The sequence below is a fragment of the Geodermatophilus sp. SYSU D01105 genome (assembly GCF_054050095.1).
In genome coordinates, this window is sequence record NZ_JBJGYR010000024.1 from 1 (window position 1) to 55,758 (window position 55,758).

General features: G+C 74.5%; 54 protein-coding genes and 1 riboswitch (1 of these 55 only partly in view). Of the genes, 24 read left to right on the top strand and 30 right to left on the bottom strand.

Going from position 1 to position 55,758, the window contains the following annotated elements:
* Positions 1-43: 43 nt before the first annotated feature.
* The 5 genes from ACI79I_RS20060 to ACI79I_RS20080 form a co-directional block, all read right to left on the bottom strand.
* Positions 44-1,096: a substrate-binding domain-containing protein gene (locus tag ACI79I_RS20060; RefSeq protein WP_456994074.1), complete on the bottom strand. Its 1,053-nt coding sequence runs from the start codon at positions 1,094-1,096 to the stop codon at positions 44-46.
* A 119-nt stretch (positions 1,097-1,215) separates the two neighbouring features.
* On the bottom strand, positions 1,216-2,406 hold the full coding sequence (locus tag ACI79I_RS20065; protein ID WP_456994075.1) for an ABC transporter permease: 1,191 nt from the start codon (positions 2,404-2,406) through the stop codon (positions 1,216-1,218).
* Positions 2,403-3,959, bottom strand: a complete 1,557-nt coding sequence (locus ACI79I_RS20070) for a sugar ABC transporter ATP-binding protein (RefSeq protein WP_456994076.1) — start codon at positions 3,957-3,959, stop codon at positions 2,403-2,405. Before ACI79I_RS20070 ends, ACI79I_RS20065 begins: the two co-directional genes overlap by 4 nt.
* 276 nt (positions 3,960-4,235) lie before the next feature.
* Positions 4,236-5,402, bottom strand: a complete 1,167-nt coding sequence (locus ACI79I_RS20075; protein ID WP_456994077.1) for an ROK family protein — start codon at positions 5,400-5,402, stop codon at positions 4,236-4,238.
* Positions 5,403-5,406: 4 nt separating this feature from the next.
* Positions 5,407-6,120, bottom strand: coding sequence for an alpha/beta fold hydrolase (locus ACI79I_RS20080; protein WP_456994078.1), 714 nt, complete (start codon positions 6,118-6,120; stop codon positions 5,407-5,409).
* A gap of 120 nt (positions 6,121-6,240) precedes the next feature.
* On the opposite strand from ACI79I_RS20080, the gene ACI79I_RS20085 reads away from it, so the two are divergent.
* Positions 6,241-7,665 carry an NAD(P)/FAD-dependent oxidoreductase gene (locus ACI79I_RS20085; protein WP_456994079.1) on the top strand — a complete coding sequence of 475 codons (1,425 nt, stop codon included), beginning with the start codon at positions 6,241-6,243 and terminating at the stop codon, positions 7,663-7,665.
* A 60-nt stretch (positions 7,666-7,725) separates the two neighbouring features.
* On the opposite strand, the gene ACI79I_RS20090 is transcribed toward ACI79I_RS20085, so the two are convergent.
* The 5 genes from ACI79I_RS20090 to ACI79I_RS20110 are packed head-to-tail and all read right to left on the bottom strand — an operon-like array spanning position 7,726 to position 13,624.
* Positions 7,726-8,412, bottom strand: coding sequence for an alpha/beta hydrolase (locus ACI79I_RS20090; protein ID WP_456994080.1), 687 nt, complete (start codon positions 8,410-8,412; stop codon positions 7,726-7,728).
* On the bottom strand, positions 8,412-9,695 hold the full coding sequence (locus ACI79I_RS20095; protein WP_456994081.1) for an erythromycin esterase family protein: 1,284 nt from the start codon (positions 9,693-9,695) through the stop codon (positions 8,412-8,414). The genes ACI79I_RS20090 and ACI79I_RS20095 overlap by 1 nt, the downstream gene beginning before the upstream one ends.
* A gap of 4 nt (positions 9,696-9,699) precedes the next feature.
* Positions 9,700-10,491 carry an SDR family NAD(P)-dependent oxidoreductase gene (locus tag ACI79I_RS20100; protein ID WP_456994082.1) on the bottom strand — a complete coding sequence of 264 codons (792 nt, stop codon included), beginning with the start codon at positions 10,489-10,491 and terminating at the stop codon, positions 9,700-9,702.
* Positions 10,492-10,526: 35 nt separating this feature from the next.
* Positions 10,527-11,654 carry a carboxylate-amine ligase gene (locus tag ACI79I_RS20105; RefSeq protein ID WP_456994083.1) on the bottom strand — a complete coding sequence of 376 codons (1,128 nt, stop codon included), beginning with the start codon at positions 11,652-11,654 and terminating at the stop codon, positions 10,527-10,529.
* On the bottom strand, positions 11,651-13,624 hold the full coding sequence (locus ACI79I_RS20110; protein ID WP_456994084.1) for an alpha-amylase family protein: 1,974 nt from the start codon (positions 13,622-13,624) through the stop codon (positions 11,651-11,653). Before ACI79I_RS20110 ends, ACI79I_RS20105 begins: the two co-directional genes overlap by 4 nt.
* 103 nt (positions 13,625-13,727) lie before the next feature.
* Between ACI79I_RS20110 and ACI79I_RS20115 the strand changes: the two genes are divergently transcribed.
* The 3 genes from ACI79I_RS20115 to ACI79I_RS20125 all read left to right on the top strand — a co-directional run bounded on the left by ACI79I_RS20115 (position 13,728) and on the right by ACI79I_RS20125 (position 17,193).
* The gene (locus tag ACI79I_RS20115; protein ID WP_456994085.1) at positions 13,728-14,681 is read left to right on the top strand and encodes a S1C family serine protease; all 954 of its coding nucleotides are present in this window, start codon (positions 13,728-13,730) and stop codon (positions 14,679-14,681) included.
* Between the two features lie 93 nt (positions 14,682-14,774).
* Positions 14,775-15,707 (top strand): GGDEF domain-containing protein, encoded by a 933-nt coding sequence (locus tag ACI79I_RS20120; RefSeq protein WP_456994086.1) that lies wholly within the window; start codon positions 14,775-14,777, stop codon positions 15,705-15,707.
* Between the two features lie 88 nt (positions 15,708-15,795).
* Positions 15,796-17,193, top strand: a complete 1,398-nt coding sequence (locus tag ACI79I_RS20125; protein WP_456994087.1) for an FAD-dependent oxidoreductase — start codon at positions 15,796-15,798, stop codon at positions 17,191-17,193.
* 30 nt (positions 17,194-17,223) lie between these two features.
* On the opposite strand, the gene ACI79I_RS20130 is transcribed toward ACI79I_RS20125, so the two are convergent.
* The 7 genes from ACI79I_RS20130 to ACI79I_RS20160 form a co-directional block, all read right to left on the bottom strand.
* Positions 17,224-18,033 carry an SDR family oxidoreductase gene (locus ACI79I_RS20130; RefSeq protein WP_456994088.1) on the bottom strand — a complete coding sequence of 270 codons (810 nt, stop codon included), beginning with the start codon at positions 18,031-18,033 and terminating at the stop codon, positions 17,224-17,226.
* Positions 18,034-18,095: 62 nt separating this feature from the next.
* Complete coding sequence (locus tag ACI79I_RS20135) at positions 18,096-18,278, bottom strand: hypothetical protein (protein ID WP_456994089.1); 183 nt, start codon at positions 18,276-18,278, stop codon at positions 18,096-18,098.
* A 211-nt stretch (positions 18,279-18,489) separates the two neighbouring features.
* Positions 18,490-19,419 carry an ABC transporter permease gene (locus ACI79I_RS20140; RefSeq protein ID WP_456994090.1) on the bottom strand — a complete coding sequence of 310 codons (930 nt, stop codon included), beginning with the start codon at positions 19,417-19,419 and terminating at the stop codon, positions 18,490-18,492.
* A complete protein-coding gene (locus tag ACI79I_RS20145; protein ID WP_456994091.1) occupies positions 19,416-20,504 on the bottom strand; it encodes an ABC transporter permease in 1,089 nt (362 codons plus the stop codon). Before ACI79I_RS20145 ends, ACI79I_RS20140 begins: the two co-directional genes overlap by 4 nt.
* Positions 20,501-22,036, bottom strand: coding sequence for an ABC transporter ATP-binding protein (locus ACI79I_RS20150; RefSeq protein WP_456994092.1), 1,536 nt, complete (start codon positions 22,034-22,036; stop codon positions 20,501-20,503). The genes ACI79I_RS20145 and ACI79I_RS20150 overlap by 4 nt, the downstream gene beginning before the upstream one ends.
* A gap of 74 nt (positions 22,037-22,110) precedes the next feature.
* A complete protein-coding gene (locus tag ACI79I_RS20155) occupies positions 22,111-23,142 on the bottom strand; it encodes a BMP family protein (protein ID WP_456994093.1) in 1,032 nt (343 codons plus the stop codon).
* 43 nt (positions 23,143-23,185) lie between these two features.
* Positions 23,186-24,205 carry a helix-turn-helix transcriptional regulator gene (locus tag ACI79I_RS20160; protein ID WP_456994094.1) on the bottom strand — a complete coding sequence of 340 codons (1,020 nt, stop codon included), beginning with the start codon at positions 24,203-24,205 and terminating at the stop codon, positions 23,186-23,188.
* Positions 24,206-24,297: 92 nt separating this feature from the next.
* Here ACI79I_RS20160 and ACI79I_RS20165 point away from each other — a divergent pair, with 92 nt between their 5' ends.
* Complete coding sequence (locus tag ACI79I_RS20165) at positions 24,298-24,822, top strand: DinB family protein (RefSeq protein ID WP_456994095.1); 525 nt, start codon at positions 24,298-24,300, stop codon at positions 24,820-24,822.
* Between the two features lie 72 nt (positions 24,823-24,894).
* Here ACI79I_RS20165 and ACI79I_RS20170 read toward each other — a convergent pair whose 3' ends face one another.
* Both ACI79I_RS20170 and ACI79I_RS20175 read right to left on the bottom strand, forming a co-directional pair.
* Positions 24,895-25,836, bottom strand: coding sequence for a hypothetical protein (locus ACI79I_RS20170; RefSeq protein WP_456994096.1), 942 nt, complete (start codon positions 25,834-25,836; stop codon positions 24,895-24,897).
* Between the two features lie 80 nt (positions 25,837-25,916).
* Positions 25,917-26,357, bottom strand: coding sequence for an ArsI/CadI family heavy metal resistance metalloenzyme (locus tag ACI79I_RS20175; RefSeq protein WP_456994097.1), 441 nt, complete (start codon positions 26,355-26,357; stop codon positions 25,917-25,919).
* 136 nt (positions 26,358-26,493) lie between these two features.
* Between ACI79I_RS20175 and ACI79I_RS20180 the strand changes: the two genes are divergently transcribed.
* From ACI79I_RS20180 to ACI79I_RS20195, 4 genes are all read left to right on the top strand, one after another.
* Positions 26,494-26,835, top strand: coding sequence for a metalloregulator ArsR/SmtB family transcription factor (locus tag ACI79I_RS20180; RefSeq protein WP_456994098.1), 342 nt, complete (start codon positions 26,494-26,496; stop codon positions 26,833-26,835).
* Positions 26,832-27,950, top strand: a complete 1,119-nt coding sequence (arsB, locus tag ACI79I_RS20185; protein ID WP_456994099.1) for an ACR3 family arsenite efflux transporter — start codon at positions 26,832-26,834, stop codon at positions 27,948-27,950. The genes ACI79I_RS20180 and arsB overlap by 4 nt, the downstream gene beginning before the upstream one ends.
* Complete coding sequence (locus ACI79I_RS20190; RefSeq protein WP_456994100.1) at positions 27,947-28,351, top strand: arsenate reductase ArsC; 405 nt, start codon at positions 27,947-27,949, stop codon at positions 28,349-28,351. Before arsB ends, ACI79I_RS20190 begins: the two co-directional genes overlap by 4 nt.
* A 421-nt stretch (positions 28,352-28,772) precedes the next feature.
* A complete protein-coding gene (locus ACI79I_RS20195) occupies positions 28,773-29,414 on the top strand; it encodes a dihydrofolate reductase family protein (RefSeq protein ID WP_456994101.1) in 642 nt (213 codons plus the stop codon).
* Between the two features lie 99 nt (positions 29,415-29,513).
* Here the strand turns inward: ACI79I_RS20195 and ACI79I_RS20200 are convergent, their stop codons facing one another.
* Positions 29,514-29,897 carry a YciI family protein gene (locus ACI79I_RS20200; protein ID WP_456994102.1) on the bottom strand — a complete coding sequence of 128 codons (384 nt, stop codon included), beginning with the start codon at positions 29,895-29,897 and terminating at the stop codon, positions 29,514-29,516.
* Positions 29,898-30,116: 219 nt separating this feature from the next.
* On the opposite strand from ACI79I_RS20200, the gene ACI79I_RS20205 reads away from it, so the two are divergent.
* Positions 30,117-30,674 carry a dihydrofolate reductase family protein gene (locus tag ACI79I_RS20205; RefSeq protein ID WP_456994103.1) on the top strand — a complete coding sequence of 186 codons (558 nt, stop codon included), beginning with the start codon at positions 30,117-30,119 and terminating at the stop codon, positions 30,672-30,674.
* A gap of 418 nt (positions 30,675-31,092) precedes the next feature.
* Here the strand turns inward: ACI79I_RS20205 and ACI79I_RS20210 are convergent, their stop codons facing one another.
* Positions 31,093-31,548: a hypothetical protein gene (locus ACI79I_RS20210; protein WP_456994104.1), complete on the bottom strand. Its 456-nt coding sequence runs from the start codon at positions 31,546-31,548 to the stop codon at positions 31,093-31,095.
* An 80-nt stretch (positions 31,549-31,628) separates the two neighbouring features.
* Here ACI79I_RS20210 and ACI79I_RS20215 point away from each other — a divergent pair, with 80 nt between their 5' ends.
* Entirely contained in the window at positions 31,629-32,126 is a 498-nt protein-coding gene (locus ACI79I_RS20215) for a hypothetical protein (protein WP_456994105.1), read from the top strand.
* Between the two features lie 93 nt (positions 32,127-32,219).
* Here the strand turns inward: ACI79I_RS20215 and helR are convergent, their stop codons facing one another.
* Positions 32,220-34,370, bottom strand: a complete 2,151-nt coding sequence (gene helR / locus ACI79I_RS20220) for an RNA polymerase recycling motor ATPase HelR (RefSeq protein ID WP_456994106.1) — start codon at positions 34,368-34,370, stop codon at positions 32,220-32,222.
* A gap of 285 nt (positions 34,371-34,655) precedes the next feature.
* Between helR and ACI79I_RS20225 the strand changes: the two genes are divergently transcribed.
* Together ACI79I_RS20225 and ACI79I_RS20230 are read left to right on the top strand one after the other, a co-directional pair.
* Entirely contained in the window at positions 34,656-34,952 is a 297-nt protein-coding gene (locus ACI79I_RS20225) for a hypothetical protein (RefSeq protein WP_456945534.1), read from the top strand.
* Between the two features lie 8 nt (positions 34,953-34,960).
* Complete coding sequence (locus ACI79I_RS20230) at positions 34,961-35,425, top strand: SRPBCC family protein (protein ID WP_456994107.1); 465 nt, start codon at positions 34,961-34,963, stop codon at positions 35,423-35,425.
* A 31-nt stretch (positions 35,426-35,456) separates the two neighbouring features.
* Here ACI79I_RS20230 and ACI79I_RS20235 read toward each other — a convergent pair whose 3' ends face one another.
* On the bottom strand, positions 35,457-37,070 hold the full coding sequence (locus ACI79I_RS20235; protein WP_456994108.1) for a gamma-glutamyltransferase family protein: 1,614 nt from the start codon (positions 37,068-37,070) through the stop codon (positions 35,457-35,459).
* A 179-nt stretch (positions 37,071-37,249) separates the two neighbouring features.
* On the opposite strand from ACI79I_RS20235, the gene ACI79I_RS20240 reads away from it, so the two are divergent.
* Complete coding sequence (locus tag ACI79I_RS20240; protein WP_456994109.1) at positions 37,250-38,089, top strand: SRPBCC family protein; 840 nt, start codon at positions 37,250-37,252, stop codon at positions 38,087-38,089.
* A gap of 104 nt (positions 38,090-38,193) precedes the next feature.
* Here the strand turns inward: ACI79I_RS20240 and mgrA are convergent, their stop codons facing one another.
* Together mgrA and ACI79I_RS20250 are read right to left on the bottom strand one after the other, a co-directional pair.
* Entirely contained in the window at positions 38,194-39,234 is a 1,041-nt protein-coding gene (gene mgrA / locus ACI79I_RS20245; protein ID WP_456994110.1) for an L-glyceraldehyde 3-phosphate reductase, read from the bottom strand.
* A 34-nt stretch (positions 39,235-39,268) separates the two neighbouring features.
* The gene (locus ACI79I_RS20250; protein ID WP_456994111.1) at positions 39,269-39,646 is read right to left on the bottom strand and encodes a hypothetical protein; all 378 of its coding nucleotides are present in this window, start codon (positions 39,644-39,646) and stop codon (positions 39,269-39,271) included.
* A gap of 99 nt (positions 39,647-39,745) precedes the next feature.
* On the opposite strand from ACI79I_RS20250, the gene ACI79I_RS20255 reads away from it, so the two are divergent.
* Entirely contained in the window at positions 39,746-39,907 is a 162-nt protein-coding gene (locus ACI79I_RS20255; protein WP_456994112.1) for a hypothetical protein, read from the top strand.
* Positions 39,908-39,993: 86 nt separating this feature from the next.
* Here ACI79I_RS20255 and hisD read toward each other — a convergent pair whose 3' ends face one another.
* Positions 39,994-41,316, bottom strand: coding sequence for a histidinol dehydrogenase (gene hisD / locus ACI79I_RS20260; protein WP_456994113.1), 1,323 nt, complete (start codon positions 41,314-41,316; stop codon positions 39,994-39,996).
* 132 nt (positions 41,317-41,448) lie between these two features.
* On the opposite strand from hisD, the gene ACI79I_RS20265 reads away from it, so the two are divergent.
* Complete coding sequence (locus tag ACI79I_RS20265) at positions 41,449-42,468, top strand: LacI family DNA-binding transcriptional regulator (RefSeq protein ID WP_456994114.1); 1,020 nt, start codon at positions 41,449-41,451, stop codon at positions 42,466-42,468.
* A gap of 360 nt (positions 42,469-42,828) precedes the next feature.
* The gene (locus ACI79I_RS20270; RefSeq protein ID WP_456994115.1) at positions 42,829-44,100 is read left to right on the top strand and encodes an MFS transporter; all 1,272 of its coding nucleotides are present in this window, start codon (positions 42,829-42,831) and stop codon (positions 44,098-44,100) included.
* Positions 44,101-44,254: 154 nt separating this feature from the next.
* Here ACI79I_RS20270 and ACI79I_RS20275 read toward each other — a convergent pair whose 3' ends face one another.
* Positions 44,255-45,022 (bottom strand): IclR family transcriptional regulator, encoded by a 768-nt coding sequence (locus tag ACI79I_RS20275; protein WP_456994116.1) that lies wholly within the window; start codon positions 45,020-45,022, stop codon positions 44,255-44,257.
* A 194-nt stretch (positions 45,023-45,216) separates the two neighbouring features.
* On the opposite strand from ACI79I_RS20275, the gene ACI79I_RS20280 reads away from it, so the two are divergent.
* Both ACI79I_RS20280 and ACI79I_RS20285 read left to right on the top strand, forming a co-directional pair.
* The gene (locus ACI79I_RS20280; RefSeq protein WP_456994117.1) at positions 45,217-46,563 is read left to right on the top strand and encodes an SLC13 family permease; all 1,347 of its coding nucleotides are present in this window, start codon (positions 45,217-45,219) and stop codon (positions 46,561-46,563) included.
* 31 nt (positions 46,564-46,594) lie between these two features.
* Complete coding sequence (locus tag ACI79I_RS20285; protein WP_456994118.1) at positions 46,595-47,587, top strand: hypothetical protein; 993 nt, start codon at positions 46,595-46,597, stop codon at positions 47,585-47,587.
* 112 nt (positions 47,588-47,699) lie between these two features.
* Here the strand turns inward: ACI79I_RS20285 and ACI79I_RS20290 are convergent, their stop codons facing one another.
* On the bottom strand, positions 47,700-48,806 hold the full coding sequence (locus ACI79I_RS20290; protein ID WP_456994119.1) for an NDMA-dependent alcohol dehydrogenase: 1,107 nt from the start codon (positions 48,804-48,806) through the stop codon (positions 47,700-47,702).
* A gap of 231 nt (positions 48,807-49,037) precedes the next feature.
* Between ACI79I_RS20290 and ACI79I_RS20295 the strand changes: the two genes are divergently transcribed.
* From ACI79I_RS20295 to ACI79I_RS20315, 5 genes are all read left to right on the top strand, one after another.
* Positions 49,038-49,487, top strand: a complete 450-nt coding sequence (locus ACI79I_RS20295) for a hypothetical protein (RefSeq protein ID WP_456994120.1) — start codon at positions 49,038-49,040, stop codon at positions 49,485-49,487.
* A 98-nt stretch (positions 49,488-49,585) separates the two neighbouring features.
* Entirely contained in the window at positions 49,586-49,918 is a 333-nt protein-coding gene (locus ACI79I_RS20300; RefSeq protein WP_456994121.1) for a GNAT family N-acetyltransferase, read from the top strand.
* 27 nt (positions 49,919-49,945) lie between these two features.
* Positions 49,946-50,449: a VOC family protein gene (locus tag ACI79I_RS20305; protein ID WP_456994122.1), complete on the top strand. Its 504-nt coding sequence runs from the start codon at positions 49,946-49,948 to the stop codon at positions 50,447-50,449.
* 254 nt (positions 50,450-50,703) lie between these two features.
* A riboswitch (cyclic di-AMP (ydaO/yuaA leader) is annotated at positions 50,704-50,865 on the top strand.
* Positions 50,866-50,867: 2 nt separating this feature from the next.
* Positions 50,868-51,956 (top strand): LysM peptidoglycan-binding domain-containing protein, encoded by a 1,089-nt coding sequence (locus tag ACI79I_RS20310; protein ID WP_456994123.1) that lies wholly within the window; start codon positions 50,868-50,870, stop codon positions 51,954-51,956.
* 247 nt (positions 51,957-52,203) lie between these two features.
* A complete protein-coding gene (locus tag ACI79I_RS20315) occupies positions 52,204-52,644 on the top strand; it encodes an ArsR/SmtB family transcription factor (protein WP_456994124.1) in 441 nt (146 codons plus the stop codon).
* Here the strand turns inward: ACI79I_RS20315 and ACI79I_RS20320 are convergent.
* Positions 52,600-52,914: an STAS domain-containing protein gene (locus ACI79I_RS20320; protein ID WP_456994125.1), complete on the bottom strand. Its 315-nt coding sequence runs from the start codon at positions 52,912-52,914 to the stop codon at positions 52,600-52,602. The genes ACI79I_RS20315 and ACI79I_RS20320 overlap by 45 nt on opposite strands.
* 340 nt (positions 52,915-53,254) lie before the next feature.
* Positions 53,255-55,758, bottom strand: the 3' portion of a protein-coding gene (locus tag ACI79I_RS20325; protein WP_456994126.1) for a vitamin B12-dependent ribonucleotide reductase. It continues 364 nt past the right edge of the window; only the last 2,504 of its 2,868 coding nucleotides appear in the window; the start codon falls outside the window, past its right edge; the stop codon is at positions 53,255-53,257.

The window sequence follows — 55,758 nt, forward strand, 5'->3', positions numbered from 1 at the left end:
GGGGTCGCCGGAGCACCGGGCTCCGGCGACCCCGCGGCAGCGGTCAGGACTCGAAGGCGGCGTCGATGTACTGGTCGACGTTCTCGGCGGTGACGACCGGGGCGTCGAGCACGATCCGCTGCGGCACGCCCTGGGACGTGAGGTCGGACATGCTCTTGCCCTGCGCGATCAGCCGGGCGAGCGCGATGCCGTCGGCGGCCTGGGTGTGCGGGTAGATGACGGTCGCCTGGAGCACCGAGTCGCCGGACTGGATCTCGCGCATCGCGTTGGCCGAGCCGGCCCCGCCGACCATGACGAACTCGCTGCGGCCGGCGTTGGTGATGGCGGCCAGGACACCGACGCCCTGGTCGTCGTCGTGGTTCCAGATCGCGTCGATCTGCGGCGCCGCCTGCAGCAGGTTGGCCGCGGCCTCCTCGCCGCCCTCGACGGTGAAGTCCGCGGCCACGCGGTTGTCGACGTTGAGGCCGCACTCGGCCAGCGCGTCGGCGAAGCCCTGGCTGCGGTCCTGGGTCAGCGGCAGCGAGTCGATGCCGGCGATCTCGGCGACGACCGCGTCGGGCTGGTCACCCAACTGCTCGCAGACGTACTGGCCGGCCGAGACACCCATGCCGTAGTTGTCGCCGAGGACGGTGGCCCGGGCGGCGAACGGGCTGTTGAACTCGCGGTCGACGTTGATGACCGGGATGCCCGCCTCCATGGCCCGCAGCGCCACGGGGGTCAGCGCCGCGCCGTCGAAGGGCAGCAGCACGATGGCGTCGACGCCCTCGTTGATGAAGGTCTCGACCTGGCTGATCTGGGTGCTGACGTCGTTGGTGCCCTCGGCGATGCTGAGCTCGACGTCCTCGAAGCGGTCGGCCTCGGCCTGGGCGGCCTGGCTGATGCCGGCCATCCAGCCGTGGTCGGCGGCCGGCGCGGAGAAGCCGATGCGGACGGTCTCGCCGGCCTCGTCGTTGTCGCTCGCGGCGTTGTTGCCGCCCTCTGCCCCGGAGCTCTCCGGGGTGTTGCTGGTGCAGCCGGCCACGAGGGCGCCGGCGCTCATGAGTGCGACCGCGGTGTACGTCAGGCGGCGGAACGGACGCTGCCTCGCTGCAGACATGTTCTCTCCTCGATGTGCCTCCCTGGCTCGGAGTGCCAGGTCGTCTGTCACGTGGTGGTGCGCCCAGCGGGCCGGGGCCCGGCGGGGTGGTGCCGACCGGTGCGCGCGCGGCGCGCCGGTCAGGTCTGGGAGCGCTCCGCGCCGCCGGGGCGGGCGCCACCGGGTCCGCCGTCCCCGCTGGTGCCGCCGGACACCGCCCCCGCGGGCGAGCCCTGGACGGCCGGGCCGCCGGACGGCGGATGTCCGGCGGAGGGCCGGCGGAAGCTGAACCCGCCGGTGGCCAGCCGCTGCTGGAGCAGGACGGCGGCGACGATGATCACGCCGCGAGCCACGGCCTGCGCCGAGCTGGACAGGTTGTTCAGCGTGAAGACGTTGCCGAGCGTGGTGAAGATCAGCACGCCGAGGACGGTGCCGACGATCGTGCCGCGCCCGCCGATGAGCAGGGTGCCGCCGATGACCACCGCGGCGATCGCGTCCAGCTCGTAGAGCGTGCCGTGGGTGGAGCTGCCGGTCGTCGTCCGCGCCATGATCATCACCGCCGCGATGCCGCAGGTGATACCGGACAGGACGTAGAGCTTGACGGTGTGCCGCTGCACCCGGATGCCGGCCAGCCGCGCGGCCTCCGCGTTGCCGCCGACGGCGAAGGTGCGCCGGCCGAAGGTGGTGCGGTTGAGCAGCACCCACCCGGCGACGGCGACCAGCGCGAAGATGATCACCAGGGTCGGGATGCCGAGGACGCTGCCGGAGAAGAACGCGAGGAAGTCGCGGTCCTGGATGATCTGCGTCCGCCGGTTGGCGATGATCTCCGCCAGCCCGCGGGCCGCCGCGAGCATCGCGAGGGTGGCGATGAAGGCGGCCAGCTTGCCGTAGGCGATGACCAGGCCGTTGACCAGCCCGGCGACCGCACCGACCACGACCGCCGTGAAGACCATGACGATCCAGTGGAAGTCCTCGGCCATCTGCTGGGTGGCCAGCGTGGTGGCCCACACCGAGGCCAGGGCGACGAGGGCACCCACGGACAGGTCGATGCCGCCACCGATGATCACGAAGGTCATCCCGATGCTCACCACGCCGATGACCGCGGCCAGCCGCAGGATGGTCAGCAGGTTGTCGACGTCGGCGAACCGCTCACCGGCGGTGAGGACGCCGACGACGCACAGGATCGCCAGCGCCACGACCAGGCCGAGGTTCCGGCCGACCGGGCCGGACATGAAGCTCGCCGCCCCTCCCCCGCCGTTCCGGCCGCGCGCCGTCGGGTCCGCGGCCGCGCCGGCCGCTCCCCCCGTCGTCGCGGTGGTGCTCCCGCTCATGCCACGTCCCCTTCGTGCTGCATCGTTCCGGGAAGGGGGGCACCTCGGTGGCCGATCCCCTCCATGACCAGGTCGAGCACGCGGTGCTCGTCGAGCTCTGCGGCCGGCTGCTCGGCCACGACCGCCCCCTCGGCGACGACCAGGACCCGGTCGGCCAGCCCGAGGACCTCCGGGATCTCGCTGGAGACGACGACCACCGCGACACCGCGGTCGGCCAGCTCCCGGACCAGCGCGTAGATCTCCGACCGGGCGCCGACGTCCACGCCGCGGGTGGGCTCGTCGAGCAGCAGCACCCGGCAGTCGCGCAGCAGCCAGCGGGCCAGGACGACCTTCTGCTGGTTGCCGCCGGACAGCGTGCGGACCTCGCGGTCGACGTCGGCCGGCCGCACCTCCAGGGACTCCACCTGGCGGCGCGCGGCGTCCTTCTCCGCCGCACCCGAGAGGAAGCCCGCGCGGGCGAACCGGGCCAGGCTGGAGATGCTGATGTTGCGGTAGACCGACTCGCCGAGCAGCAGCGCCTGGCTCTTGCGCTCCTCGGGCGCGAGCCCCACGCCGGCCGCGACCGCTCCCCCGACGTCGCCGGGACGCAGCCGCCGGCCGGCGACCCGCACGGTGCCGCTGGTGGCGGTGCGGGCGCCGAAGACGGTCTCGAGGATCTCCGAGCGCCCGGAGCCGACCAGCCCGGCCAGGCCGACGATCTCGCCGGGGCGGACCCGGAAGGAGACGTCGTGGAAGGAGCCGCGCAGGCCCAGCCCCTCGACCTCGAGCAGCGGCGGCTCGTCGGTGTGCGGCTGCTCCTCCCGGGTGGGGAAGACGTACTCGATGGTGCGGCCGGTCATCAGGGTGATGACCTCGCGGGTCGGCGTCTCGCGGGCGGGCAGCCCGGTCGCGACCGTCCGGCCGTCCTTGAGCACGGTGATCCGGTCACCGATCTCGCGGATCTCCTCGAGCCGGTGGGAGATGTAGACGACGGCGACGTCGGAGGCCTGCAGGTCGCGGATCACCCGGAACAGCCGCTCGACCTCCTCGTTGTCGAGGACCGCCGACGGCTCGTCCATGATGATCAACCGGGCGTCCTGCGACAGGGCCCGGGCGATGCTCACCATCTGCTGCGCGGCGGCGGGGAGGGAGCCGACCTCGGCGGTGGGCCGGATCTCCGGGTGGCCGAGCCGGGTGAGCAGCGCGCTGGCGGCGCGGTTGCCCTCGGCGGGACGGGTGAGGCCGAACCGGGAGAACTCCCGGCCCAGGAAGATGTTGTCCGCGACGGTCAGCCCGGCCACCAGGTCGAGCTCCTGGTAGATCGTCGCGATGCCCAGCGACATCGCGGCCTGCGGGGTGGCCAGCGAGACCGACTGGCCCCGCCAGGAGATGCTGCCCGCGTCGGGCTGGTGCGCACCGGCGAGGACCTTGATCAGCGTGGACTTGCCGGCGCCGTTCTGGCCGAGCAGACAGTGCACCTCGCCCGCCCGGACGTCGAGGTCGACACCGTCGAGGGCCCGGACCCCCGGGAAGCTCTTGACGATGCCGCGCATCTCCAGCAGCGGCGCGGTCACGCCCGCCCTCCGGCGCGGAGGGCCGCGACGGGCTCGGGACGACCCCCGAGCTCCGGCAGGGACAGAGAGGACACCGCAGCACCACCCGGACTTTTGCTCATCGTTGACCATTAGTCGGACCAGGCGACAACTTATGTGTAGCGCCGATGTGTGGTCAAGGCCACGTGCGGCAGTTACCGAACCGCAACGTCCGGAGAGTCGGCGCGCGGGCGGGTCGCCCGGATCCGCGCCCTCCGGGCCACCGAGCGTCGCCGGGGACCCGCCCCGGCCGCGGGGTCAGCGGGTGACGGCCTGGTGGACGGAGTCCTCGTCGAGGAAGCCCTCGATCGCCATGAGTGCCGCGCCCACCCGGCCGGAGAGGTCGGGGGCCTCGCTGACGGTGATCTCCAGCGCCCGGGCGGCCAGCGGCATCGACCGGCGGTACACCGCCTCGCGGATGCCGGCCAGCAGCGGGACGCCGGCCCGGGCCACGCCCCCGGTCATGACGATGCGGTGGGGGTTGAAGAAGTTGACCAGCGCGGCGAGCACCGTGCCGATCGTCCGGCCGGCGTCGCGGACCAGCTCCAGGGCCACGCCGTCGCCCTGGGCCGCGCGCTCCACGACCTCGCGGATCGTGCTGACCGGCAGCCCGGCGGCCACGGCGTCGCGGAGCAGCGCGCCGCCCCCGGCGATCGCCTCGAGGCAGTTCTCCTGGCCACAGCGGCAGATGACCGTGCGCCCGTCGGGCTGGGCGACGTGGATGTGCCCGATGTCGCCGGCGCTGCCCTGCGCCCCGCGGTACACGCGGCCGTCGACGATGACGCCGCAGCCGATCCCGGTACCGACCTTCACGACGAGCACGTCCTGGACCGACCCGGCGACCCCCATCTCGCCGAGGGCCATGACGTTCACGTCGTTGTCGACGTAGACGGGGCAGTCGTAGCGGCCGAACGCGCTGGGGATCGGGTAGTCGTGCCAGCCGGGCATGATCGGCGGGTGGGACGGCCGCCCGCTGGAGTGCTCCACCGGCCCGGGGACGCCGACGCCCACGGCGCACACCTCGGCGGGGGTGAGCCCGGCCTCGGCGAGCACCTTCTGCGCGAGCCGGTCCACCTCGGCCAGCACCCGGCCGGGGCCCTCGGCGATGTCGATGGCGTGGCCCGCGGTCGCGAGGATCTGCGCGGAGAGGTCGGTGACGGCGACGTCGACGCTGGTGACGCCCAGGTCCACCGCCAGGACGCACCCGGCCCGGCTGTTGAACTGCAGCAGCGTCGGCGGGCGCCCCCCGGTGCTCCACCCGCGCCCGCCCTCCTCGAGGAGGTTCGCGGCGATGAGCTGGTCGACCCGCGCGCTGACGGTGTTGCGCGACGCCCCGGTGAGCGCCACCAGCTCGGCACGGCTCCGCGCGCGGCCCGTGCGCACGTGGTTGAGCAGCGCGCCGGCCGAGGCAGATGTGTGCGCCACGGCGTCATGGTGACACGGCCGTGCCACCAGCCCGCTCATCCCCGATGCCGCCCGGGCACCTCCCGGGGCCGCCGCACTCCCGGAGGGCGGCCGCCACGACGTCGGCGACCGCGCGGGGGTGGGTCTGCACGGTCATGTGCGCCGCACCGGGCACCTCGACCAGCCGGCCGCGCGGCGCGGCGGCCGCCACGACGGTCGCCCAGTCGTCGGGGCACAGCCGGTCGCGGGTGCCGCGGACGACGGTCACCGGCACCCGGACCCCGCGCAGGCGGACGTCGATCCGGTCGGGTGCGGCAACCCGCCACAGCCGGGCCATCGCCCACGGGCCGGTGGACCACCACTGGGCGAGGACCAGCGGCACCTGGGCCCACGGCTCGCGCAGCGCCGTCCGGAGCCACCGCCGGACCAGCACCGGGGCCGACCGCAGCCGCGGGTCGGTGGTGGGCCCGAGCAGCACGAGCCCGGCCACCCGCGGGTCGGCCGCGGCGGCGGCCACCACCTGGCAGCTCTGCGAGTGCCCGACGAGCAGGACCGGCCCGGGCCCGAGCCGGTCGCGCAGCCGCCGGGCCAGCTCGTCGAGGGGCGGGACCGGCGCGGCGCGGCCCATGCCGGGCAGGACGACGACGTCGCCGGGGACCAGCCGGCGCAGCCGGGCGGAGGACCGGGCGTCCAGGCCCAGCCCGGGGACCAGCACCGGCCGGACTGCGGGGGAGGTCACCCCGAACGGTCTACCGGCCCGCTGCGTGAGGCGCCGCTCCACGGGTAGGGCCAGACTGTGGCCTGCATCCCTCGAGGCCGCGCACGGCCTCGAGACGTCGGGATGGGAGACTCATTCGTCATGACGACATCACCTGCGACCGCACCCGTCGGCACTCCCCCGTCCGGCCGTCCCAGGGTCGTCATCATCGGGTCGGGGTTCGGTGGCCTGTTCGCCGCGCAGCGGCTGCGCAAGGCCCCGGTCGACATCACGCTGATCGGCAAGACCAGCCACCACCTGTTCCAGCCGCTGCTCTACCAGGTGGCCACCGGGATCCTCAGCGAGGGCGAGATCGCCCCGCCGACCCGCGAGATCCTGCGCGGCCAGAAGAATGCCCGGGTGGTCCTCGGCGAGGTCACCGACATCGACCTGGCCAACCGCACCGTCACCTCGACCATCCTCGGCCGGCGGACGGTGCACCCCTACGACGAGCTCATCGTCGCCGCCGGTGCCGGGCAGTCCTACTTCGGCAACGACCAGTTCGCCGAGTTCGCCCCTGGCATGAAGAGCATCGACGACGCCCTGGAGCTGCGCGGCCGGATCTTCGGCGCCTTCGAGCTGGCCGAGCTGGCCACCGACCCCGCCGAGGTCGACCGGTTGCTCACCTTCGTCGTCGTCGGCGCGGGCCCCACCGGCGTGGAGATGGCCGGGCAGATCGCCGAGCTGGCCCACCGCACCCTGCACCGCGACTTCCGCCGCATCGACCCGACCAAGGCGCGGGTCATCCTGCTCGACGCCGCACCCGCCGTCCTGCCCTCGTTCGGGGAGAAGCTCGGCGACCGCGCCCGCCGCCAGCTCAACCGGATCGGCGTGGAGGTGCAGCTGGGCGCGATGGTGACCAACGTCGACGCCGACGGCATCGAGGTCAAGGACGCCGACGGGCAGACCCGGCGCATCCAGGCCGCCACCAAGATCTGGGCCGCCGGCGTCCAGGCCTCCGGGCTCGGCCGCCAACTCGGCGAGCAGTCCGGCGCCGAGGTCGACCGGGCCGGCCGGGTCGCCGTCCAGCCCGACCTCACCCTGCCCGGCCACCCCGAGGTGCACGTGGTCGGCGACATGATGAGCCTCGACCGGCTGCCCGGCGTCGCGCAGGTCGCCATCCAGGGTGGCCGGTACGCCGCCGACGCGATCCTGCGACGCCTCGAGGGCCGTCAGCCCGCCGGCCCGTTCCGCTACAAGGACAAGGGCTCCATGGCGACCATCTCCCGGTTCTCCGCGGTCGCCGACATCTCGAAGTTCAAGTTCCAGGGCTTCATCGCCTGGGTGCTGTGGCTGGTCGTGCACCTGATGTACATCGTCGGGTTCAAGAACCGGCTCACCACGATGCTGCACTGGGTGGTCAGCTTCCTCGGCCGCGGCCGCGCCGAGCGGGTCGCCACCCAGCAGCAGGTCTACGGCCGGCTGGCGCTGGAGCACCTGGGCCCGGCCTTCACGGTGTCCAAGACCGGCGGCCCCAAGGACGACGCCGCGCCCGCCGAGGACGTCACCGAGCGCAGGTCCGCCTGAGAGGGCCCCGTCCTCCCCACCCCTCGCAGGCTCGGGGCGGGACCCGGGACGGGGCCGGGGTCAGCGCGTGCCGTCCAGCCAGTGGTCGAGCGCGGCGGTCACCAGGTCGGGGGTCACCACGTGGCCGCCGGCGAACTCCTCGTACGTGACGTCGTAGCCTGCCGCGGCGAGCTGCCGGGACACCCGCCGGCCGCACCGGTCGACGGGCAGCACGCGGTCGGCGGTGCCGTGGGAGATCCAGATGCGCGGCCGCCCCTCGAACCCGGGAGCGGCGACGAAGCCGGGCGAGAAGGCCAGGACGGCGTCGAGGAGGTCGCCGTTGGCCAGCCCGAGGGACAGCGCGTAGGACGCACCGTCGGAGAACCCGCCGACGGCGACCCGGCTCACCGGGTGCGCGGCGAAGGCCCGTTCGAGGGCGGCGTCGAGCACGGCGACGTCCCGGCCCAGGCCCCCGGTGACGAGATCCCACGTCCGGTCCACCGACGTGGTCGCGACGACGAGCACGCCCCGGGCCGCGGCGAGGTCCCCGACCGCCGCCAGGCTCTGCGCCGCGGTGCCACCCGCGCCGTGGCAGAAGACCAGCAGCGGCCGCGCGACGGGCGGGCCGTCGGGCACCACCAGCAGCGCGTCGTGCCGCCCGCCCAGGTCCAGCGCGACCACCCCGGCCGGCGACGACGACCCGGGGAGCGAGGCCGACGGCCGGCTCTGCAGCCGCCCGTCCGCGGCCGGGCGCGGGGCCCCCGACATCAGACGTCGTGCGCCGGCGGCGGCACGTGCTCGTCGGCGCGCTCGAGGTGCAGGGGCTGCAGCGGCCGGGTGGCGTCCAGGTACAGGAACGCGTCGTAGCGCTCCCCCAGCACCGTGGGCACGTAGTTGCCCCAGCGCTCCCGCTCGGGCCGGTAGACCACCCCGATCGCCCGGTGGTCGAGCCGGCGGTCCAGCCAGGCCGCCCGCGGCCCCGGGGGGACGACGAACAGCGCATCGTGTCCGACCTCGGCGTGCAGCAGCGCCTCCAGGCTCCCGGGCCGCGCCTCGGGGACGGGCAGCCGCTGCATCTGCGCCCCCCACTCCGACCCGGCGACCACCCCGCCCGCGTAGCCGCCGAAACCCACGAGGACGACGTCCTCGGCACCGTGCCGCTCACGCAGCAGCTGGCCGACGTTGACCATCCCGGCACCGGCCATGTCGGTGGCCCGCGCGTCCCCGACGTGCGTGTTGTGCTCCCAGACGACGGCCTTGTCCCCGGCATGGGTCAGCAGCCGGTCGAGGGTGTCGGCCATGTGCACGTCGCGGACGTTCCACGACTGGGCCGAGCCCCCCACCATCGCGCGGTAGTAGCGCTCGGCGCCGACGACCACGGCGGCGTTCTGCTCGGCGGAGAAGCGGGCGTCCGGGTCGTCGGCGAACCTCTCCTCGCCGCGCTCCTGGCACAGGTGGTGCAGCAGGTCGACGACGGCCTGCTCGCACGTGGTCGGTGCGAGGCGGCTGGCGAAGGCGTACTCGGCGCCGTCCTCGCCGAAGGGCTCGAAGCAGCGCAGCGCGCGCACGGCGGTGTCCACGTGCTCGGGCTCGTGCTCGCGCAGCCAGGCGACGAGCTCGTGCATCGAGTCCCAGAGGCTGTAGACGTCCAGGCCGTGGAAGCCCACCCGCGCGTCGGCCGGCCGCCCGGCGTTGACCTCGCGCAGCCAGCGGCAGAAGGCGACGACGTCGTCGTTGGCCCACATCCACGTCGGCCAGCGGGAGAACGCGTCCAGGGCGTCGTACGGGTCGGCGTCGGCGTCCGGGCGCAGCGTCACGCTGCGGTGGACCCGGTGGCAGTCGGGCCAGTCGCCCTCGACGGCCACGAAGTCGAAGCCGCGCTCGGTGACCAGCCGGCGGGTCAGCGCCGCCCGCCAGGCGTAGTACTCGTGCGTGCCGTGGCTGGCCTCGCCGATCGCCACGATGCGGGCGTCCCCGACCCGCTCCAGCAGCGGGTCGAGGTCGCCCTCGTCCCGCAGCGGGAGGGCGAGGTCACGGACGCCCGCGGTCACGGCGCTACTCCGCGCTGCCGGGCTCGGCCATCTGCCGGTGCGCCTTGCTCTTGAGCCGGTCGGGGATGACGGCGTTGGCGGCGCCCTGCACCTTGGTCATGAACGACCCGGCGACGACCTTGTCCTCGCCCTTCATCAGCGCCTCGAACCCCTGCTCCGCCACCTGGGCCGGGTCGTCCTTCTTCCCGGCGCCGATCCTGGTGTCCTGCATCTCGGCGCGGTCGAAGAACTCGGTGTCGGTGGGCCCGGGCATCAGCGAGGTGACGGTGACCCCGGTGTCCTCGAGCTCCTCCACCAGCGCCTCGGCGAAGGACTGCACGAACGACTTCGACGCGTTGTAGACCGCCTGGAACGACCCGGGCATCGTCGAGGCGATCGACGAGGTGAACAGCACCCGGCCCTCGTTGCGGGCCACCATGTCCCGCAGTACCAGCTTGGCCAGCCGCACCGTCGAGGTGACGTTCAGGTCGATGATCTCGAGTTCCGCCTCGAGCTCGTTCTCGACGAACGGGCCACCGTGCCCGACGCCGGCGTTGAGCGCGGCGGCGGCCAGCGGGCGCCCGGTGGCCTGGACGGCGGCCCAGACCGCCTCGACGCCGGCGGCGGTGCGCAGGTCGGCCTGGACGGCCTGCACGGTGGTGCCGGCGGCGCGCAGCTGCTCGGCGGCGGGGGTCAGCTCCGCGTCCTCGGCGTTGACGACGAGGTCGAAGCCGGCGCCGGCGAACTGGCGGGCGAGTTCGAGGCCGATCCCGCTGGAGGCACCGGTGACGAGGGCGAGCGGTCGGGGTCCGGTCATGGGTGCCCCCTACCCGGACCGTCGACGGCCACGCGTCAGCCGTCGCCGACCGCGCCGTCCCTGACCAGCTCCGCGGCCACGGCGCGCAGGTCACCGGTCGCCTGCCAGGTCCGCCGCTGCCGGGCCGCCGACGTCCCCCGCCGCTGCAGCCGGAGCAGCAGCCGCGCGACCTCGTCCTCCTCGTCGTGCCCCCGGAGGTCGTCGGCGAGCTCGGCGAGCAGCCGGTCGACGGCGGCCCGCGCCCGCACCGGCTCGCCGCGGACCGGGTCGTAGAGCTCCCCGCCGAGGCCGTCCTTCGCCGCTCGCCAGCGGGCCGCGCGGAGCAGCTCGGGTCGCACCTCGGGCACCGGCTCGCCGCGCTCGGCCCGGCCGGCGAGCACGCGCACGAGCGAGCGGGCGAGGGCGGCGTGCAGGACGACGTCGTCGAGCGCGGTGCACACGTCGGCGAGCCGGAACTCGACCGTGGGGTAGCGGGCCGAGGGGCGCAGGTCCCAGTACAGGTGCCGGGCGTCGCCGATGACGTCCCCCCGCACCAGGGCGTCGACGACGGCCCGGTACCGCTCCGCGCTGCCCAGGTGCTCGGGCGGACCGGCGTTGGGCCAGCGCGACCACCACGGCGTCCGGAAGCTCTCGTAGCCGGTGTCGGCACCGTCGTGGAACGGCGAGCTGCCGGTCATGGCCAGCAGCACCGGCAGGTACGGCCGCGCGCGGTCCATCACGGCCACGGCGGTCTCCAGGTCCGGGACGCCGACGTGCACGTGGCAGCCGCAGATGTCCTGCTGCCGGGCGAGCACCGCCCAGCGGGCCACCATCTCGTCGTACCGCCGGTCGGGCGTGAGCGGCTGGTCGCGCCAGGAGCCGAACGGGTGCGTGGAGGCGGCCAGCACCGCCAGCCCGGCGCGTGCCGCCGCGGCCGCGGCCTCGGTCCGCGTGGTGACCAGCTGGGCGCGCAGCTCGGCGAGGGTCGTGCACACGCCGGTCGCCGTCTCCAGCTGGGTCGTCGCGATCTCGGCGTGGACGTGGGCTCCCGCCGTGCCGGCGAGGGCCGCGGCGGCGACCTCGGGTGCCGGGGCGAGCGCGAGGGTGCCGGGGTCGACGAGGTGGAACTCCTCCTCGACGCCGACGGTGGCGCCGGCCGCCGGCGACGGCGGGGAGCCCGTCACGGCTCGGCGAACCACGCGAAGCCCAGGCCGGGGACCACCAGCCGCCCGTCCCGGACCTCGAGCGGGCCGTCGCTGCCGTGCACCAGGGGGAAGGTGCCGAAGCCGGTGACCGTGTCGGCGTCGACCTCCTGCGCCTCGGGGCTGACGTTGGCCAGCCCGACGAACGTGCCGCTGCGCGGGTGGCGCCGCGACCACGCCAGGACCGCGTCGCTGCCGGCGTCCAGCAGGACCGACTCGACGCCGCCGCGCAGCGCCAGGATCGAGCGGCGCGCCTCCCCCAGCCGCCGGATGCGCGCGAAGACCCGGCCCTCGAGCGTGGTGGGGTCCTCGCGGCGGGCGGCGGCGGCCCAGTCCATCGGCGGCCGGTGCATCCAGCGGTTGTCCGGCGCGCGCTCGGGGTCGGCGAGGTAGCCGGTGTCGTTGCGCAGCGCGAGCTCGTCGCCCATGTACAGCAGCGGGATGCCGCCGAAGCCGTAGACGACCGAGTACAGCAGCACCAGCCGCCGGATCCCGGCCTCGAGGGCGGCCTCGTCCCCGTCGGCCAGCGCCTGCTCGATGCCGCACAGCGAGGCCGCCGAGCCGGAGACGCGCGCGTCACCGGTGGCCTCGTTCTCCTGGAACAGCGCCCCGCGGGCGAAGGAGCCCGGGAAGCGGCCGGCGTAGAAGTCGTTGAGGAAGCGCCGGTGGGCGAACCCGTCCGCGCCGACGGCCGCGGCGTCCTCGTCGGTCACCGCCCAGCCGATGTCGTCGTGGCCGCGGACGTAGGTGACCCATGTGGCGCTCGGCGGGATCGGCCGCATCCGGCCCAGCGCCGCCCGGGCCAGCCGGACGTCGCGGGTGGCCAGGCTGCTCCACAGCAGGACCATGAGCGAGTTGTGGTAGGCCAGCTCGCACTCGGGGCGGAAGCGGTCGTGCCCGCCGAGGTAGGGCACCAGGTCGTCGGGCGACACGATCGCCTCGGCCTTGAAGACGACGCCGGGTGCGGCCAGCCGGGTGAGCGCGTGCAGCAGCTGGAGCAGGGAGTGCCCCTCGGGCAGGTTCTGGCAGGAGGTGCCCAGCCGCTTCCACATGAACGGGACGGCGTCCATGCGGAAGACGTCGACGCCGCGGTTGGCCAGCCAGGTGATCTCGCCGAGCATCGCCAGGGTGACCTCGGGGTTGGCGTAGTCGAGGTCCCACTGGTAGGGCCAGAACGTCGTCCACACCCAGCCGCCGGCACCGTCGAGGGCCTCGGGCACCCAGCTGAACGAGCCCGGCGCCCGGTCGGGGAACACCTCCGGGATGGTGGCGTCGTAGGCGTCGGGCAGCGTGCGGTCGGGGAAGACCGTGTAGAAGCCGGCGCGGGCGGGGTCGCCGGCCAGCCAGCCCTGCGCCCACGGGTGCTCGCGGGCGGTGTGGTTGAGCACGAGGTCGATGCACAGGCTCATGTCCCGCTCGTGCAGCGCCGCGGCGACCCGCTCGAGGTCGGCCATCGTGCCCAGCCGCGGGTCGACCGCGCGGTAGTCGGCCACCGCGTAGCCGCCGTCGTTCTCGCCGGGGCGCGGCCGCAGCAGCGGCATGAGGTGCAGGTAGGTGGTGCCCAGCTCGGCGAGGTGGTCGAGGTGGTCGGGCAGCCGGTCGAGGGTGCCGCAGAAGCGGTCGACGTAGCAGACGTAGCCCTGCACGCGGGCACGCTGGAACCACGCCGGGTCGATCTCGCGGCGGCGGTCGATGCGGCGCAGTTCCTCGGGCCGTTGCGCCGCGGCGGCCAGGACGACCTGCAGCGCCCGCTGGAACAACTCGTCGGCGGCGTCCCCGTACAGCTCCGCGAGCGGCTCGTGGACGTCGAAGAGCGCGAGGTCGGCCCGGGCCAGGAAGGCGTCGCCCTCGGCCTCCCCCAGCGCGGCGACCGCCTCCTTCGCCACCCGCGGGCGCAGCGCCGCCCAGGACCGTGCCGCCGCTGCCCTGCGCTCGGCCGCCGAGACCGTCATCGGGCCAGTATCGGGGCGCTGTTCGCCCACGGCATGACGCCCGCCACACGCGCTCCCGGAGGAGTTCACTGGTGGCTGTAATCGGGTAATCAGGAGGTGCGCCATGAGCCTGGCCCCGGGCCCGGACACCGAACCGGCGCTGGACGCCTACTCCCGCGTCGTCACCGCCGTGGCTGCCGAGCTGACCCCGCACGTCGCCGCGCTGCAGGTCAGCACGGGCGACGGGCGTGGCGGCGCCGGGTCGGCGGTCGTCGTCCCCGGCGAGGGACTGCTGCTGACCAACGCCCACGTCGTCGGCCGGGCCCGTCGCGGCCGGGCCGTCTTCAGCGACGGCAGCGAGGCCGACGTCGACGTCGTCGGTGCCGATCCGCTGTCGGACCTCGCCGTGGTCCGCGCGCGCTCGGCGACACCACCGCCGGCCGAGCTCGGGGACGCCGCCGGGCTGCGGGTGGGGCAGCTGGTCGTCGCGGTCGGCAACCCGCTGGGCCTGGCCGGCTCGGTGACCGCCGGGGTGGTCAGCGGCCTGGGCCGGTCCCTGCCCACGCGCGACGGCCGGACGGCGCGGGTGGTGGAGGACGTGATCCAGACCGACGCGGCTCTCAACCCGGGCAACTCCGGCGGGGCGCTGGCCGACTCCTCCGGCCGGGTCGTGGGCGTCAACACCGCCGTCGCCGGATGGGGACTGGGGCTGGCGGTGCCGATCAACGACACGACCCGGCGGATCGTCGCCGCGCTGACCCGCGACGGCCGCGTGCGCCGCGCCTACCTGGGGCTGGTCAGCACCCCGGCGCCCCTGCCCGCGCCGCTGGCCGAGCGCACCGGCCGCCGGCGGGGGCTGCGGATCGTCGACGTCGTCCCGGGCTCGCCGGCCGACCGGGCCGGGCTCAAGGCCGGGGACCTGGTGCTGGAGGCCGGCCGGCGGCCGGTCGCGGAGGCGCAGAGCCTGCAGCGGCTGCTGTTCGACGAGGCGATCGGCCGGTCACTGCCGGTGACGGTGTTCCGGCGGGGCGCGATGGTCGACGTCATCACGGTGCCCACGGAGCTCACCGGCGGGTGACCGTCCCCCTCCCCCGTTCGGGGGCCTGCGGTCACGCAGCGCTCCAGGACGTCACCGGTCCGGTCGATGCTGGGCGGGACGAACGGGGGACACGTGGACGGGGATCGGCCGACAGGGGTCGCGCTGCTCGCGTTGCTGTACGCGGTCAGCGGCGCCCTGTGCGTCGTGGGGGCGCTGCACCCGATGTCGCCCGACACCCCCGTGGGACTGACCTGGGTGCTGGCCGCGGTCGGCCTCGTCGGCGGTGCGCTGCTGTGGTGGCGCCGGGCCCGGCTGGGCGCGGGCTGGGTGCACGCCGCGGTCGGGCTGGTGTCGGCGCTGGTCGCCGTCCTGGCGTGGCGGTCGGTGACCGCGGTCGGCATCGTCGGCCTGGGCCCGTGCATGGTCGCGGTGGGGTTGTTCTGCGCCCACTACCTCAGCGCGCGCGCCGCCCGCCTGCACGTCGCCGCCCTGGTCGCGGCGACCACCGCCGGGGCGGTCGCCGCGGCGCCGTCGGGCTTCGCCGTGCCGTGGCTGACCATGGTGGTGACGGTCGTGGTCGTCGCCGAGGCGCAGGTGCGCATCGCCGGGCAGCTGCGCCGGGCGGCCGGCACCGACCCGCTCACCGGCCTGGCCAACCGGCGCGCCTGGGAGGCCGACGCCGCCCGCAGCCTCGCCCATGCGCAGCGCACCGGGGAGCCGCTCACGGTGGCGGTCATCGACCTCGACGGCTTCAAGGCCGTCAACGACGAGGAGGGGCACGGTGCGGGCGACGCCCTCCTGCAGGCTCTCGCCCGGTCCTGGAGCACGGAGCTGCGGATGGCCGACCTGCTCGGCCGCCAGGGCGGGGACGAGTTCGTGCTCTGCCTGCCCAACACCGACGCCGGCGACGCCGGCGAGCTGCTGACCCGGCTGCGGGCCAGCCACCCGGCGTCGTGGTCGGCCGGGACCGCCACCGCCCGGCCCGGTGACGGCCTGTCCGACCTCGTGGCGCGCGCCGACGTCGAGCTGTACCGGGACAAGCGCCGCAACCGCCGGGCCGCCTGAGCGAGGGCCCGGGGACGGGGCCGTCCGGCCCTGTCCCGGCCCTCCGCCCGGGCGGAGGGTGGGCGGAGGGTCTGCCCGGGAGGTCGGCATGGCGGGGATCGTGGTCTGCGGCGGAGGCACCATCGGCCTGTCCACCGCGCTGATGCTGGCCGACGACGGGCACGACGTGACCGTCGTCGAGGTCGACCCCCTGGAGCCGCCGGACACCCCGGTCGACGCCTGGGACGGCTGGCGCCGTGCCGGCGTGGCCCAGTTCCGGCAGCCGCACACGCTCTTCCCGCGCTTCCGGCTGGTCGCCGAGCAGGAGCTGCCGGGGCTGGTCGACCGGCTGTCCGCCGCCGGGTGCGCCTGGGGCGACTACACGTCGGCCCTCCCCCCGACGATCGAGGACCGCGCACCGCGGCCCGGCGACGACCGGCTGCGGTTCGTGACCGGCCGCCGTCCGGTCGCCGAGGCCGTCGTCGCCACGATGGCGGCCGAGCACCCCCGGGTCACGGTGCGCCGCGGAGTGCGGGTCGCCGGCCTCGTGACCGGCCCGGCGCCGCTGCCCGGCGTCCCGCACGTCACCGGCCTGCGCACCGACGACGGGACCGTGCTGCCCGCCGACCTGGTGGTCGACGCGACCGGCCGCCGGACGCGGGGCAGCGACTGGCTCACCGAGCTGGGCGCCCGGCCCCCGCACGTGGAGCGCGACACCAGCGGTTTCGTCTACTACACGCGGTACTACACCGGCCCGGAGCAGCCGCGACGGGTCGGCCCGCAGCTGACCCCGATCGGCAGCATCACGCTGATCACGCTGATCTCCGACAACGACACCTGGTCGGTCACCGTGTTCGGACCGACCCGCGACACGCCGCTCAAGGCGCTGCGCGACCCGGCGGCCTTCACCCGCGTGGTGGCGGCCTGCCCCCGCCAGGCGCACTGGCTGGACGGCGAACCGATCACCGACGTGCTCGCCATGGCCGGCGTGCTCGACTGCTACCGGCGGCTGGTCGTCGACGGGGAGCCGGTGGTGACCGGCTACGTCCCGGTGGGCGACGCGTGGGCCTGCACCAACCCCTCGGCCGGCCGCGGCCTGTCGGTCGGCATGGTGCACGCCCAGCTGCTGCGGGCCACAGCGCGCGAGCACCTGGGCGACCCCGCGGCGTTCGTGCGGGCCTTCGACGAGGGCACCGAGCGGGAGGTGGCGCCGTTCTTCCGCAACCAGGTCGCCGCCGACCACGCCCGGTTGGCCGAGATGGACGCCCTCCGCGAGGGCCGGGAACCGCCACCCCCCAACCCGGTCCAGGCCCGGCTGCTGGCCGCCGCGATGCACGACCCGGAGGCCTACCGGGCGCTGCTCGAGACGATCACGTGCCTGGCCCTGCCCCAGGAGGTGCTGGCCCGGCCGGGGATGCGGGAACGGCTGGAGGCGTACGCCGACCAGCCGGTGCCGGCCGCGCCCGGCCCCGACCGGCGGCAACTGGTGGACCTGCTCGCCGGGTGACGGACCCCCTGCCCCGCCGAGGGCCACCCGTCAGGGGCGGCGCCAGTCGTCGGAGTCGAGGTGGGAGCCCGCCATCGGGCCCATCTGCAGCATGCCGCCGTCCACCGGCCAGGACGCGCCGGTGACGTAGGCGGCCGCCGGCGAGGCGAGGAAGGCCACGACCGCGGCGACCTCACGGGCGTCCCCGGGACGGCGCAGCGGGACGCCGGGCCGCTCGTGCCCGGGCGCGGTCGGGTCCTCGTCCTCCTGCCCGGTCATCGGCGTGGCGATCTCACCGGGCGCCACGGCGTTCACGGTGATCCCGTGCTCGGCCAGCTCGATCGCGGCCACCCGGGTGAGCAGCCCCAGGCCGCCCTTGGCCGCGCAGTAGGCGGCCGCGCCGACCCGCGGCTGGTGCTCGTGGACGCTGGTGATGTTGACGATCCGCCCGCCGCGGCCGGCGGCGACCATGCGCCGCGCGGCCTTCTGCAGGCACAGGAACGCACCGTCGAGGTCGGTGGCGAGCACCTCCCGCCAGGTGGCGAAGTCGGTGTCGAGGATCGTGCTCATGTGGCCGGTGCCGGCGTCGTTGACCAGCACGTCGACGCCGCCCAGCGCCTCGGCCAGGTCGTCCACCACGTCCGCGGCCTCCGGCAACCGGGTCAGGTCCAGCTGCCGGACCTCGGCCCGCCGACCGAGCCCGCGGACCTCCTCGGCGGTGGACTCGGCCCCGTCACGGTCGCGGTGCCAGGTGATCCCGACGTCGCAGCCGGACTCCGCGAGGGCGACGGCGGTCGCCTTGCCGATGCCGGAGTCCGAGCCGGTGACGAGGGCGATGCGGGGCGGGGCGGTCTGGGTCATGGCCCGACGCTAGGGCCGGCCGGACTCCCCCGCAGGTCCGTCGGGGGTCGCACGGAGTGTGCTCAGGCGGCGGCGTCGAGGCGTTCGTCGAGCAGCGCGTCGACCGCGGCCGCGGCCTCGGCCACCCGCCGGTCGTTCTCCCCCGACGGGCAGTGGTCCCAGGCGCTGCGGGCCACGCCCAGGGCGATGTAGGCGACGGCGATCTCCAGGTCCAGCGTGGCGATGCTGGTGACGATGCGGGTCATCGTGACCTCCGCGGGTGCGTGTCGTGTCTCTCGATGACCCGCACGCTAGGCCGGGGGTACGACGTTTCCCGGGGCCGCGATGGGCACGCGGCCCCGTCCAGAGGCTCACCGCCGGCCCCGTCCCGGGTCCCGCCCTGAGCCGGCGGAGGGTGGGGAGGACGGGGTCCTCCCACGGTCCGCCTCTGGACGGGGTCCTCTCAGGGGTCCTCCCTCACGCGGTGCGGCTCTCCCGGTCGTAGTTGCGGCCCAGGAACGCCGGGACCCGCGCCCAGCGGAAGGCGAAGACCATCACCAGCAGGGTGGCCACGTACGGGACGACCAGGAGCACCTGGCTGGGGATCCCCACGTCACCGACCTCGGCGCGGAGCGCGATCACGTCCATGGCCGCGAAGAACAGCGCCCCGGCGGCGATGAACTGCGGGCGCCAGCCGCCGAAGAAGGTCAGCGCGATCGCCAGCCACCCGCGGCCGCCGATGATCCCCTCGGTGAACGTCCCGGTGTAGACCATCGGCAGGTACGCCCCGGCCACGGCCATGAGGGCGCCCCCGGCCGTCGCCGTCCAGATGCGGGTCCGGGCCACGCCGATGCCGAGGCTGTCGGCCGCCTTCGGGTTCTCCCCCACCGCCCGCAGGTCCAGCCCCGCACGCGTCCGGTACAGGAACAGGTACAGGCCGACCGCGAGGAGCGCGGTCAGGTACACGAGGAGGTTGTGCGAGAACAGCACGGTGCCCAGCACCGGGATCCCGCTGAGCAGCGGGATCTCCAGCCGGGGCAGGGTCTCGATCAACGGTTGCGTCCCCGACTGCCCGACCACCACGCGGAACAGCAGGCCGGCCAGTCCGGTGGCGGCGAAGAACAGCGCCAGGCCGATCACGAACTGGTCCAGCCGCAGGGACGTCGTCGCCCAGCCCAGGACCAGCCCGAACAGGGCGCCCACCCCGGCCGCCGTCACGATGCCGACCGTGTTGCTGCCGACGCCGTAGCTGACCAGGAAGCCGACCGACGCGCCGAGGACCATGACGCCCTCCTGCGAGACGCTGAAGACGCCGGCCAGGCCGCCCAGCATGGTGCCGAGCGAGGCCAGCAGGTAGGGCACCGTCGCGATGACGGTGAGCTGGGCCAGGGTCTCGAACTCGCTCATGCCGCCGCCCTCCGCGCGAGCCGTCCGGCGATGACGTCGGAGAGGAGGAGGAAGATCAGGATCAGGGCCTCGATGATGAGGACCATCTCGGCCGGCACCCCGACGGTGCGCTGCATCGAGCTCGCCCCGACCTCGAGGATCGAGATGCCGAAGGCCACGACCGGCACCCACAGCGCGTTCCCGCGGGCGATCAGCCCGACGATGATGCCGAGCAGCAGGTAGTTGGCCTGCATGCCCTCGATGGCGCGGCCGTGGACGCCGGCCACCTCGATGGCGCCGGCCAGGCCGGCGAGCGCCCCGCCGACGACGAGGGCCACGACGGCGATCCGGCCCACCCGGATCCCGTTGATGGCCGCGGCGCGGGGGTTGGTCCCCGCGGCCCGCAGCTCGAAGCCGGCCGCCGTCCGCCGCGTGACGACGATGCTCGCCAGGCTCACCACGACGGCCAGCAGGATGCCGGCGTGCACGCCCGGAGGCCCCCCGAGGACCGGCAGCTCGGCGGACTCCCCCACCGGCTGGGTGGCCGCCACGCCGGCGGCCGGGTCGGCCCACACCTCGGTGGCGGCGTAGTCGAGCACCTGGAAGGAGACGAAGTTCAGCAGCACCGTGCTGAGGATCTCGTTCACCCCGAACCGGCCCATGAGCAGCGCGGCGATGCCGGCCCAGACCGCCCCGGCGAGCACCCCGGCCAGCAGCACCAGCGGCAGCAGCAGGACCGTCGGCAGGTCGCCGTACACGATCCCGACACCCGCCGCGGCCGTGCCGCCGACCAGCAGCTGTCCCTCGCCGCCGATGTTGAACCGGCCCACCGCCAGCGGGATGGTGAACGCCAGGGCGAGCAGGACGACGGTGACCCACTTGGTGAGGGTCTCGGTGAAGCCGAAGGTCGTCTTGAACGACGTCGACAGGATGCTGGTGAAGGCGCCGGACGCGTCGTAACCCAGGACCGCCATGACGATGCCGGAGACCGCGAAGGCCAGCACCAGGGCGAGCACGTAGGGCAGCAGGTCGCGCAGCAGCCGCACGCCGCCGTGCAGCGGGACGTCCGGCAGCTCGGTCTGCGTCGGTGCGGTCGGGGCACTCATGCGTCCTCCCGGACGCCGGCCATCAGCCGGCCCAGTGCGTAGGCGTCGAAGTCGCCGCGGAGCCGCTCGCCGACCACCTGGCCGGAGTAGAGCACCACCATCCGGTCGGCGAGCAGGCTCAGCTCGTCGAGGTCCTCGGAGATGAGCACGACGGCGCAGCCGCGGTCGCGCGCCTCCTCGACGCGGTCGTACACGAAGCGGGTGGACCGGATGTCCAGCCCGCGGGTGGGGTTCTGCAGCACCAGCACCGACGGCTGCCGCTCGAAGGCGCGGGCCAGCACCAGCCGCTGGATGTTGCCACCGGACAGGTTGGCGGCCGGCGCGTCCGGGCCCGGCGTCCGGATGGCGTAGCGCTCGATGGTCTGCCGGCTGTGCTCGCGCACGCGGCGCCAGTCGATGAGTCCGGCGCGGCGGAACTCGCCGCTGCGCTGCGAACCGAGCAGCAGGTTGTCGGTCACCGACGCCGCCCCGAGGATGCCGTCGCGGTGCCGGTCCTCGGGCACGTAGGCGATGCCGGCCTCGAGCCAGCGGCGCGTGGGCCGGCCGACCAGCTCCGCGTCGTCGACCCGCACGCTGCCCGTCCGCACCGGGCGGACCCCGGCCAGCGCCTCGGCGAGCTCGACCTGGCCGTTGCCGGCGACCCCGGCCACGCCGAGGACCTCACCCGCACGGACGGCGAGGTCGAGGCCCTCCAGCGCCGGCACGCCCTGGTCGTTGTCGACGCCCAGCCCGGACACGGCCAGCCGCACGGCCGTCTCCGCGACCACGTGCCCGGGGGTGTCCGGCACCGCGGCAGCCACCGGTGTCAGGCCCAGGGCGGCCGCCACCTCCGAGGACTGCTCGGTGGCCAGCTCGCCCACCATCAGGCCGGCGACCCCGGCGGCGTCGGTCTCCGCGCGGCGCACGGTGGTCAGCCGGCGACCGTCGCGCATGACCGAGATCCGGTCGCAGATGGCCAGCACCTCGCGCACCTTGTGCGAGATGAACACGACGCTGGTGCCCTCGGTGACGATCTCGCGCAGGGAGGTGAACAGCGCGTCGACCTCCTGCGGGGTGAGGTTGGTGGTGGGCTCGTCGAGGACGAGGATCCGCGCGCCGCGGTAGAGGACCTTGAGGATCTCCACCCGCTGCCGGGCCCCCACCGACAGCCGGTCGGTCCGGGCCCGCGGGTCGACGGCGAGGCCGAAGCGGTCGGAGAGCTCCGCGATCCGCCGGGCGGCCCGTCGCAGGCTCCCGGACCGACCGCTGGTGCCGACGACGACGTTCTCCACCACCGAGTACGCCGGCACCTGGAGGAGGTGCTGGTGGACCATGCCGATGCCCAGGCCGATGGCGTCGCGCGGCGACCGGATCGTCACCTCGCGGCCGTCGACCCGGATCGACCCGGAGTCGGGCCGGTAGAGCCCGTACAGGACGTTCATCAGGGTCGTCTTGCCGGCACCGTTGCCGCCGACGAGCCCGTGCACCTCACCGGCGGCGAGCTCGAAGTCGGCGTCCACCAGGGCCCTGACCGACCCGAACGACTTGCTCACGCCGGTCATCCGCAGGGGCACGCGGTCCGCGGGCGCGGGGAGCGCCTCCCCCGCCCGCGGCTGTCCCGACGCCGTCACTCGACCGGGGTGACGTCGCGCTCGACCTCGATCTCGCCGCTGGTCAGGCCGTCGATCACCTCGTTGACCTGGTCCACGACGGCCTGGTCGACGCCGGCCGGGGGCTGCAGGGAGATGCCCTGCTCGAAGCTCATCCCGAGGTAGCCGCCGGTCTCGCCGCCCTGCACCTGGCCGAGGATCTCGTCGAGCACCACGGAGAAGTCGTAGAGCACCGAGGTCAGGTAGTGGTCGGGGGCGAGGTCGGACTTGTCGGTGTACTTCGCGGTGATCCGGACCTCGCCCGGCGGCTCGGCCTTGACCGCCTCGAAGGCGCCGACCATGCCGAGGTTCAGCGAGCCCAGGACGACGTCGGCACCCCCCGCGATGAGCTGGCTGGTGAACTGCTGGCCGCGGGTCGGGTCGTTGAGGTCACCGGTCCACACGGGGGTCAGGGTGGCGGTCGACCCGACGTCCTCCAGCGCCTGCTCGACGGCGTGCACCTCGGAGTAGCTGAACGGCAGGGTGGCGCCGCCCAGGTAGGCGATCTGCTGGGACTGCGTGGTGGCCGCGGCCAGCACGCCCAGCGGGTAGAAGGCCAGGTGGAAGTTGCGGTCGAGCACCCAGACGTTGTCCGGGACGTCGGGGGGCTGGGTGTCCTGCTCGGCGATGAAGACGACGTCGGGCGCCTCCTCGGCGACGGCGACGGTCGCGTCGTAGAACTGGCTGCCGTGGGTCCAGATGACGCTGTAGCCGTCGGCGACGTACTCCCGCAGCACGCGCTGCGCGTCGGGCACCGCGACGCTCTCGGAGTAGGTCGTCTCGGCGCCGTACTGCTGTTCGGCGGCCTGCAGCGCCTCCAGGCCCAGGAAGGTGTAGTCCGCGTCCGTCGTGGTCCCCGAGAAGACGGCGGCGATGCGCGGCGCCTCCTGCCCGCCCCCGGCGCCGCCACCACCACCGCCGCCGTCGTCGCCTCCCCCGCAGGCGGTGACCGTCAGCAGCAGCGCAGAGCACATCGCGGCGGAGCGCAGGAGCACACGGGCGGAGCGCATGGACGGCACCATCCTCGGTCGCAGGGTCGGGTGAGCGAGCCTGTCAGCCGGGGGTTGTGGCACCCCTCACACGTGTCGCGTCCGAGACCGAATCGATACCGACCCCGGACCGGACGGCCCTGTCGAACCGGTCCGCCCAGTCGCGGAGCAGGTCGACGAACTCCGGCGGCGACACCACCGTGAACCCGGCGCCGAGGGAGCCGAGGGCCAGCGCCGGCCAGTCCAGCGAGTCTGTCTCCATCCGCACCCGGCAGCGGCCCGGTCCGCCCTCCTCGACGGTGGCCCACCGCCCGATGCGCTGCCGCACCCGCGCGGCCGGCGCCTCCACCACGGCCTCCACCGTCCGCGCCGAGGTGGGCGCCCCCATGCCGGCACGGACGAAGGCCACGGCGTCCTCGGCGGGCAGCCGCCGCGGCGCGAACCGCGCACCGGTGGGCCGCGGCCGGTCCAGCCGGTCGAGGCGGAAGCTGCGCCAGTCCCCGCGGGTCAGGTCGTACGCGACCAGGTACCAGCGGCGGCCCAGGGCCACCAGGCGGTGGGGGTCGACCTCGCGCTCGGTCACCGTCCCGTCGGCGGACGTGTAACCGAACGTGAGCCGCTCGGTGTCGCGGCAGGCCTGGGCGACGGCGGTGAGGGTCAGGGGCTCGACGACGTCCCGGGTACCGCCCCAGGGCGCGGGCTCGGTGACCGCCCGCAGCGCCTCCACCCGGCGGCGCAGCCGTGGCGGCATCACCTGCACCACCTTGGCCAGCGCGCGCACCGACGACTCCGCCGTCCCCACGACCGCGCTCTGCGCCGCCGCCTGAAGGCCGACGGCGAGCGCGACCGCCTCCTCGTCGTCCAGGACCAGTGGGGGCAGGGCCGCGCCCGGCGCGAGCTGGTAGCCGCCGTCCACGCCGCGCTGGGCCTCCACCGGGTAGCCGAGGTCGCGCAGCCGGTCGACGTCGCGGCGCAGCGTGCGGACGGAGACCCCGAGCCGGTCGGCGAGGTCGGCGCCGGCCCAGTACCGGCGCTGCTGCAGCAGGGACAGCAGGCGCAGGGTGCGCGCACCCGGATCGGTCATCTCCCGATCCTGCTGCAATTGAGGTCAGGATCTGGCATGTGGGGTCCGTAGCGTTGGTCCCGACGGAGCCGGAACCCACCAGGAGGACGACGATGACCAGCACGACGAGCACCGTGACCGGCGAGCGGGCGGACCTGCTGGAGGCCCTCGGCACGCACCGGTTCTTCCTCCGGTACACCGTGCAGGGGCTGACCGACGAGCAGGCCCGGCAGCGGACGACGGCCAGCGAGCTGACCCTCGGCGGGCTGGTCAAGCACGTGGCCCACACCGAGGCCACCTGGGCGGACTTCATCCTGCAGGGCCCTGGCGTCATGGCCGGCCCGGACGACCCCGAGCAGATGGCGAGGTGGGCCGAGGAGTTCCGGATGGGCCCGGACGAGACGCTCGAGGGGATCCTCGCCCACTACGAGGAGGTCGCCCGCCGCACCGACGAACTGGTGCGCACGCTGCCCGACCTCGACGTCTCGCACCCGCTGCCGGAGGCGCCGTGGTTCCCGCCGGGAGCGCGCCGGTCGGCCCGCCGGGTGTTCCTGCACATCGTGGCCGAGACCGCCCAGCACGCCGGGCACGCCGACATCCTGCGGGAGTCGCTCGACGGCCAGAAGACGATGGGCTGACCCCGGACGGTCAGCGCCCCCACCCGGTCAGCCCACGGACCGAGCGGGCGAGCCCCGTGGGCCTCGGTCGGGTCAGTCGCGCGCCTCCAGCTCGGCCACGTGGGCCAGCGCCCGGTCGCGGGCCGCCGCGGCCTCCCCGGCCTGGCGCTCGGCGGTGCGGCGGTGCCGCTCGGCCCGCCTGAGCTCCTCGGCGGTCTCGGCGGCCTCCCGTTCGGTGCGGGTGAGCTCGTCGGTCAGCTCCTCGACGCGGGCCTGCAGGTCTGCCCGCCGGGCGTCGAGGTCGTCGACCCGCCGCTGCTCCTCCTCGGCCGCGGCCCGGGACTCCGCGGCGACCGTGGCCGCCTCCTCCGCGGCGCGGCGGGCCTCCTCCAGCTCCCGCCGGCGGCGCTCCTCCTCAGCCCGTCGGGCCTCCTCCTCGCGCCGCCGGGCCTCCTCGCGCTGCCGCCGGCGCTCCGCGGCGTCGGCTCCCTGCCGCTCCGCCGGCTGCTCCGCACGGTCCGCGCGGGGTGCGGGCACCAGCCGGAGCGCCGGCCGGGCACCGGTCGTCCCCATCCCGCTGTAGGACATCGGCGTGGCCAGCCGCCCGGTCAGCAGCGCCTCCCCCGCCTCCGGGTCGGCCATCGCGGCGCGCAGCGTCTCCTCCACCTGGGCCTCGACCGAGCTGCTCACCCGGTGGTCCTGGTCGCGGGCGAGCGCCGCGGCCTGCCGGACGAGGGCGGCGAGCAGCTGGGCGCGCTGGCGGTTGAGCGCCTTGAGCTGGTCACCGGCGAGGTTCTCCTGCGCCTCGCGGAGCAGTCCGCCGAGCTCGACGAGCGACTCGATCTCCTCCCGGTGCGCCCGCACGAGCAGGTTGCAGACCCAGGCGGCCAGCGACGGCTTGGGGAGGGTCCCGATGTCCTTGGCCAGGGTCCGGTCCCCCTCGGCCCGGGCGTCGTCCTGGCGCTGCTTGCGCAGGGCGGTGAACTCCCCGGGCGGGACGGCGTAGAGCTCGTCGGCGACCTCGTCGAGTTCCACGGCGCCCCTGTCGTCGTCGGAGACCTGCCAACTCGGGGTGATCGGCGCGCGATCACCCCGAGTTCGTAGCACCCGGGAGCTCAGGAGGCGCAGCAGCGGCCGTCGCCGGCGACCGCGGACAGCTCGCGCTCCGTCCGGCCCTCCAGGTCGGGGCGGTGGTCGCCGGTCACCGTGTAGACCTCCCACGGTTCGCCGCCGGGGCCGGTCACCCAGACCTTGTCCTGGACGGCGTAGCAGCAGGCGGTCTGGTCCTCGACGCGCGGAGCCAGGCCGGCCGCGGCCAGCCGGGACGAGGCCGCGGTGACCTCCTCGGTGGTCGCCACCTCGACGCCGAGGTGGTCGGTGCGGGTGGGCTCGCCGGCGACGCCCTCCAGGAGGACCAGCTTGAGCGGCGGCTCGGCGATGGCGAAGTTCGCGTAGCCCGGACGGCGCTTGGCCGGGGCGGTGTCGAACAGCCGCGCGTAGAAGTCGACGGCGGCGTCGAGGTCGGCGACGCGGAGCGCGAGCTGGATGCGGGACACGGGGACCTCCTCGGTTCGGTGACATCGACGACCGTCGATGTCCCATGGGCGACCACCCTGGGGCAGCGCATCGATGATTGTCAATACGATGGACGTCGCTATGATGTGCACCGATGTCCCGACCGCAGGAGGCCCGATGAGCGACCCCGGCCCGGCGTGCTGCCCACCGCTGACCGGCACGGCGATGTCCGCCGAGCAGGCCGAGCGGGTGGTCCCGCTGCTCAAGGCGCTGGCCGACCCGGTGCGGCTGCGGCTGGTCAGCCTGATCGCCTCGAGCGCCTCGGGTGAGGCGTGCGTCTGCGACCTCAACGAGGCGTTCGACCTGACCCAGGCGACGATCAGCCACCACCTCAAGGTGCTGCACTCGGCCGGCCTGCTCGACCGGGAGAAGCGCGGCGTGTGGGTCTACTACGCCGTCCGCCGGGAGGCGCTGGCCGCCGTCGCCGGCCTGTTCGAACCCGCCGCGGTCCCCGCGTGAGCGACACCGTCGCCGAGGTCGCCGTGCGGGAGCCGGGGGCCCCGGTCCTGCAGCGGCTGTCCGTCCTCGACCGGTTCCTGCCGGTCTGGATCATCGCCGCGATGGCCGCCGGCCTGCTGCTGGGGCGCTGGGTCCCCGGGCTGGACGACGCCCTGTCGGCGGTGGAGGTCGGCAACGTCAGCCTGCCGATCGCCGTCGGGCTGGTCCTGATGATGTACCCGGTGCTGGCCAAGGTCCGGTACACCGAGCTCGACCGGGTCACCGGCGACCGGCGGCTGATGGTCGCCAGCCTGGTGCTCAACTGGCTGGTCGGGCCTGCGCTGATGTTCGCCCTGGCCTGGCTGCTCCTGCCCGACCTGCCCGAGTACCGCACCGGCCTGGTCATCGTCGGGCTGGCCCGCTGCATCGCGATGGTGCTGATCTGGAACGACCTGTCCTGCGGCGACCGGGAGGCCGCCGCGGTGCTCGTGGCCCTCAACTCCGTGTTCCAGGTCCTGGCCTTCGCCGTGCTCGGCTGGTTCTACCTTCAGGTGCTGCCCGGCTGGCTGGGCCTGCCGACCACCTCGGCGGAGTACAGCGTGTGGGCGATCGTGCTCAGTGTCCTGGTCTTCCTCGGCATCCCGCTGCTCGCCGGCTTCCTCACCCGCACGCTCGGCGAGCGCCGCAGGGGCCGGGACTGGTACGAGGGCCGCTTCCTGCCGCGCATCGGCCCGGTGGCCCTCTACGGCCTGCTGTTCACGATCGTCATGCTCTTCGCGCTGCAGGGCGAGGCGATCACCTCCCGGCCCTGGGACGTCGCCCGGATCGCGCTCCCACTGCTGGCCTACTTCGCCCTCGTGTTCGGCGGCTCGTTCCTGCTGGGCATGCGGCTGCGGCTGGGCTACGCCAGGACGGCGACGCTGGCCTTCACCGCGGCCGGCAACAACTTCGAGCTCGCCATCGCGGTGGCCATCGGCACCTTCGGCGTCACCTCCGGGCAGGCGCTGGCCGGGGTGGTCGGCCCGCTGATCGAGGTGCCGGTCCTGGTCGCGCTGGTCTACGTCGCCCTCTGGGCGGCCCGCCGCTTCCCCGCCGACGACCCCACCGTCCCCGCGACCGCCCGGAGCCCCCGATGACGCCGTCGGTGCTGTTCGTCTGCGTGCACAACGCCGGCCGCTCGCAGATGGCCGCCGGCTGGCTGCAGCACCTGGCCGGGGACGCGGTGGAGGTGCGCTCGGCCGGCTCGCTGCCCGCCGAGCAGGTCAACCCCGCCGCCGTCGCGGCCATGGCCGAGGTCTGCATCGACCTCACCGGCCGGCGGCCGGAGGTGCTCACCCCCGAGGCGGTCGAGGCCTCCGACGTCGTCATCACGATGGGCTGCGGCGACGCGTGCCCGGTGTTCCCGGGGAAGCGCTACCTGGACTGGCAGCTCGAGGACCCGGCGGGCAAGGGCGTCGACGCCGTCCGGCCGATCCGGGACGAGATCGAGGGCCGCGTGCGCGCCCTGCTGGCCGAGCTGCTGCCCAGCGCACCGTGACCACGTGGCGAGCTGTGCCCCGGTGTGACCGAGGAGGACGTCCCGGTGACCGGTGACGCGACCGAGGACGAGCGGCCTGCCGCAGCCGACCGCTCCCTCCCCCGCGGACCGGGCGGTTGCTCGCCGCCGCGTTCCTCGGCACGGTCAGCAACAACGCGGTCAACGTGCCGCTGCGCCAGATCACCGACGACTTCGCCGCCTCGGTGACCCCGGGCGTGCTGGTCGCTCCGCGTCGGTGCCCGCCCTGGCCGTGCTGCTCGCCGGGACCGTCGGCGCCGCTCGCCCCGACCGCGCCGGCCCGAGGGTGCAGGTAACCGGGATGCTCCGGCTCGGACGGAGGGAAGCCGCACGGGACCGATGAGTGCCGAGGCCGGCGCAGGTCTCCACCGGCGGGAAGCAGCCGAGCCGACGGAGCGAGCAGATGACACGGACCCGCATCCACAACCTCTCCATCTCGCTGGACGGATTCGCCACCGGTGAGGGCCAGGCACTCGAGACCCCCTTCGGCCACGCCGGCGAACGGCTGCACGCGTGGATGATCGCCACCCGCTTCGGCGCCCCGATCGTGGGACGCACGGGCGGCAGCGCCGGCGTCGACGACGCGATCGCCCAGCAGCACGAGCCGGGCATCGGCGCCGAGATCATGGGCGCGGGCAAGTTCGGCCCCCCGGGCTGGCAGGACGACGCCGAGTGGCAGGGGTGGTGGGGCCCGAACCCGCCGTTCCACACGCCGACCTTCGTGCTCACCCACCGGCCGCGGTCGCCGATCGAGATGGCCGGCGGGACGACGTTCCACTTCCTCGACGCCTCGCCGGCCGAGGCCCTCGACGTCGCGCGCGAGGCGGCAGCCGGCCGGGACGTGCGCATCGGCGGCGGCCCAACCGTCGCCCGCGACTTCATCGCGGCGGGGCTCGTCGACCACGTCCACCTGGTCCAGGTGCCGATCGTGCTCGGCCGCGGAGTGCGGCTGTGGGACGGCCTCGAGGCTCTCGAGGCGGACTACGACATCGAGGCGGTCTCGACACCCAGCGGCGTCACCCACCTCACGTTCACGAGGTCGTGACGGCGCGGGTCATCCTGCCTGCCCGAGGCCCGCACCCGCGCCTCACCGGGCCGCTGGACCCCGCCTGGGCGGGTGCCGACCGCGTGGCCGGCCGAGGGCTCACTGCTGTCCCGAGCCCTGGGCGGGGACCTCCTGGAAGGCACGGACCTCGATCCGGGCGCCGAGCGCCTCGGACGCCTTCGCGGCCCAGGCGACGGCGGCCTCCCGGTCCGGTGCCTCGACCACCCAGAAGCCGCCCAGGTACTCCGGCGCCTGCGTGTACGGCCCGTCGGCGAGGGCGAGGTCGTCGCCTGTGTGGTCGACGGTGACCGCGCTGGAGGGTGGGTGGAGTCCACCCGCGAAGACCAGAGCGCCCGACTCCGCCAGCTCCTCGAGGAAGGCACGAGCCACTGCCAGCGTGGCCTCCAGCTCGGCGGGGTCCATCGACGCCATGGTGGGCTCCTCGGCCGAGTCGTGCGGCATGGACAGCAGGTACTGCGTCACGGTGGTCCTCCGAGGTCGTCGTGGCGGCCCGAGTGGCCGCGTCCACGAGCGAGTGACCCCGTGCGCCGCCGGATCTCATCGGTCGGGGCCGGTCGGTGGCAGCAACAGCCCTCGGTTCCGGAACGGGCCGCCCCGCCGACCGATGAGACGCCACTCCTGCGCAGGTCACAGCGTCGAGGCCCACCGAAGAGGCTGACGCGCTCGTGCCGGAGGAGACGCATGGCCAAGCTCATCTACTCGATGATCACCTCCCTGGACGGCTACGCCGAGGCAGCCGAGGGCGACCTCGGCACCGGGGCCGAGGACCCGGAGGTGCACTCCTTCATCGGCGACGTCTTCCGCCCCGTCGGCACGTACCTCTACGGCCGACGCATGTACGAGACGATGGTCTTCTGGGAGACCGCGCACACCCTGCCCGACGTGCCGCCGCACATCCTGCAGTACGCCCGCGACTGGCAGGCCGCGGAGAAGATCGTGTACTCCACGACGCTGGAGTCGGTGTCGAGCGAGAAGACCCGGATCGAGCGGACCTTCGACCCGGAGGCGGTGCGCGAGCTCAAGGCCGAGGCCGATTCCGATCTCACCGTCGACGGCCCGACCCTCGCCGCCCAGGCGATCGCAGCCGGCCTGGTGGACGAGTACCACCTCTTCATCACGACGAGCGTGGTCGGTGGCGGCAAGCGGTTCTTCCCCGACGGCGTGCGCCTCGAACTCGAGCTCGTCGAGGAGCGCACCTTCGACAGCGGACTGATCTACGCGCGCTACCGGACCCGCTGAGCCGCACCGGGCTCCTGCGCGCCCTGCTGCCTCCGAGACGTTCCCGCGGGAACGCCGTCAAGCCGAGCGCCTCGCGCGTTCCCGCGGGAACGTCCTCACCCGGCGCGCACTCCGACACCGGTCGCGCCAGCCGGAGGGCCAGACGCAGAGCTCGTTGCCGTCGGGGTCGGCCAGCACCGCCCAGTCGACCTCGCCCTGGCCGATGTCGACCAGCCCGGGACGCCGGCCCAGGAGTGCGCCGGACGCGGCGGGTCGTTCGCGTCGAAGGTGAGCGCGACGAGCCGAGCAGACACCCCGCCCCCGATCGTCGATCCGAGAACTCCCGGCCGCACACGGCGACGGCCCCGTCCACGAGGGGAGCGACGCCAGGGCGCTCGGAGACCGCGACGCAACGCGGTGGGTCAGCCACGACGCCCGCTCACGAGGAGGGCCGTGGGGCCCCTGGTGTCCGGATCCACTCCTGCAGCCGCGCGGCGTCCCGCGCGAGGCGACCGGTGGAGCCGGGCAGGAACGGGACCTCGGTCAGCTGGACGCGGTGGCGTGACCCGTCGCGGAGCACGAGCCACACCGCCCACCCTCCACCGAGGCGGCCGGCGGCCCGGTCGACCACCGCGTCGGCCAGCTCGTCCCGGCGGAAGGTGCGGGTCGTGAACTGGTTGCGCACCGTCAGCCGGCCGTCGGCGGTCCCGACGGCGCCCATCACGACCATGCGGGCGCCCAGGGCCACGCCGAACGCCGCGACCAGCCAGCCGACCGCCCCCTGCCCGTCGGACTGCGAGAACCAGATCCACAGCCACACCGGGAGGAACGCCCCGATCCACGCCCGCGCCCACAGCGGCGGGCGGAGGCGGAGCTCCGGGTCGGCGGTGGTCACGGCCTGATCGTGCAGGTCGACGCCGCAGGTGCGATCGCCTCACTCGTGCCGGCCCCTGTCGGGGACGCCATGATCACCCGGTGGAGTGCGACTGGGACGACTCGGTCTCGATGCGGCTCGCCTGCCTGGCCCTGGACAGGGGCCGGCTGACCGACGACCTCGTCACGCCGCTTGCAGTGCGGGGAGCGCTGCTGGTCGACCTCGCGCTGCGGGGCCGGGTGGCGGAGACGGCCGAGGCCGTGGAGATCGACCCCCTGCCCAGCGGGTTCGCTCCCGCGGACCGGCTCCTGGCCGGTGGCGGGAAGTCCCTGGCCGAGCTGCTCACCTCCGGGCCGGTAGACCGGACGCGGGCGGACGAGCAGGCCATGCGGTCCGGGCCCGGCCGCGAGTGGACGCCGACCGATGCCGCGCTCACCGCCATCGCCGGCGTCCTGGGCCTGCTGCCGACCGGGCGCACCCTGCCGACGGAACCGCTCCTGGCGGCCACCGGGCCGGCTCGGGGGATCGTGGAGCTGGTCGTCGAGGAGGTCGACCGGCGAGTGGTCCACGGTCGCGCGGTGCGCTGGGCGGACGCCTGACCCGCGGGACCGCCGCCCCGGCGACGTCCCGCGGGACGCGCGCCGGGCCCGGCCCGGGTCCGGCGCGCGGGGACGACGGGCTGCCGGCCGACGTCAGGAGCCGCGGAGCACGACGAGCTGCTGGGTCGCCCGGGTCATCGCGACGTAGCGGTCCACCGCGCCCTGGACGCCGGTGCCGAACGCCTCCGGCTCGACGAGGACGACCAGGTCGAACTCGAGCCCCTTGGCCAGCTGCGGCGTCAGCGACCGGACGCGGGCACTCCCCCGGAACGTGGGATCGCCGATGACACAGGCGGTCCCCTCGGCGTGCGCGGCGAGCCAGGCGTCGAGGATCGCGTGCAGACCCGACACGGGCGCGTGGACGACGGGGACGCCGGTGCTGCGGATGGAGGTCGGCACGTTGGCGTCCGGGACCACCGCCCGGATGACCGGCTCGGCCTCGGCCATCACCTCGGCCGGCGTCCGGTAGTTGATGCCCAGCGACGCCAGCTCGACCCGGTCCAGCCCGATCCGCTCGAGCCGTTCCCGCCACGACTCCGCGAACCCCGCTCGCGCCTGGGCGCGGTCCCCGACGATGGTGAGGCTGCGGGACGGGCACCGGGCCAGCAGCATCTGCCACTCCGCGTCGGTCAGTTCCTGGGCCTCGTCGACGACGACGTGCGCGAACGGGCCGGCGAGCCGGTCCGGTTCGGCGGTCGGCAGCGCGTCCTGGTCGACCAGGGCGTCCCGGAGGTCCTGGTGGCGGAGGCTGGTCATCAGCAGCAGCTCGGAGTCGTCGGCCTCGATCAGCTCGTCGATGACGTCGGCCATGCGCTCGCCCTCGACCGCGACGGCGGCGGCCCGCCGCTGCTGCCGTCGGGACGCCCCGGGGTCGCCGAGCCGCTGCCGGGCGGCGTCGAGCAGCGGCAGGTCCGACACCGTCCAGGCCCGGGGGTCGGCGCGCTGCAGCGCCCGGACGTCGTCGCGGCTCAACCACGGAGCGCACCGCCGGAGGTAGGCGGGCACCGACCACAGGTCCCCGACGAGGTCGGCTGCGTCGAGCACCGGCCAGGCGCGGTCGAAGGCGGTGCGCAGCTCCCGGTCCCGCAGCAGCGCGGCGCGCACCAGGTCGGCCGGGACGTCGTCCTCGTCGTGCCCGTCGACCAGGATCGCGAGCACCTCCTCCCACACCTCCTCGCGCGCCTCGTTGTGCGGGGTGCCCGAGTCCGCGGCCTCGAACGCCTCGGCCCAGTCCTCCGCGCTCAGCCGGACGTCGGCCCACGGGGTGGTGACCGTCATCCCCGTGGCGGGCGGCTCCTCGTAGAACCGGACCGCCGCCTCGATCGCCCCGACCAGGTCCGCGGACGACTTCAGGCGGGCCACCTCCGGGTCGGTCTCGACCCGCGCGGACCGCCCCTCGGGGACGAGGTCGCGCAGCGTGCAGGTCTGCACGCCCTCCTCGCCGAGGCTGGGCAGGACGTCAGCGACATGGGCCAGGTAGGGCTGGTGCGGACCGACGAACAGCACCCCGCCGCGGCGGTGCCCGAGGCGCGGGTCGGAGTGGAGCAGGTAGGCGGTGCGGTGCAGGGCCACGACGGTCTTGCCCGTGCCCGGGCCGCCGTCGACGACCAGGGCGCCGGCGGACCCGGCCCGGATGACGGCGTCCTGGTCGGCCTGGATGGTGCCGAGCACGTCCCGCATCCGCGGCGACCGGCTGCTGCCCAGGCTGGCGATGAAGGCGGACTGGTCGTCCAGCGCGGCGGCGTGCCCGTCGAGGCCGTCCGGGGTGAACACCTCGTCCCAGTAGTCGCTGATCCGGCCGCGGGTCCAGCGGTACCGGCGGCGGCTGGTCAGCCCCATGGGGTTGGCGTGGGTCGCCCCGAAGAACGGCTCGGCCGCGGGTGAGCGCCAGTCGACCAGCAGCCGCCGGCCCGCGCCGTCGGTGAGGCCGAGCCGCCCGACGTACACGGCTTCCCCGTCCGTGCCCACCATGCGACCCAGGCACAGGTCCAGGCCGAAGCGGCGCAGGGTGCGCAGGCGAGCGGTCAGCCGGTGGACCTCCAGGTCCCGGTCCAGCGCCTCCTGGCCGGTGCCGCCGGGCGTCCGGCGCTCGGCGTCGAGGCGGTCGGACAGGTCGGCGATCGTTCGCTCGAGGCCCTCCGCGAGAGCGGCGAAGTGCCGCTCGTCGCCGGCGGTCAGCGCCGGGTCGGCCTTGGCGGTGAGGCGGTCGGGGAGGTCGAAGGCGCTCGTGGTCAGAGGTGTCACGTCAGCAGGACTCCGCTCGGGGACGCACGACTCGGGACGGTGGTCTCGGCGCTCGGGACGGCGGCTCGGAGGGTGCGGCACCCCGCGTTCCCGCAGGTCCAGGCCGCGGCCGGGCGATTCTGCGGCACGGCCCGGGTCTTGCCGCAAGACCCGGGGTGCGCTGTAGTTTGGAAGTGGCGGGGAGGGTCCCCTCCCCCTCCCTCGTCTCGTCCGTCGGGACGGACGACCTCCTCGGTGATCGGCGCCGCACCGGTGCGTGTCCAGGCCGGCGGGTATGGGACCGGCATGGGAGTGCGCAACGCCGCGGTCGCGGCGGCAGGCCAGTGGACCGACCCCGACGACGGCATCCGCTACCCCGCCGGAGAGGTCCACGCGTGGGAGCGCGGGCGCAACGAGACCGTCTGCGGGCTGTCGCTGAGCAGGTCCCGGCTGGCCCGCTTCCCGCACGTCGGCTGGGCCGACGTCCAGCCGGAGTCGGGGCGGCACGCGGAGGAGGTGGCGGCCGTCTGCCGCCGCTGCCGGGCGGCGCTGGGCGCCCGCCGGGACGAGCGCGGCTGGACACGGACCAACCCGCGTCCCTGACCGGCAGGATGCCCGTCGTGACCTCGACCCGGGTCGCCCGGCACATCCGGGCACCGCGCGCGGCGGTCTACCGCGCCCTGCTGGACGTCGACGCCGTCGCCCGGTGGAAGGTGCCCCCGGGGATGACCGCGCAGGTGCACGAGTTCACCGGCGGGGAGGGCGGCACGTTCCGGATCTCGCTGACCTACGACGAGCCCGGGCCGGCCGGCAAGACGACCGCGCACACCGACACCTACCGCGGCCGGTTCGCCCGGCTGGTGCCCGACGAGCTGGTCGTGGAGGTCGACGAGTTCGAGTCCGACGACCCCGCCCTGCGTGGCGAGATGACGATCACGATCACCCTGGCCGACGCCGACGGCGGCACCGACCTGGTCGCGGTCCACGACGGGCTGCCCGACGTCGTCTCGGCCGCCGACAACGAGACCGGGTGGCGGCTGTCCCTGGACCGGCTGGCGGTGCTCGTCGAGGCCTGACCCCCGCGGTCAGGTCCCCGCGACCGGGCGCTCAGACGCCGAGCGCCACCCCGTCCTGCCGCGGGTCCGCACCGCCGGCCAGCGTGCCGCGGGACTGGTCCAGCGACACGACCAGTGCGCTGCCACCGGCACCCCACGCCCCGACCTCCTGGACGACGTGGCCCCGGTCGGCCAGCCCGGCGAGCACCTCGGCCCCGAGGCGGGTCTCGCACCGCAGGGTCTCCGGGGCGCCGAGGGCGTCGGCGTCGCTGCCCGGGTGCACGGTGAACCGCGGCGCGGTGACCGCCGCCTGCGGGTCCAGGCCACCGTCGACCAGGTGCGAGACCACCTGGGTGTTCCACTGCACCTGGCCGTCGCCGCCCGGGGTGTTGCCGGCGTGCCGGAGCCGGCCCGCGGCGTCGGTGAGCACCCAGGCGTTGAGCGTGTGCAGCGGCTTGCGGCGCGGGGCGAGGGCGTTCGGGTGGCCGGGCACGAGGTAGGCGCCGCGGCCGAGCCGGTCGTTCAGCGCGATCCCGGTGCCGGGGATCGACAGCCGGGCGCCGAAGGTGAACGCCAGCGACCAGATCGCGCTCACCGCTCGGCCATCGGCGTCCACGGCCACGCAGCTGGTGGTGTCCCCGGCCGTGTCCGCCCCGCCGGTGACCGCCGGCTCGGTGGACAGCCGGGCCCGGGCCGCGGCGAGGGCGTCGGGCGTGAGCAGCGCGCGCCAGGCCTCGCTGTCCGAGCCGCAGGAGTCGTGGCGGTCGCGGAAGGCGCGTCGCGCGGCCAGCGCCATGAGGTGGACGGCGTCGGCGCCCAGGGTGGGCAGGCCGGGCAGCCTCCCGTCGAGCAGTCCGGCCTGCTGCAGCACCATCCACCCCGGCGACGGCGGCGGCGTCTCGTGGAGCACGAGGTCGCCGTAGGGCGCGCTGATCGCCGGCTCGGCCGGGGCGTGCGCCCCCAGCGCCCACTCCTCCCCCGAGAACGGGGCCCCGCCGGCGCGCAGCACGGCGACCGCCTGCTCGGCCAGGCCGCCGCGGTAGAACGCCAGCGGGTCGCGGGCCAGCAGCTCGATGCTGTCGGCCAGCTCGGGCGCCGGCAGCCGGTCCCCGACGGCGGGCACCGCGCCGGTGGGCAGCAGCCAGCGTCGCAGCCCGGCGTCGACGGACAGGGCGCCGGCGTGCTCGGCGATGTCGGCGCGGTTCTTCACCGTGCACGGCAGCCCGGCGCGGGCCGCGGCGACCGCCGGGGCCCAGAGGTCGGCCAGGGACCGGGTGGCACCCGCGGCGTGCAGCGTGGCCAGCGCGGCCGGAGCACCCGGGGTGGCGACCGCTCGGGCACCGCCGAGCGGCAGCGCGGTCAGCCCCTCCTCGAGGTAGCCCTCCGCGGTGGCGCCGTCCGGGCCGTGGCCGCTGCCGTTCACCGTCCACACCCGGCCGTCGGGCTCGCGGACGACCGCGAAGGCGTCCCCGCCGATGCCGCACTGGCCGGGCAGCGCCAGCCACGCCATCGCGGTCATCGCCAGCACCGCGTCGACCGCCGTCCCGCGGTCGGCGAGCACCCGGGCGCCGACCTGGCTGACCACCGGGGAGCTGCTGGTGACCATCCCCCCGGCGGCCACCGTCGGCCCGCGGCCGGCCTCCTGTGCCGGCGTCCAGGCGCCCATTCAACCCACCGCCGGCGACGGGAGTCGCCGCGGACCGCGCCCGAGCTCGGGGATGCCGACCAGCACCTGCCCATCCTGCCCCTGGCACCGGGACGGTGGGGACGGTCTCTGTGGCGGGCGGCGCATCCTCCCCCGGCGCGCCGGGTACCCCGGGTCCCCCTGCGACGACGGAGGACGCGATGGCGACCCGGGCCGAACACTCTCTGCAGGTCGACGTGCCGGTGCGCACGGCCTACGACCAGTGGACGCAGTTCGAGGACTTCCCGCACTTCATGGGCGGCGTGACCGAGGTCCGCCAGCTCGACGACCGCCGGCTGCACTGGGTCGCCCAGATCGCGGGCGTCCGGCGGGAGTGGGAGGCCACCATCCTCGAGCAGGTGCCCGACACGACGATCGCCTGGGCGGCCACGAGCGGCGCCACCAACGCCGGCGCCGTCCGGTTCGAGCCCGCGGGTCCGGACTCGACGGTCGTGCACCTGACGCTGGAGTACGAGCCCGAGGGACTCGTCGAGCACGTCGGCGACGCGCTGGGCCTCGTCGAGCGTCAGGTGCGCGCCGACCTCGAGCGCTTCAAGGCCCTGGTCGAGGACGAGGCGTACCCGACCGGCGCCTGGCGGGGCTCGATCGACGCGGGCGCCGGCGTCGGGACGCCGGGCGTCGAGGCCGCCGCGACCTCCCGCGGCGACAGCGGGACGGCCGGGGTGTCGGGGACCGCGGTCGCGGCCGGCGCCGCCGCGGTGGCCGCCGGTGCCGCCGCCGTGGGTGCCGCGGTGGCGGCGAGCCGCTCCGGCGCGGACGACGAGCCCGAGGACAAGCCGGGACCGGTCCCCGTCCCGCCGTCCGAGCGGGCCGCCGCCACGGCGCCGGAGCCGGCCCCCGTCCCCTCCCCCGACTCGTCGCCGGCGGCGGTGGGCGTGCCGTCGGAGGTGCTCGACGAGGGGCCCGAGCCGATCGCGCAGCGCACCCTCGACCCCGGCGTCGGCCGCGACGAGGACGGCACCGCCGACCGCCCCCACTGAGCACCGGGCAGCGGCGCCCGGCCCCGGGCGATCAGGCGCTGACCTGCGCCCGATCCCGCGCCGCCGTCCCCTCCTCGCTCGCTGCGGTGCTCCGCCGGCTGTCGTCAGGCGCCGGCGGCGGTGCGCGGCCCCTGCCACAGGTCGATGCCGGCATCCACGGCGTGCTGGTCGATCGCGGCCAGCTCCTCGTCGCTGAAGTCCAGGCCCTGCAGCGCGCCGACGTTCTGCTCCAGCTGGCCCACGCTGCTGGCGCCGATGAGCACGGTGGTCACCCGCGGGTCGCGCAGAGCCCAGGCCAGCGCCATCTGGGCCAGGCCCTGCCCGCGCTGCCCGGCGATGTCGTTGAGCGCGCGGACGTGCGCGAGCGCCTCCTCGGTGAGCAGGTCGGTCGACAGCGACTTGTCCTGGCTGGCCCGCGAGCCCTCCGGGACGCCGTCCAGGTACTTCGTCGTGAGCATGCCCTGGGCCAGCGGGGAGAAGGCGATGCAGCCGGCGCCGACCTGCTCGAGGGTGTCGAGCAGCCCCTCGGTCTCGATCCAGCGGTTGAGCATCGAGTACGAGGGCTGGTGGATGAGCAGCGGCGTCCCGAGGTCGGCCAGGATCGCCGCGGCCCGCGCGGTGTCCTCCGGGCCGTAGCTGGAGATGCCCACGTACAGCGCCTTGCCCGCCTGGACGGCGCGGTGCAGCGCGCCCATCGTCTCCTCGAGCGGCGTGGTCGGGTCGGGCCGGTGTGAGTAGAAGATGTCGACGTACTCGAGGCCCATCCGGCGCAACGACTGGTCGAGGCTGGAGAGCACGTACTTCCGCGAGCCACCGCCCTGGCCGTAGGGCCCGGGCCACATGTCGTAGCCGGCCTTGCTGGAGATGACCAGCTCGTCGCGGTAGGGCGCGAGGTCGTCGGCGAGGTGCCGGCCGAAGTTGGTCTCCGCCGAGCCGTAGGGCGGGCCGTAGTTGTTGGCCAGGTCGAAGTGCGTGATGCCCAGGTCGAAGGCCCGGCGGAGGATCGCGCGCTGGCGGTCGAACGGGACGTCGTCCCCGAAGTTGTGCCAGAGGCCGAGGCTGATCGCGGGCAGGTCCAGGCCACTGCGGCCGGTGCGCCTGTAGGTCATGGAGTCGTAGCGGGCGTCGGACGCGCGGTAGGCCATGTCCGCAATCCAACCAGCGGTCGCGCTGCCCGGCTCAGTCGCGGCCGAGGGCGGCGAGGCGCTCGGCCCGGGCGGCGCGCAGCAGGCCGGCCACCCGCGGGTCCGCCAGCGTCTCGGGGCCGTGCACGCGGAGCTTGCGGAAGGACGCGCCGGTTCCGTCGAGCAGGCCGGCGGGGTCGAGCGCGGCGCCGTGGTTGAAGCCCAGGTTGAGCACCCGCCCGTAGACGGCGAGGTAGGCGTAGTGCTCGGTCCCCTTCCTGGGCCCGACGCCGTAGCCGACGGTCCCCTGGCGCGGCCAGACGACGCGGACGACGTCCGGGTCGGTGCGCCGGACCAGCTCGTCGGCGGCACGGACGAGGGCGGCCACCTCCGGGCCGACGGCGCCGAGCAGCGCGTCGAGGTCGTCGGACACGGTGCGCCCTCCTCTCTGGTGGGGCCGGTCGGCCCTGGCGCAGGCCCGGTCAGGGCCTAGGGTCGGGGACGACAGTCTCCGCCGCCGACCTCTCGGGAGATGACCGTGCTCCGCTTCCTCGGACTCCTGCTGGTCGTCTGGCTGGTGATCACCGTCATCGGCGCCGTCGTGAAGGGGCTGTTCTGGCTCGCGGTCGTCGGCCTGGTGTTCTTCGTGCTCACCGCCGCGTTCGGCTGGGGGAAGCAGAAGAACCGGCTCTGACCCGACCGGCCGACGAGCCGGGCCGTGGCGAAGGAGGCCACCACCACCCGGCTCGTCGGCTCGGGACCGGCAGGTCCCCTCCGGCGTCAGCGGCTGACGGCGTACTGTTCCGGCGCCCACGGCAGGGGCGCGCCCGCGTACTTGGCCGCACGGACGTCGCCGGAGCGGGCGTGCCCCTCGAACAGCTCGACCCGGCTGGCCCGGCCGCACAGCTCGCCCAGCGCCGCACTGGACTCGCGGTTGCGGACCTCCTGGTAGGTCACCGTCTTCAGGTACTTCCCCACCCACAGGCCACCGGTGTACCGGGCTGACCCCCGGGTGGGCAGGGTGTGGTTCGTCCCGATGACCTTGTCGCCGTAGGAGACACACGTGCCCTCGCCGAGGAACAGGGCACCGTAGTTGCGCATCTCCTCCAGTGCCCGGCGCGGCTCCGCGGTGAGCACCTGGACGTGCTCGGAGGCGAACTCGTCGGCGAGCGCGAAGGCCTCCTCGATGGTGTCGACGACGTGCACCTGACCGTGGTTCCGCCAGGCCGGCTCGGCGAAGTCCTTGGTGGGCATCTCCGGGAGGAGCCGCTCGACCTGCGCGATCGCCTGCCGGGCGACGTCCTCGCTCGTGGAGATGAGGATCGCCGGTGAGTCCGGCCCGTGCTCGGCCTGGCTCAACAGGTCGACGGCCACGACGAACGGGTCGGCGGAGTCGTCGGCGATGACCAGGATCTCGGTCGGCCCGGCGAACAGGTCGATGCCGACCTCGCCGAACAGCTGCCGCTTGGCCTCGGCGACGAAGGCGTTGCCCGGGCCGGCCAGCATGTCCACCTTCGGCACCGTCTCGGTCCCGAGGGCCATCGCGGCCACGGCCTGCACACCGCCGAGCAGGTAGATGTCGTCCGCGCCGGCCAGGTGCATGGCCGCGACCGTCGCGGCCGGGATCTCTCCCCGGATCGGCGGCGTGCACGCCGTCACGTGCTCGACGCCGGCGACCTTCGCGGTCAGCACGGTCATGTGGGCCGAGGCGACGAGCGGGTAGCGGCCGCCCGGGACGTAGGCGCCGGCCGCCGAGACCGGCAGGTGCTTCTGGCCGAGGAAGACCCCCGGCGCCGTCTCGACCTCGAACTCCTGCATCGAGTCGAGCTGGTGCTGAGCGAACGCACGCACGTTCCCCTGCACGGTGCGGATGTCCTCGATCACCTGCTGGGGAACGCCCGCGATGATCTCCTCGACCTGCTCCGGCGCCAGGCGGAAGCTCTCCGGCGCCCAGTGGTCGAACTTCTCCGAGTACTCGCGGACGGCCTGGTCACCGCGCTGCCGGATGTCCTCGATGACGCCGGCGACGGTCTCGCGCACCGCGGGGGCGGGCGCCAGGCCCCCCGCCGACCCGGTGGCGGCCTTGAGCACTGTGCTGGTCATGCGGTCCTCCTGTGGGGTGGTCCGGGGATGTGACGAGCGTGTCTGCATACGCATGCAGTGTCAAGGGCGCCCCGGCGGCCGGCCCCGGTACGCTCATCACCAGCACAGTCACTGGTCACAGGCGAGGAGCGCATGCCCGCAACGAGCTTCGACGTCGCTCGACTCGCCGGCGTGTCGCAGCCCACCGTGTCCAGAGCGCTACGCGGAGAACCCAGTGTGGCGCCGGAGACCCGGCGGCGCGTGGAGGAGGCGGCAGCCACGCTCGGTTACGTCACCAGCCACCTGGGCCGGGGGCTGGCCACCCGGCGGACCCGCCGCATCGGGGTCGTGGCCGCCGAGCTGACCAACCCCTTCTACCCGAACCTCGTCGGACCGCTGCAGCGGGAACTGGAGCAGGCGGGCTACCGCAGCGTCCTGTACGCCGAGCGCGGCGATGACGTGCTGACCGTCGACGAGCTGGCCGACGGGTCCCTGGACGGCGTGGTCCTCACGACGGTCTCCCTGGAGTCGACGCTGCCCCAGTCGCTCACCGACCGCGGCGTCCCGTTCGTGCTGCTCAACCGGGAGGTCGACGGTGTCGTCGCCGACGCGGCCGTCGTCGACAACGTCCGTGGGGCGACCATGATGGCGGACCTGCTCGTGGAGCTGGGACATGAACGGATCGGCGCCCTGCTCGGTCCCGAGTGGACGAGCACGGGGCGCGACCGGGAGCGCGGCTTCCGCAGGGCCCTCGCCGCGCGCGGCCGGGAGCTGCCCGAGCGCTCGACCGTGCACGGCCCCTTCGGGTTCGACGAGGGCCGGGAGGGGCTCATCGAACTCCTGGGCCGCGGCGGGCCGCGACCGACCGCGGTGTTCTGCGCCAACGACGTGCTGGCACTGGGCGCCTACGACGCCGCGGAGCGGACCGGCCTGCGCGTACCCGAGGACCTCACCATCGTGGGCTTCGACGACATCAGCCTCGCCTCGTGGGCGCGGTTCGACCTCACCACGGTCCGTTGCGACCTGCCCCGGCTGGCCGCGGTGGCTGCTGAGCTGTTGCTCAAGCGGATCGCCGTGCCCGGGGAGTACCACCAACGGGTCGTGCTGCCGGTCGAGGCCGTCCGGCGCGGTTCGCACGCGGCGCCGCCGTCCCGGGACGCGCCCCGCACCTGACCCATGCGGCAGGGACGCCCGTCCGGCCGCCCGCCGCTCCCCGTCGAGAGCCGGCGGATGGCGGTGACCCCCACCACAGGTCGGCCTTGACACCCGGACCCGGCCTGCCTACCGTCGTCTACACCCGCGATGCATACGCATGCAAACCTCGTGCGAGCACCACACCGGCCGGCCCAACCGCGCGTTCCGGCCGGTCCGCAGGCGAACACCCGTCTCGGGTCTCCGCCTCACTGCCGGCCGGTCCTCGCCGGCACCGGAGACCACCGGCCGACCTCAGAGGGAGTCACCGGCATGCACACCCCCACGGGCACGACGGAGTCCGTTCCGCAGTCGTCACGCCGCAGGGTGCTGACGTCGAGCGTGATCGGCAGCGTCATCGAGTGGTACGACTACACGATCTACGGCACTGCGGCCGCGCTCGTCTTCGGCTCGCAGTTCTTCCCGAACTTCGACCCGGCCACCGGTACGGTCGCCGCGTTCGGCACGTTCGCCGCGGGCTTCCTGGCCCGCCCGCTCGGCGGCCTGGTCGCCGGGCACTACGGCGACAAGCTCGGTCGCAAGGCCATGCTCGTCCTCACGCTGACCGTGATGGGCGTGGCCACAGCGCTCATCGGCCTGCTGCCCACCTACGCGCAGATCGGGATCTGGGCGCCGGCGCTGCTGATCCTGCTCCGACTCGTCCAGGGCTTCGCCGTCGGCGGGGAGTGGGGCGGCGCGGTGCTGATGGCGGTGGAGTACGCCCCCGACCGCAGGCGCGGGTTCTACGGTTCCATGCCCCAGACCGGCGTCCCGGCCGGCCTGGTGCTGGGCACGGGGGCGTTCGCGCTGTTCTCGCTGCTGCCGGACGACCAGTTCGACGCGTGGGGGTGGCGGGTGCCGTTCCTGCTGAGCGTGGTGCTGGCCGGGGTCGGCATGTACATCCGCTTCCGACTGGCCGAGACGCCGAACTTCAGCGAGGTCAAGGAGCACGGGAAGACCGACAAGAGCCCCCTGGTCGACGTGCTGCGCAGGCACCCGCGGGAGCTGGTCGTGGCGTTCTTCGCCCGGTTCGCCGAAGCGGGCAACTACTACATCTACACGGTGTTCATCATCGCCTTCCTGGTCGACTACGCGGGGGCCGACGAGTCGGCGGTCCTCGCCGCCGTCGTCATCGCCGCGGCCGCGGACGTGCTCGCCATCCCGTTCTGGGGCCGGCTGTCCGACCGGGTCGGCCGGCGTCCGGTGATGATCTGGGGCGGGCTCTTCCTCGCCGCATCGGCCTACCCGATGTTCCGGCTGGCCGAGACCGGCGACGCGGTCATGATCACGCTGGGGCTGACCGTCGTCCTCGTGGCCGGCCACGCCGCGGTGTACGGCCCGCTGGCTGCGTTCTACGCGGAGCTGTTCCGCCCGTCGCTGCGCTACAGCGGGGTCTCGATCGGCTACCAGGCGGGGTCCGTGCTGCTGGGCGGGTTCACCCCGCTGCTGGCGACATCCCTGGTGGTGTGGGCCGACGGGAGCGCGTGGCCGGTCGTCGCCCTGGTGGCGGGTACGTCGCTGATCGCGACCGTCACCTTCTTCCTGGCCCGCGAGTCCCATCGGCGGAGCCTGGCCGAGGAGTCCTACGACATCCCGGCGCCGGCCCGGGTCTGAGCTCGGCGCCCAGCCGACCCGACCGGCTGCACCCCATCCCGCCCGCCGGTGGTGAGGTCACGCGACCTCACCACCGGCGGGCCCTCGCGGCGCCGGCCCGGCACCGGGGTCCAGCGGCGGCCGGGCTGCCCACTGGGGGCGGTGACGGCCGGGGTCACCGGCGCAGGGCCACCGGGACGCCGGCCAGCTGGCGGGACACCCCGCGGGCGGTGGCGATGACCGCGGGCACGTAGCTGGGCGCCGAGGTGTCCTCCGGGGGGACGACGACCGACACGGCGGCCACGACGACCCCACCGCGGCCGACCACCGGCGCGGCGACGGCCAGCGCCGGCAGCGGCATCGTGCTGGTGGCCACGGCCACGCCGGACCGGCGCACCTCGGCGAGGATCCGGCGCAGCCGGCCGGGCTCGGTGACGGTGCGCGGCGTGAACCGCTCCAGCGGCCCGGCGAGGACGGCGTCCTGCTCCTCCTTGGGCGCCCACGCGAGCAGGACCAGACCCACACCGCTGGCGTGCAGCGGCAACCGGCCGCCGATGCGCGTCGCCGTCGGGATCGCCGACCGCGTGGCGAAGTGCTCCACGACGAGGGCCGCACCGGCGTCCCGCACGGCCAGCTGGACGTTCTGCTGGGTCGCCTCGTAGAGGTCCTCGAGGAACGGCCGTGCGGTGTCCCGCAGGGCGCTCGCGCGCGGCGCCGTCGCGGCGACCTCCCACAACCGCAGCCCGGCGCGGTACCGGCCGTCGGGCTGGCGCTCCAGGCCGCCCCAGGCCGCGAGCGTCTGCACCAGCCGGTGGGCCGTCGACAGCGGCATGCCGGTCTGCCGGCCGACCTCGGTGGCCGACAGCCCGGCGGGAGCGGCACCGATCGCGTCGAGCACCGCGCAGACCTTCGACGCGACGCTGCGCGACTCCTTGTCGGACACCCGACCTCCGTCGTTCTCCCGCGAGTTCTCTCGACTATAGGGAGGACTGTTGTCGGGGACACAGTGATCCGGGTCCCATGTCCTACAGCGGCCGGGGAGGTGGTCCCCGGCACGACGACCCCGGGTGCGGGCCCTCGCCCGCCCCGTCTCCCCCTTGCCGTCCGGAGTGTCCGGACCCTGTCCGCGGAGTTGACGTGTCCATCGACGTACTCGCTGTCGTCGTGCTGCTCGTGGTGTTCCTCGTCGGCACCGTCAGCACGGTCAACATCGGCGCCCTCGCGCTGGTCGGGGCCTTCGGCCTCGGCACGCTGGCGCTCGGGGAGGACCTCCCCACGATCCTCTCCGGGTTCCCCGCGAACCTGTTCATCCTGCTGTTCGGCATCACCTACCTGTTCTCCGTCGCCGCCGCGAACGGCACGACGGAGTGGCTGGTCATGTCGATGGCCCGCCTGGTGCGCGGCAACGCGCGCGTCGTGCCGCTGCTGCTGTTCGCCGTCACCGCCGCGGTCACCTCGGCCGGGGCCCCCGGTCAGGCGGCGGCCGGGATCATGGCGCCGATCGGCATCAGCCTCGCCCGCGAGTTCGGCATCCGCCCGCTGCTGGCCGGCCTGATGGTCGTCACCGGCGTCGGGGCGGGCACCTTCTCGCCGCTGTCGACCCTGGGGATCATCGCCAACGAGGCCGTGGCCAGCGAGGGCTTCGACGTCAGCCCGGTGACCCTGTGGCTGGGCACCCTGGCCTTCAACGTCGTCCTCGCGGTCGTGGTCTACCTCGTCATGGGCGGCCTGCGCGCCACCGGCGAGCGGCTGGACGACGCCGTCCGCGCGCCCGGGAGCCCGGCCGACGGCACCGGCAGCCCGCTGGAGTCCGCCCCCACGGCGGGGACGGGCGCCGGCGGGGCGGCGACCGCGGTCCGGACGGCGGCTCCCGCGCCGGTCCGCCCCCGGCTCGACGCCGCCCGGGTCACCACGCTGGTCGCGATCGCACTGGTCGCGGTGGGCTCGCTGGTGTTCGACCTGGACATCGGGATGCTGGCGATCGTCGCCGCCGTCGTGGTGCACACCGTGTTCCCGCGCAAGGAGAACACCGCCCACATCAGCTGGAACGTCATCCTGCTCGTCTGCGGGCTGGTCACGCTGATCGAGGTGCTCGACCGCGCCGGCACGATCACCCGGATCGGCGAGGGCGTCGCCGGCGTCGGCTCCCCGGTGGTCAGCGCGCTGCTGCTGTGCGGGGTGGCCGCGCTGGTGTCCGCCTTCGCGTCCAGCACCGGCGTGATCGGCGCGATCGTGCCGCTCGCGATCCCGCTGATGGCGCTGGGGCACCTGTCCCCCACGGCGCTGCTGATCGCCATCGCGCTGTCGGCGACGGTCGTCGACGCGAGCCCCTTCTCCTCCGTCGGCGCGCTGGTCGTGGCCAGCGCTCCCGAGGACCAGCAGCGCTCGGTGTCGCGGAAGCTGCTCACCTTCGGCCTGGCGATGATCGTCGTCGCGCCGCTGGCCGCCGTCCTGCTGTTCGTCCTGCCGGCCCAGCTGGGCTGACTCCCACTCACCCACGGAAGGAGTGCGACCCATGGCCGCGCCCGTGTTCACGATGGCCTGCCAGGCCTACGACCGCATGCAGCCGCTGCGCGACGGCACCGTCCGCGTCGGCGGCGCGGAGCTGAACTTCCTGGACCTGCCGGTCGAGGAGACGTTCTTCCGGATGCTCAAGTTCGGCGAGTTCGACATCGCCGAGCTGTCCCTGTCCAGCTACGTCATGACGCTGAGCAAGGGCGCGCCCTTCGTCGCGGTGCCGGTCTTCCCCTCCCGGGCCTTCCGGCACAGCGGGATCTACGTCCGCGAGGACTCCGACCTCAAGGACCCGGCCGAGCTCGCCGGCGCGACCGTCGGGGTGCCCGAGTACCAGATCACCGCCTCGGTGTGGATCCGCGGCACCCTCGCCGAGCACCACGGCCTGCCGGTGGAGTCGGTGCGCTACCGCACCGGCGGGCTCGACGAGCCGGGCCGGACGGAGAAGGTCCGGCTGGACCTGCCGCCGGGGGTCGAGGTGTCCCCGATCGGCCCGGCCGACACGCTGTCCCAGCTGCTCCTCGACGGGGAGCTCGACGCGGTCTACAGCGCCCGCAACCCGGGCCCGTTCAACACCCCGGGCGGCGGCGGGATCCGGCGGTTGTTCGCCGACCCCGCGGAGGTCGAGCGGCAGTACTCCGCCCGGACCGGCATCTTCCCGATCATGCACACGCTGGTGATCCGCCGGGAGGTCTACGAGCAGCACCGCTGGCTGGCCCGCGAGCTGGTCAAGGCCTGCGCGACGGCCAAGGACGTCGGCCTGGCCGGCATCGGCGAGACCGCCGCCCTGCGCTACGCCCTGCCGTGGCTGTGGGCCGAGGTCGAGCGCACCCGCGCCGCCCTCGGCGAGGACTGGTGGCCCTACGGGCTCGAGCCCAACCGGACCACGCTCGAGACGTTCCTGCGCTACCACGCCGAGCAGGGGCTCTCCCCCCGGCGGTACGAGCCCGAGGAGCTCTTCGCCCCGGAGTCGCTGGCCGCGTTCGTCATCTGACGTGCGCGTGGTCTGACGTGCGCGTGGTCTGACGTGCGCGTGGTCTGACGTGCGCGTGGTCTGACGTGCGCGGAGCGCCCCCGGCCCGAGCGGGCCGGGGGCGCTCGTGCGTTCAGTGCCGGTGCTGGAGGACCCCGCGGATGGTCGTGCCCTCGCGCTGGTCCCGGTAGCCCTGCTCGATCTCGTCGAGGGCGTACCGCCGGGTGATGAGCTCGTCGAGCCGGAGCCGGCCCTCCTCGTGGAGGCGCAGCAGCCGCGGGATGTCCCGGTGGGCGTTGCACATGCCGAAGAGGGCGCCCTGCACGCGCTGCTCGAAGACGGTGACGATGTTGCCGGGCAGGCTCACCGTCTTCTCCAGCGTGTGGTCGGCCAGCCCGGTGAGCACCAGCGTGCCGCCCTTGCTCAGGCAGCGGTGCGCTCCGGCGATGATCCCGGTGTCCGTGACGCCGGTGGTGACGATGACGACGTCGGCGCCCGTGCCCCGCGAGAGCTCCCGGGAGAGGGCCGCGGCCTCCTCGGTCGTGGCGACGGCGTGCGTGGCGCCCAGCGTCCGGGCGAACTCCCGGCGGAAGGTGACCGGGTCGACGGCGACCACGTGCTGGGCCCCCACGCTCGCCGCCCCCTGGACGGCGTTGCAGCCGACCCCGCCGGTGCCCACCACCACGACCACGTCGCCCGGCCGCACCGGCCCGGCGTTCACCGCGGACCCCCAGCCGGTCGGCACGCTGCAGGCCATGAGCGCGGCGACGTCCAGCGGGTGGCGCCGCTCGATCCGGACGCACGAGTACTGCGAGAGCAGCGAGGTCTCGGCGAAGGCGCCGACCATGCAGTACCCGCCCAGCGGCTCGCCGTCGAGCGTGAACGGCCAGCTGCCGTCGGGGAGCCGGCCGGTGGCGATGGTCGCGCCCAGGTCGCACAGGTTGGACCGGCCCGACGCGCACCAGCGGCAGTGGCCGCAGGTGGGGAGGAAGGCGGTCACCACGTGGTCGCCGGGCTCCAGGCCGGTCACGCCCCCACCGACCGCCCGGACGACGCCGGCGCCCTCGTGCCCGCCGACGATCGGGTAGCGGGCGCTCTCGAACCTCAGGTGCTCGTCGGAGTGGCACAGGCCCGCGTAGGCCATGTCGACCAGGACCTCACCCGGGCCCGGGTCCCGGACCTCCAGGTCGACGACCTCCCAGTCGCCGGGTCCCCGCAGCACGGCTCCCCGCGTCCTCATGCACCGTCTCCTCGCCTCGGGTCCGGACGGCGCGACGACCGCGTCCCGCGCACCGCCTCCGGTGGCACCGTCGGCCACGGGGACACCCTGCCGCACCGGCCCGGGCCTCCCCGCGCTCGGCCCCGGCCGGAGGTGGACCGCCGATTCCGGGACCAACGGCCCTGCGCTGGGCACCGCGCGCTCGGCACCGTGGAGACGGCTCACCCGACACCCGTCCCGAGGAGCACCGCGTTGACCGTTGCCGCGCAGCCGCCCCGCCCCAGGACCGCCCCCACCGCCCTCGCCCGCCCCCGCCGCATCCCGGGCGGCACACCCGACGGACGGCGCTGGGAGCTGCTCGTCGAACCGACCGGGGTCACCGTGGTGATGTCCGCCGTGGCGGTCGCGGAGGCGCACGTGTGGGAGCCCGACGGCGAGGTCGTCGTGGAGTTCTGGGCCGACGGCCCCGACCTGCCGGACCCGCTGAGCGCCCAGCTGGTCGAGCAGGCCTTCGCCCACCCCGCCGTCCGGGCGCACCGGCCCATCCTGGTCTGCGCTCCCCGGCAGGACGGCACGCTGGTGCAGGAGGCCCGGCGGCGGATCGAGGGCGCACGGACGCGGGCCGCCGGGACGACCTGCCTGATGGAGGGACGGGTCGGACCGGGTCCGATCGTCCCCAGGCCGCGGGCCGCCGGTTCCTGAGCCGCCCGAGTCGCGTTCCTCGGTCGCCGGCGGGGATCGGCGTGCGCGCCGGTCCCCGCCTGCAAGACTCTGCCGTCGACCGAGAGGACCGGTGTGCGATGCCCGAGAACGAGCCGGTGGTGGTGGACGTGCCCGGGGCCGGACGTTTCGAGGTGCGGGTGGACGGCCAGGTCGCCGGTTTCGCCGAGTACCGGCGGACCGCGTCGTCGGTCGCCTTCACCCACACCGTCGTCGACCCGGCCTTCGAGGGCCGGGGGCTGGGCTCGGTGCTGGCCCGCGGCGCCCTGGACGCCACGCGGGCGGCGGGCCACGCCGTCCTGCCGTTCTGCCCGTTCATCCGCGGCTACATCCAGCGACACCCCGCCTATCTCGAGCTCGTGCCCGCCGAGCGGCGGGAGCAGTTCCGGCTCGCCCCCTCCGCCGACCGCTGACGCCCCGACCCGAGAGGACGCACCCCGATGACGACGACCGCCCCCGACCCCGCTGCGCTGGAGGCCGAGCGGGCGCGCATCCGCGCCGCACACCTGCGGCCGGCCGGCGAGCGCCCCGCCACCACCGCCCGCGGCCTGCACCACACCGCCCTGATCAGCAGCGACGTCGAGCGGACCGTGCGCTTCTACCAGGACGTCCTGGGCTTCCCGCTGACCGAGCTGATCGAGAACCGCGACTACCCCGGCTCCTCGCACTTCTTCTTCGACATCGGCAACGGCAACCTCATCGCCTTCTTCGACTTCCCCGGCCTGGACGTCGGCCCCTATGCCGAGGTGCTCGGCGGGCTGCACCACATGGCCATCAGCGTCGACCCCGAGCGCTGGCAGGAGCTGGTGCGGCGGCTGACCGACGCCGGGGTGCCGCACGAGGTGCACAGCGGGGTGTCGGTGTACTTCCGCGACCCCGACGGCGCCCGCATCGAGCTGATCGCCGACCCGCTCGGGGAGATGTACGGCCACCAGGTCCTGTGACCGACCCCGGCGGCGGCCGGACCGTTCCCGAGGCTGTCGCCGGGACCCGCGGCCGCCGCCGGGAGCCGCGGCCGCCGCCGGGACCCTGTGCCGGAGAGCACGTCCGCGGAGCGCTCCTGCCCCGACCTGCACGTCCTCCCCACGCACACCACCACGTGACGACCGTCACGGCGACAGTTCACATGACCCAACGTAACGTTTTGGCTGCGTTCCGCAGATGGGAGCGTGGCGCCGGTCCGCCAAACCCTGCCCACCGGTAGCCGTCTCCAGAACCTCAGGGCAGGGGTGGGGGACCCACGTTCCACGGCGCTCCGGCCGAACGGCCGGGCGCGCCTCGGGGTGAAGCCGCGATCCGCGGCCGGGCACCGATCGTCCGAACCCGACAGCTCACCTCGCCGGCGGTGATCGGAGATCACCCATGGCCAAGCACCGTGCGCCGCGCTATGTCCGGACCAAGAAGGTCATCGCCAAGGCCCCCGTCGCGGCAGGGGCCACCGTCGTCGGACTCGGCGTCCTGAGCACCCCGGCATCCGCCGCCACCACCCACGACTGGACCGGCGTCGCCGAGTGCGAGTCCGGCGGCGACTGGAGCATCAACACCGGTAACGGCTACTACGGCGGGCTGCAGTTCAGCCAGTCCACCTGGGCCGGCTACGGCGGGACCGACCTCGCCCCCCGCGCGGACCTCGCGACCCCGGCGCAGCAGGTCGAGATCGCCGAGAAGGTCCTCGCCGGGCAGGGCATCGGCGCGTGGCCGACCTGCGGCAAGCAGCTGGCCGACGGCACCACGCCGGCCGCTGTCGAGGCGCCGGCCCCCGCGCCGGCCGCCGCTCCCGCAGCGCCGGCTGTCGCCCCGGCCCCGGAGGCCGCTCCGGCCCCGACCGCCGCCCCGTCGGACGTCTACACGGTCCAGCGCGGCGACACGGTGGCCGAGATCGCCACCACGTTCCACCAGCCCTGGCGCGAGCTGTACCAGCGCAACGTCGGCGTCATCGGCAGCGACCCGACCCTGATCTTCCCCGGTCAGGTGCTGCTGGTCGCCGGTGCCGCGCAGGCCGCCGTCGCCCCCGTCGAGGTGGGCACCGTCGGCAACTCGGTCCCCGTGGCTGCCGCCGCCCCGGCCGCTCCGGCACCTGCGCCCACGACGGCGCAGATCACCAACAGCGCCGGCGCCGTGCGGCCGCAGGCGCAGGCGGCCGCCGACGCGGTGGTCAGCAACGTGCCCGGCGCCGCCGGCATCACCATCGGCGGCACCCGCGGCAGCGCGGTCGACCCGCACGGGCACCCGTCCGGGCTGGCCCTGGACTACATGGTGCTGTCCGACGCCGCCCTGGGGGACGCCATCGCCCAGTACCAGGTCGACCACTGGGACGAGCTCGGCGTCGAGTACGTGATCTGGCAGCAGCGGATCCTGACCTCGCCGACCGGCACCTGGAAGGCCATGGAGGACCGTGGCGGCGTGACGGCGAACCACTTCGACCACGTCCACGTGAACTACCGCGGCTGACCCCTCCGATCCCGGGTCCCCGGCACCACGGCAGCGCCCCCCCACCCGTCCGCGGGTGGGGGGTCGCTGCCGTCCGCGGGCGGGGGTCGCTGCCGTCCGCGGGCGGGGGTCGCTGCCGTCCGCGAGTTGGCAGGTCGCTGCCGTCCGCGCCCTGGGATGCGGCCCGGCCGGGCCGACTGCCCCCCACCCGGGTGGCACCCGTCGGGAGCGGGACCCCGGCGGATCGGCGGCCCGTAGAGTCCGGGACGTGCCCTACCGCCATGTCCCGATCGCCGCTGCGAAGGCCGATCTGTTCAAGGCCCTGGGTCATCCCCTGCGCGTGCTGGTCCTGGAGCAGCTGACGCAGGGCGAGCGGACCGTCGGGGAACTGGCGACCCAGCTCCAGGTGGAGATGTCACAGCTCTCGCAACAGCTCGCGGTGCTCCGGCGGGCTCAGGTCGTCATCGCCCACCGCTCGGGCTCGGCGGTGCGCTACTCGCTGCGCGACCCGAGGACCTCGCAGCTGCTGGCGGTGGCTCGGCAGCTGCTGGTCACGGAGCTGACCTCCACCCGAGACCTCCTCAGCGACCTCCTCGAGGACCCCGACGCACCGGGCGCGACGATCCCGCCGGTCGAGAGCCCGACCCGGGCAGCGACGGCGACGTCATCCGGGCCGCTGGAAGAGGGCGTCCACTCCGGTCAGCTGTAGCACCCGGTCGACCCGCGCCGAGGCGGACCGCAGCACGAGCGTCCGGCCCTGCCGGTCGGCCACCCGGGCCAGCTCGGCCAGCAGGGCGACACATGCCGCGTCCAGGAAGGTCACCTCGCCGGCCTCGATGGCCACCACCGGCGGCAGCCCACCGGGGTGTTCACGTCGGAGACGATCGACGACCTCCACGTCGACCTCGCCCCGCAGCCGGAGCACCCGTCCCCCGGCCTCGGTCTCGATGCTGGCCGAGCCGTCGGGGCCTCCGCGCACGCCCACCCCCGGACAGCCCCCGCAGCACTCGCGGATGTGTGAACATCGTAAAGTAGCCAATCCTGCGGGGGTCCACTGACGCACCAGGCACGGACCGGCTCCCGGTGCAGCGCCCTCCCGGTGCCTGCACGACGCGGCCGGTGACGGCGGCCCGGGCACGTCTCCGGCCGGTGCCGAGACGGGACCGCCCCGGCCGCACGAGGCGGCCGGGGCGGCACGACGAGGTCCCACGCAGGCAGACCTCCGGTGGGTCCGGTCAGCACACTCGGCACCGACCACCCAGGCGAGCCCGCCGGGACGTCCCGTGAGGATCCGCGGGACGTCCTGGCGAGCCTCGCTCTCAGCTGCAGCCGCTGGTGGAGCCGCAGCCCTCGCAGACGTAGCAGCTGCCGGCCGGGCGCATCTTCGTGCCGCAGGTCATGCACAGCGGCGCGTCGGTGGCCGTCCCGGTGACCAGCTCGAGCAGCTCGGCCGAGGAGTGCGCCTCCTTGACCGACTTCTCCGCCTTGGGCTCGGGCTTGGCCGGGCCCTCGGCCGGCGCGGAGGTGCGCAGCGCCTCCAGGTCGACCTCTTCCTCCTCGACGACCTCGGGCGTGGAGGCCGAGGTGCCGTAGCCGGAGACCTGGGCGGCGCGCTCCTCGGCGCTGAAGATGCCGAGGTTCGCCCGCTTCTCCACCGGCAGGTGGTCCAGCGCCAGGCGACGGAAGATGTAGTCCATCACCGACTGGGCGATCCGGATGTCCGGGTCGTCGGTCATGCCGGCCGGCTCGAAGCGCATGTTGGTGAACTTCTGGATGTAGGTCTCCAGCGGCACTCCGTGCTGCAGCGCGATCGAGATGCCGATCGAGAAGGCGTCCATGACACCGGCCAGGGTGGAGCCCTGCTTGCCCAGCTTGAGGAAGACCTCGCCGAGGCTGCCGTCCTCGTACATGCCGGCGGTCATGTAGCCCTCGGCCCCGGCGACGCTGAACGACGTCGTCATGCTGGTCCGCTTCTTCGGCAGCCGCTTGCGCACCGGGTGGGCGAGCGCCGCCGGAGCCGCCACCTCGGCGGCCGCGGCCGTCGTGTCGGCCTTCTTGGCCTTGGCGTCGGACAGCGGCTGGCCGACCTTGCAGTTGTCGCGGTAGATGGCCAGCGCCTTGAGGCCGAGCTTCCAGCCCTGGAAGTAGATGTTCTCGACGTCCTCGACGGTCGCCGTCTCCGGCATGTTGACCGTCTTGCTGATGGCACCGGAGATGAACGGCTGCACCGCGGCCATCATCCGGACGTGGCCCATCGGGGAGATGGCCCGCTCGCCCATCGCGCAGTCGAAGACCTCGTAGTGCTCCGGGCGCAGGCTCGGGGCGTCCACGACGTGGCCGTGCTCGGCGATGTACTCGACGATCGCCTCGATCTGCTCGTCCTGGTAGCCCAGGCTGCGCAGGGCCCGCGGCACGGTCTGGTTGACGATCTGCATCGAGCCGCCACCGACCAGCTTCTTGTACTTGACCAGCGAGAAGTCCGGCTCGATGCCGGTCGTGTCGCAGTCCATCATGAAGCCGATGGTCCCGGTGGGGGCCAGCACGGAGGCCTGGGCGTTGCGCCAGCCGTTGTCCGTGCCGATCTCGAGGCACTCCTGCCACTGGGCGGTCGCGGCCTTGAGCACGTCGGCGTCGTCGGCGCCCACCGGACGGATGGCGTCGTTGGCGGCGGCGTGCTTGCGCATGACCCGGGCGTGGGCGTCGGCGTTGCGGGCGAAGCCCTCGTACGCACCGACGATGCCGGCCAGCTCCGCCGAGCGGCGGTAGGCCGTGCCGGTCATCAGCGAGGTGATCGCCGCGGCCAGGGTCTGGCCGCCACGAGAGTCGTAGGCGTGACCGGTCGCCATCAGCAGGGCGCCGAGGTTGGCGTAGCCGATGCCCAGCTGGCGGTAGGCGCGGGTGGTCTCACCGATGGGGTCGGTCGGGAAGTCCGCGAAGCAGATCGAGATGTCCATCGCGGTGATGACCAGCTCGACGGCCTTGACGAAGTTCTTCGAGTCGAACGTGCCGTCGTCCTTGAGGAACTTCATGAGGTTGAGCGACGCGAGGTTGCACGAGCTGTTGTCCAGGCTCATGTACTCCGAGCACGGGTTGGACGCGTTGATCCGGCCGGTCTCGGGGTTGGTGTGCCAGTCGTTGATCGTGTCGTCGTACTGGATGCCCGGGTCGGCGCACTCCCAGGCGGCCTGGGTGACCTTGCGGAACAGGCCCTTGGCGTCGACGGTCTCGATGACCGACCCGTCGAGCCGGGCGCGCAGGCCGAACTCCGTGCCGTCCTCGACCGCGCGCATGAACTCGTCGGAGACCCGGACGGAGTTGTTGGCGTTCTGGTACTGGACGCTGGTGATGTCCTTGCCGCCGAGGTCCATGTCGTACCCGGCGTCGCGCAGCGCGCGGATCTTGTCCTCCTCGCGCGCCTTGGTCTCGATGAACTCCTCGATGTCGGGGTGGTCGATGTCGAGGACGACCATCTTGGCCGCGCGGCGGGTGGCACCACCGGACTTGATCGTGCCCGCGGAGGCGTCGGCACCGCGCATGAAGGAGACCGGGCCGGAGGCCGTGCCACCGGAGGAGAGCAGCTCCTTGGACGAGCGGATCCGGGAGAGGTTCAGGCCGGCGCCGGAGCCGCCCTTGAAGATCAGCCCCTCCTCCCGGTACCAGTTCAGGATCGAGTCCATCGTGTCGTCGACGGCCAGGATGAAGCAGGCGCTGACCTGCTGCGGCGCGCTGGTGCCGACGTTGAACCACACCGGGCTGTTGAAGCTGAAGTACTGGTGCAGCAGCATCCAGGTCAGCTCGTGCTCGAAGATCTCCGCGTCGCCCT

What these genes read in the sequence shown, in the direction of transcription:
- ACI79I_RS20060 (WP_456994074.1), bottom strand. Translation starts at nt 1,096, where the DNA reads ATGTCTGCAGCGAGGCAGCGTCCGTTCCGCCGCCTGACGTACACCGCG.
- ACI79I_RS20065 (WP_456994075.1), bottom strand. Translation starts at nt 2,406, where the DNA reads ATGAGCGGGAGCACCACCGCGACGACGGGGGGAGCGGCCGGCGCGGCC.
- ACI79I_RS20085 (WP_456994079.1), top strand. Translation starts at nt 6,241, where the DNA reads ATGACGACATCACCTGCGACCGCACCCGTCGGCACTCCCCCGTCCGGC.
- ACI79I_RS20090 (WP_456994080.1), bottom strand. Translation starts at nt 8,412, where the DNA reads ATGTCGGGGGCCCCGCGCCCGGCCGCGGACGGGCGGCTGCAGAGCCGG.
- ACI79I_RS20100 (WP_456994082.1), bottom strand. Translation starts at nt 10,491, where the DNA reads ATGACCGGACCCCGACCGCTCGCCCTCGTCACCGGTGCCTCCAGCGGG.
- ACI79I_RS20110 (WP_456994084.1), bottom strand. Translation starts at nt 13,624, where the DNA reads ATGACGGTCTCGGCGGCCGAGCGCAGGGCAGCGGCGGCACGGTCCTGG.
- ACI79I_RS20115 (WP_456994085.1), top strand. Translation starts at nt 13,728, where the DNA reads ATGAGCCTGGCCCCGGGCCCGGACACCGAACCGGCGCTGGACGCCTAC.
- ACI79I_RS20125 (WP_456994087.1), top strand. Translation starts at nt 15,796, where the DNA reads ATGGCGGGGATCGTGGTCTGCGGCGGAGGCACCATCGGCCTGTCCACC.
- ACI79I_RS20130 (WP_456994088.1), bottom strand. Translation starts at nt 18,033, where the DNA reads ATGACCCAGACCGCCCCGCCCCGCATCGCCCTCGTCACCGGCTCGGAC.
- ACI79I_RS20135 (WP_456994089.1), bottom strand. Translation starts at nt 18,278, where the DNA reads ATGACCCGCATCGTCACCAGCATCGCCACGCTGGACCTGGAGATCGCC.
- ACI79I_RS20140 (WP_456994090.1), bottom strand. Translation starts at nt 19,419, where the DNA reads ATGAGCGAGTTCGAGACCCTGGCCCAGCTCACCGTCATCGCGACGGTG.
- ACI79I_RS20145 (WP_456994091.1), bottom strand. Translation starts at nt 20,504, where the DNA reads ATGAGTGCCCCGACCGCACCGACGCAGACCGAGCTGCCGGACGTCCCG.
- ACI79I_RS20155 (WP_456994093.1), bottom strand. Translation starts at nt 23,142, where the DNA reads ATGCGCTCCGCCCGTGTGCTCCTGCGCTCCGCCGCGATGTGCTCTGCG.
- ACI79I_RS20160 (WP_456994094.1), bottom strand. Translation starts at nt 24,205, where the DNA reads ATGACCGATCCGGGTGCGCGCACCCTGCGCCTGCTGTCCCTGCTGCAG.
- ACI79I_RS20165 (WP_456994095.1), top strand. Translation starts at nt 24,298, where the DNA reads ATGACCAGCACGACGAGCACCGTGACCGGCGAGCGGGCGGACCTGCTG.
- ACI79I_RS20180 (WP_456994098.1), top strand. Translation starts at nt 26,494, where the DNA reads ATGAGCGACCCCGGCCCGGCGTGCTGCCCACCGCTGACCGGCACGGCG.
- ACI79I_RS20190 (WP_456994100.1), top strand. Translation starts at nt 27,947, where the DNA reads ATGACGCCGTCGGTGCTGTTCGTCTGCGTGCACAACGCCGGCCGCTCG.
- ACI79I_RS20195 (WP_456994101.1), top strand. Translation starts at nt 28,773, where the DNA reads ATGACACGGACCCGCATCCACAACCTCTCCATCTCGCTGGACGGATTC.
- ACI79I_RS20205 (WP_456994103.1), top strand. Translation starts at nt 30,117, where the DNA reads ATGGCCAAGCTCATCTACTCGATGATCACCTCCCTGGACGGCTACGCC.
- ACI79I_RS20225 (WP_456945534.1), top strand. Translation starts at nt 34,656, where the DNA reads ATGGGAGTGCGCAACGCCGCGGTCGCGGCGGCAGGCCAGTGGACCGAC.
- ACI79I_RS20230 (WP_456994107.1), top strand. Translation starts at nt 34,961, where the DNA reads ATGCCCGTCGTGACCTCGACCCGGGTCGCCCGGCACATCCGGGCACCG.
- ACI79I_RS20235 (WP_456994108.1), bottom strand. Translation starts at nt 37,070, where the DNA reads ATGGGCGCCTGGACGCCGGCACAGGAGGCCGGCCGCGGGCCGACGGTG.
- ACI79I_RS20240 (WP_456994109.1), top strand. Translation starts at nt 37,250, where the DNA reads ATGGCGACCCGGGCCGAACACTCTCTGCAGGTCGACGTGCCGGTGCGC.
- mgrA (WP_456994110.1), bottom strand. Translation starts at nt 39,234, where the DNA reads ATGGCCTACCGCGCGTCCGACGCCCGCTACGACTCCATGACCTACAGG.
- ACI79I_RS20255 (WP_456994112.1), top strand. Translation starts at nt 39,746, where the DNA reads ATGACCGTGCTCCGCTTCCTCGGACTCCTGCTGGTCGTCTGGCTGGTG.
- hisD (WP_456994113.1), bottom strand. Translation starts at nt 41,316, where the DNA reads ATGACCAGCACAGTGCTCAAGGCCGCCACCGGGTCGGCGGGGGGCCTG.
- ACI79I_RS20265 (WP_456994114.1), top strand. Translation starts at nt 41,449, where the DNA reads ATGCCCGCAACGAGCTTCGACGTCGCTCGACTCGCCGGCGTGTCGCAG.
- ACI79I_RS20285 (WP_456994118.1), top strand. Translation starts at nt 46,595, where the DNA reads ATGGCCGCGCCCGTGTTCACGATGGCCTGCCAGGCCTACGACCGCATG.
- ACI79I_RS20290 (WP_456994119.1), bottom strand. Translation starts at nt 48,806, where the DNA reads ATGAGGACGCGGGGAGCCGTGCTGCGGGGACCCGGCGACTGGGAGGTC.
- ACI79I_RS20300 (WP_456994121.1), top strand. Translation starts at nt 49,586, where the DNA reads ATGCCCGAGAACGAGCCGGTGGTGGTGGACGTGCCCGGGGCCGGACGT.
- ACI79I_RS20305 (WP_456994122.1), top strand. Translation starts at nt 49,946, where the DNA reads ATGACGACGACCGCCCCCGACCCCGCTGCGCTGGAGGCCGAGCGGGCG.
- ACI79I_RS20310 (WP_456994123.1), top strand. Translation starts at nt 50,868, where the DNA reads ATGGCCAAGCACCGTGCGCCGCGCTATGTCCGGACCAAGAAGGTCATC.